Origin of the sequence: Canicola haemoglobinophilus, assembly GCF_002015075.1 — a bacterium.
Classification (GTDB): Bacteria; Pseudomonadota; Gammaproteobacteria; order Enterobacterales; family Pasteurellaceae; genus Canicola; species Canicola haemoglobinophilus.
The window spans coordinates 1-57,671 of record NZ_MUXZ01000005.1; the positions used below are offsets into that span (position 1 = coordinate 1).

Below are 57,671 nucleotides of genomic sequence, written 5' to 3' on the forward strand. Positions count from 1 at the left end.
CTCGCGCGTATATCAAAAGCGTTTTCAAGGTGAATAATATGCTCTTTTGTTGGTGGATTATTTATCAATAGGAAATAAAAAAGCCTTGTGGAATAACAAGGCTCTTTATTGATTGAATTGATAGTTATTCAGGAATAGAAAGCAATATGCCGCACTTTTCGCAATAGTCGCCCCATGCTTGATAGGCTTGCTTTCTTTCCTCTAAGTAATCATATCTATCATAGATCGCTTGAATCTTCCCCTTGCCTGTTGAATTATGGGCTATTGCTAATTCTCCAACGACAACAGAAAAGCCAATTTGACTAAGATAAGATCTAAATATTACCCTAAGCCCATGCGCATCTTGTTTATCTCTATAGCCGTTATCTCTTAGTGCATTGCTTACAGTATCTACCCCTATTGTTTTATTTCTGTTTCTCACTCTGGGGAATAGATAGCGACTTGTGCCGTTAAACTGTCTGATTGTGTCTATAAGTTTAATCATCTGTGAAGATAAAGGGATTATATGATCTTTGGGCTGCTCCTTTAGCTTTCTAGTTTGTTTCATATTCTCAGAAGGGATAATGAGCAACTTATTCACATCATCAATAAAAGCCCATTCAATGCTTGTTAGCTCTTTCTGCCTTAATCCTGTGAGTAAATGCAAAGAGTGTATTAAACTCTAGCTTACCTTCATTGAAAGCGGTGTTTATTGCCTTTAATAGCTCGGGTAGTTCTTCGGGTGTAATAGCGGGGTGATTTTTGGCAAGTGGTGCTATAAAGTCATCTTTTGCTAAATTGCAGTTATGCCCCTCTATGATGCCTAGCTTAATACCATAATCTAGCGTAGCTTTCACAAGTCTATGAAGTTTATCAAGGGTATTGCTTGCCCCTATATCTCGATAAACTTCTATTAATAATCTAGGCGTTATTTCTGAAAGTGGTAGTTCTGCAAGTCTAGGGAATATATGCTTTTCTAACCTTTTCCAATTCCTCGCCCTAGTCTCCTCATTATGTGCCTTTGTTGGATATATTTCGGCATACCATTTAGCACAAACATGTTTAAAAGTGTTCTGCCCTAATGCTTGTGCACCTTGTTCTTGCTCTCTGTGTGTTTTTGGGTCAATGTTTTGAGCAAGCAAGGCTAGATAGTCTTCTCTCGTCTTTCTTGCTTGTAGTAGTGATATTTCGGGATATTTGCCGATGCTAATTTCTGTGCGCTTTTTGGTGTAGGGTTTGTAATAGTTAAAGCGCCATATTTTCGAACCGCTAGGCTCTACAGATAAAAAAGTCCGCTGCCGTCTCTTAATGGATAAGCCGTCTTTTTAATCTTCGCTTTCTCTATCTCTGTGTTTGAAAGTGGTTTGATTAATCTTGCCATGAGTTTAGTAGTATAAAAAAAGTAAAAAATAAAGTGCTTTGCGCCCTTTAAAATCAAGGCTCTAGCAATTTTTAGTAGGATAATTTTTAAAATAAAAACGGAATTTGTGATTTTATACTACTAAAATTCATTGCTTTAAACATATAAACACGGATAAACACGAAAGAAGAAAAACAATAAAAGCACGATAAAGCCAGTATTTATAAGGGTTTATTTGATGAAGTTGAAAGAGTGAGAAAGAAGATAAAAGTTAACTTGGTGCCTAGGGTCGGACTCGAACCGACACGCTTTTAAAGGCGGCGGATTTTGAATCCGCTGCGTCTACCAATTTCGCCACCCAGGCAGATGAGAACGGATGCAATTATACGTTTATCTTATGATCTTGCAAGCTAAAATTGTTTTTTATTAAATGGTTGCTTTAATTTTCATCAATATGAATCAGTAAAAATTGGATTTTTTAAATTTTGCTTATAAATAAATCATAGAAGCGGTGTGGTCAACAATCATTTTGCGCAATGATACGAATTAGCATCGGTACAACAAATACGATTGCCACTTAGTCATAATGTTATATCTATGCGAAAACAAAAAAGTGCGGTTATTTTTATTTTATAACCGCACTTTCTCATTAATTTCTGCTATTTCACTTTGCCACAATTCAAACAATATAAATATTGCCCTTTCGGATCATTGAATTTATTTAAAGTCCCTAGTTGCTCAACCATTTTTTGCATTGGCACAGAAAGACCTAAGAAATGTGCAAGATGCTGGCGAAAGCTGTATTCTGAATGTTGCTTAGCATTTTTCATTAACTCCCCCCACAATGAATCTTCTTTTTCAGTTAACCAAATTACCGAAAAATCTTTGATGTCATCTTTGGAGTTTTGCATCACTAATTCTCCCGCTTTTTCTATGGCATCATCAAAACTGCCTAATTTATCCACTAGCTTATGTGAATATGCATCAGTTCCAGTCCATACTTGCCCTTGTGCCACTTTATCAACTTGTTCTTTTGATAATTTACGTCCACGACTTACTACATCTAAAAATTGCTCATATCCATGCTCTATTTCTAACTGGATAATTTCGCCACCTGTTTTAGATAATGGGCTAAAAGGCGATTTCATCACAATATCCGTTGTAGCAACACCATCAGCATTTACGCCAATTTTTTGCATGGACTTTTCAAAGGTTGGGAACATCGCAAAAATACCGATAGATCCCGTGATTGTATTGGGATCAGCAACGATATAATCTGCCGTTGAAGAAATCCAATAACCGCCTGAAGCTGCCATTGCCCCCATTGAAACTACCACTGGTTTACCCGCTTTTTGCAAATTATCTACTTCTTGACGAATAATTTCTGAAGCAAAAGCACTTCCGCCTGGACTATTCACACGCAATACCACCGCTTTAATATTTGGGTCTTGTTGCGCATCACGCAATAATTGTGACACGCTATCGCCGCCTACATCTTGTTCATCGCTTTCGCCATCAATAATTGCGCCCTCCACATTCACAACTGCAATCGTAGGTTGATGAGTTGGGGTAAAACGATCTTTTAACGTAGCAAGGTAATCTTCAAACTCAACAAAATCTAACTCACCGTCAGAATTTGTTACCCAATGCTTAATAATATTCTCTCGCTCTTTCGTTACTGCTAATTCTGTGACTAAACCACGCTTTTTAGTGTATTCAGTTTGATTACCTTTTAATTCTTTTAATTCAGCAAGATAAGTTTTGCTATCGGGTAAAACTTGCTCAAATGGAATATCTCGATTTTCTGCCACAATTTGCTGATAGCTTTTCCATAATTGATTTAACCAACGGCCTGTATTTTCACGGCTTTCTTTTGACATTTGATCAAGCATAAAAGGCTCAACGGCAGACTTATAAGTCCCAACACGGAAAATATGTGACGTCACTTCTAACTTCTCAAATAAAGATTTGAAATACAGATTTTCGGCTACCATACCTTCAATTGCTACTTGCCCTTGTGGATTTAATAAAATCGCATCAGCGTAACTTGCTAATAAATACTGGCTTTGTGTGTAGTTATCGGCATAGGCAATCACAGGTTTCTTGCTATGTTTAAAAGCCTGAATAGCTTTCCCAACATAGGTTAACGCAGGAATATCAGCCCCTTCAAAATAATTCAGATCAAGCACAAGTGCGGTAATTTTTTCATCATTTTTTGCAGATTGAATGACATTGACCACATCAAAGGTTGAAATTTGCTTTGGTACATACTGATTATCTAACTCCAGCAAAAGATTTTGCCAACTCATATCATTGCTGCGATTATCCGCTAAATATCCATCTAAATTTAATCGTAAAGCGCCTTTAAAATGGGTTAAATCCACTTTATTTTGTTGCGAACTTGAAGTGATAGAAAAAATGCTCACAGCAAGTAATACAAAAAGCAGAAAAACTAAATTCATTACGATACGGCGTACAAAATTCAACGCTCTCCAGCAAAGTTTGAAAAACGAAAAAATCGCTTTCATATTATCCTCTCTAAACGAAAAACGAAGGCGCTACCTTACCACAATTCCTTATTGCTGAATATCGATCTAAAGAAAAATATGCTAGAATTCACCGCACTTTTAAAATGAGAAAAATACAGGATAACCATGGACGCATTACAGTTACTTACAACTCGCCATTCAGAAAAAAAATTAACAACGCCAGCACCTAACCAACAACAACTTGAGCAAATTTTTCAAGCAGCATTTCATGCGCCAGATCATGGAAAGTTGCGCCCTTACCGCTTTGTTGTTATAGAAAAAGAAGGCATGAATAAATTTGCTGAATTGCTAAAAGATGCAGTTTTTGAATTAAATCTTGGCGAAGAGCGGTTAAAAAAAGCAGAGAATTTAGCCAAGAGAGCTCCTATGGTCATTGCTGTCATCGCTAAGCTAAATCATGAAATTGAAAAAGTACCAGCTTGGGAACAAATGGTTACCGCAGGCTGCGCAACCTATGCGATGCAATTGGCTGCCAATGCCCAAGGCTTTGATAATGTTTGGATTAGTGGACCTTGGATTAAAGGCTCGGCTTTACGCAATGCCTTTGCTTGCGAAGAAAATGATCAAGTGATTGCATTATTGATGATTGGTACAGCGGAACAAAAAATTGAGCGAGAAAATCGAGAATTTGATTTAGATAAATTTGTACGTTTCCTATAAAGCAAAAGTGCGGTCAATTAAAACCGCACTTTTTTCATCATTGAGTCAACATAGCCTCAAATCTAAATTGAGATGACAAAATTTTCTCCGCTAAGGCTTCAATATTTTGCTGAGTTGCGAACTGTTTCAACTGCTGATCTAAAAACATTAAAGATGGGCTATCTGTAAGAGAATAACTCTGTTCTAATTGAGAAAAAATAGCTAACAAAGATTCCTTCGCTTGTTTTAATTGAGATTGTTTTTCGCTCACTTTTTTCGCTAATAATTCAGGTTCTATCCCCTGTTTAAGCATTTGATCCAACACTCTGTGTGTCAGTTGAGTCAATTCTTTCGCTCTCTCAGGCTCACAACTGAACTCTATTTTCCCCTCAATTTGCGGTGAAAAATGCGGTTGTTCAAACCAAGCATTCACAGAATAGATGCCCGAAGCCTGTTCTCTTAAACTTAAACGTAATTTTTCTTGAATAATATCCGCTAAAATATCAAGCAAATATTCATTTTCGACTCGCCATTGATGATCAGCTGCAAAATAAATTTCTACTTCTGCTCTTGGCTCATGTAAGCCTTTAAAGACTAAGTTCTTACTCGGCACATGGGCTTTGATTGGCTGTAATGCCCTGTTTTGTTTTTTAACAGGAAGGTTAGCTAAATATTTTTCGGCTAAATTTTGCACCGCACTTTCATTAATATCGCCAACAATGAAATAAGTAAAATCCGTCTTATCGGCGATATATTGCTGATAAAGTGCAGAAAGCTGATCCGCACTTAAATTCAAATTATTTATACGATTTGCACCATATATAGTTTCTTGTTGTGGGAAACGCAATTGCTCAACTTTCTGCATAAAAGCTTGTTCAGGGCTTTTTTCACTGATTTCCTCGCGTAAGGACTTACGATAATCCGCTAACGCCTTCGCTGAAACTGGGCTAGCTTGTAGTTTAAGCCTGAATAAGCGCAAAATATCCGCTAAACTTTCCGTTTTTCCTGCAGCGGTAAATCCTTGATGAGCATCATCAATTACTGTAGTAAAGGCAATAGGGCTGTGGCTAAAATACTGATTAATATCTGCCTGAGGAACAATGCCAATCCCCGTATCATCAACCACGGAAATTGCAGCTCTTAATGGGTGATATTGTTGTTTTGGAATAGAGCGTAATCCACCAGCAGTCAAGGCTTTAAAATAAACCTGATTAGGATTTTTATCGCTATACATATAAACCAACTTACTGCCATTACTCAATTGATATTCAGTAATTTTTTGTCCTCGCCATACCTTTTGCTTAGTCAAACTACCTGCAACTAAATCTAATTGAGGCAACTGAACTTGCTTATTATCCTGCTGCCAAGAAGATTGATTTTGCTGTAAAGATTGCTGCCATTTTTGCTCTAACCATTTACTATCAAAAGATAATTTGTGTGGATTTGGCTGAGTAATCAGCATCAATTTAGCTTTTAACTGCAACATCTGCTGAAAAGTGCGGTTAATTTCTGATAAGTTTAGTTGGTTAAGCAAATTATTATTTAATTCATATTGATCTTGTGGGGAAAGCAACACTTGATCATTTGCTACTGTTACCACTAATTCATCTGCAATTTTGATACTGCTGACTTCTAAATGACGTTGTTTAGCATTAAGTTTGTGCAAACGCTGACGTTCTTCATCTAGCTCCGCTTGAGTAAAACCATTTTGAGCAATTTCTGCAATAAAATTAAATAGTTGCTCTGTGGCTTTTTGATAATCAGTATTCTCAAGCTGTAAGGAAAAAGTGGATTGTAAGGTTTGCTTACCTAAATGTTCATGATAAAAATTGGCGGATTTTATGACCGCACTTGAGGATTGTTGTAGATATTTTTCCCATTGCTGCAAACGTAAATTCAGTAAACGAATCACTATTTGTTGCCATAAATTCTCTCGATATTGAGCTACTGTATTAACAGTTTCAGCTGGCTTTAAGAAACTCAATTCCAAGCTTGGCTCACGCATTTCAGCCTCAAATACAGTGGCTAAACGCCATTGTTGTGGTAAAGGAATATCGAAATTAATCTTTGGTAAAGGCTGAGATTGTAAAGGATTTTTGCTAGCGAGCTGCTGCTGAATAAGAGATTCAATTTTAAGTGGGTTTACATCACCTACAATCACTAAACTCACATTATCTGGGCGATACCATTTTTGATAAAAATCTTTTACTCGCTGTGCTGAAACATTTTTAATGACATTGACATCACCAATAGGATCTCGTTCAACATAACGAGAACCCGCCATTTCTATTTGACTTTTTTTATCCCCCAAACGTAGCATAGGACTTAAACGAGAACGCCATTCTTCTAATACAATGCCTCGTTCCGCATCTAAATCTGCTGGCAAAATAGTTAAATGATTTAACCATTGATCTATTACATTTAAAGCTAAACTCAGAGATTCTTGATCATTTTTAGCAATATTTAATACATAAACTGTATTCTCAAAATCAGTAAAAGCATTAATATCACGAGCAAATTTCATACCTAATCGCTCAAGCGCATTAATAATTTGATTTTGCGGATATTGCTGTGAACCGTTAAACGCCATATGCTCCACAATATGAGCCACACCTTTTTGATCATCATCTTCGTGCATAGATCCCGCATTGATAACCAAACGCATATAAACACGATTTTGTGGGAAATGATTAGGTAAAATCACATAGCGTAAGCCATTTTGTAATTGCCCTTGATAAGCCTGTGAATGAAAAGGAAGTTTATCTTTCTCATGAAATGAGGATTGGCAAGCGCCAATCCCCAAAAGTGCGGTTAAAATTAGCAATGTTTTTTTCAACATTAGAATTCATACCCCAATTCAAGCCAAAATTCACGTCCTGCTGCATAGAAACCATAATCTTCACCAGAACTGCCAATGCCTTTACGAGTTTTATTTAGCACATTCAGCACATCCACTTTGGCAAAAACAGAATGTTTACCAAATAATTTAGGTTGCCAACGAATACTGGTGTCCCATTGTGTATGAGTACCATGATTATAGCTGCGATAAACTGGTATATCCCCATGATCATCCACATTAGTTACACCTTTAATTGGAGCCTTAACATAAATTCGGTTAGTCCACTCAATATTATAATTTGGAATTCTCATATCAATGCCAACTCTAGCCATCCACTCTTCACGATGGTTATTAATTTTGGATCTCATATCCAATTCACTCATTAATTTACCATCTAAAATCACTAAGGAATTAGGATCATAACCAACGCCGACATCAATCCCTTTAGTATCTAACCAATCAAATCCCAATGAAGTTGTCCATTCTGTACCAAATAATTTCCAACTGTCCATATTTTGAATTTGCAAAGTATAAACATCATTACTGTAATCCTTACCTTGCTCAAAACGACGATTTCGATCATCACCTCTTAGCACAATACGTTTTTTATTTTTACGATGAATATATCTTGCATCAATAATAAAATTACCTAGTTGTTGATTAACGCCCAAGCTCAGTTCATCAGTAAAAGGTGTCTTCATAGATTGAACTGACTGGTAACGTCTGCCATCTTGATTATCCAAATTATCTAATTTGAAAATTCCCTCAGATAATTTCATGGCGGCAAAAGATCGCCCATAATAGCGATTAGCTCCAAAACTTAATTTAGTTTCCTCAAATGGTTTCCAACGTGCCACAAAGCGTGGGGCAATATTGGTATTTTTTAGGAAATTATCTCGTTCCAAACGCACGCCAGGACGAAATTCAAAATTTTTCCAACTAATTAAATCTTCTGCATAAAGAGCTATATTTTGATAGCTAGTTTGAACTGTTCCCTTTGGAACCTTATTTTCAGAGGAATCTTCAAAAGGAGGAAGTCCCCCTCCAAGCTCAACTCTAGATAAAGTTTTGGCTGTAGCATTTTGATCTCTTTGGAAGCGATATTTAGTGAATTGATAAATACCACCTAAAGATATTGAATGTTGAACACTACCCCAAGCAAAAGGATCCATTGCATATTCACTTGAAAAATGCAAATTAGTCTGTTTCAAGGAACTATTCCCCATTCCTCCACGGGAATATTCTTCTGAATCCCCATCTTCATTAGTCAAGATTGTGGTATCCATATGAGTAGAAGCTGATTTACGCTTATCTTTAAATTCATCATAAGCAAAAGTGTTTGTTAACACACCGCTCTTTAAGGAATGAATCCAAGCTAAAGTAGCACCATAAGCCTGATGATAATCTTGTAGATTACTATCAAGATTAGTCGCAAAGAATTTACTTTCAAGGTAGTTAGAATAGCGCAAACTTAATTCAAAACGATTATCTTCATTGGCAAGATAGTTAAAGTTTAACAACGCATTATCTGCACGGCGTTTATGGTTCTGTTTATCTGAACTAAATTGTAAATTCTCCCCTAATACTAAACGGCGTTGCTGAATATCTGAAGTACGGCGACTAAAACCAGCCACCATACCCAATTTATCAGTTAAGGATTTTTGGGCTGAAATGCTAAAGAAATGTTTACTATATTTAGGTTGATATTCAGCTTGATTACTGACCGGTTCCGCTCTTTCAAATTTTTCTCTATCTTTTTCATCAATATGGAATTTAGCCCAACGAGAGTTGCTGGTTCGATAACGTAACTGTACGCCATCTGTACCATCATATTGCTTGGTTTTCGCCACTACAGCACCACCCGCAAAACCGCCTAAACTGGCAGAAACATCGCTATCATAAACAGTTACTGAAGATAATAAATTCGCATCAAAGAAATAGGCTTGTGCATTACTCGCCATTGGTAAATTCGCCATATGCCCTTCAAAAATATCCGAGCCAAAACCTAAATCATTATTCACATTGACATTATCCACAAAATAACTAGTTTGACTGGCCTCAGCACCATTAATAGAAATTTCTGCAGGCTTGATTTCACCTCGTTGATGGCTGCTTTCATCACTACGTTCAAAACGGATATTAGAATTTGTTTTTAAGAAATCGGAGATATTACCATTAGAATTTGGCGAAGATTTAATTTTTTCTGCTGTAACTTTTTGGCTAGAAGATAGCCCTGAATTTTGTTGGGCATATACGACAATCTCAGGAAGTTGGTTAGTGTTATCTGTTTTATCCTTATCTGCTTCAGCCTGAGCAGACCAAGCTAAACATAAACTAATAGCTAATAGAGTTTTTTTAGGTTTTTTCATGATTATCCTTTTTACTAGATATAAATGATAATGATTTTCATAATTATATAAATAAATTTTTTGATGTAAAGCTGATAATCATATTGCTAGGCAAAATGATAATTTAAGACCAAAGCTCTCTATTATTATAGTAATGCGATATAGGCTTTTTATTTTACCGCTCTTCTATTCTGGGCTATACTGTGCGCCTTCAAGATTGTTGTAAACAGAAGCATTGTAAAATGAAAAAAATTGAGCAGTTATTTGCCAATAACTTCAGTTGGGCAAATAGAATGAAAGAGGAAAACTCTGAATATTTTAAGGAATTAGCAGAACATCAAACGCCAAGTTATCTATGGATTGGTTGTTCTGATAGCCGTGTTCCTGCGGAAAAATTGACAAATTTAGGGCCCGGTGAGTTATTTGTGCATAGAAATGTGGGCAATCAAGTTATTCATACTGATTTAAATTGCCTGTCGGTAGTTCAATATGCCGTTGATGTGTTGAATATTGAGCATATCATTATTTGCGGTCATACCAATTGTGGCGGTATTAAAGCTGCAATGGCTGATCAAGATCTTGGTTTGATTAATAACTGGTTGCTGCATATTCGTGATATTTGGTTTAAACATAGTCATCTACTAGGAAAATTATCTCCTGAAAAAAGAGCGGATATGTTGACAAGAATTAATGTAGCTGAGCAAGTATATAACTTAGGCAGTTCTTCAATTGTGAAGTCAGCTTGGAAAAATGGTAAAAAACTGTCTTTGCACGGCTGGGTTTATGATGTTAACGATGGTTTTTTAATTGACCAAGGAGTAATGGCAACAAGCCGCGAAACCTTGGAAATATCTTATCGCGATACAATTGCAAGATTACTCAAATTAAATGAAGATGAATTGCTCCTAAAACCTCATCAAATAAAGATAGAATAAATAAAATCACACAACATCTTATTAAGTAGAAGGATCATGTCATGATAAACAGCACTTTATATCCTACAGTTTATGTTTTAGGTAATGGGCAGCTCGGCAGAATGTTGCGTTATGCTGGAGCACCTTTAGATATTCAAGTTGAACCACTTGCCTTTGATGCGCCAGTATTTGACTTACCTGCAGACAGTATCATTACCGCAGAAATTGAGCGTTGGGAAAAAACACCTCTAACAGAAATGCTAGCCAATCATCAGAATTTTATTAATCAGAAAGTGTTTGCTACGACAGCAGATCGCTTAACCCAAAAATCCTTACTCGATGAGTTAAATATCTCGACTTCTCCTTGGCAACTGGTAAAAAGTGCGGTGGATTTTTCCAAAATTTTTGCTGAAATTGGCGAGAAGGTTGTCGTAAAACGTCGAATGGGAGGCTATGACGGACGTGGACAATGGATTGTGAATAAAGATAATCAAGATGTGATTAGTGATGATCTTTTTGGCGAAGTTATCGCTGAGAAATTTATTCCTTTTGATTATGAAATTTCTTTAGTAGGTGCGAGATTTAAAAATGGAGAAACGCGTTTTTATCCTGTAACCCACAATCTGCAACAAAATGGTATTTTGCGTTACAGTGTCATGAATGTAAATTTTCCACAGCAATCCACTCAGCAAAAGCAAGCAGAAGCGATGCTCGCTAAAATTATGGATAAATTGAATTATGTTGGTGTGATGGCAATGGAATGTTTTGTTGTAGAAGATCTGTTACTGGTCAATGAATTAGCGCCAAGGGTTCATAATAGCGGACATTGGACGCAGTTAGGTTGCTCTATCAGTCAATTTGAATTGCATCTTCGTGCCTTATTAGATTTGCCAACGCCAGAATTACAAGTCGCTATGCCCTCAGTGATGATAAATTTAATAGGTACAGCGCATAATCCGCAATGGCTTAATTTGCCATTTGCACAATTACATTGGTATGGCAAAGAAGTGCGAGCAGGTCGCAAAGTTGGGCATATCAATTTGACCCATCCAGATACCGCACTTTTAAGAGAGAATTTGCAAAAATTACGCTCTACATTACCTCAAGATTATCAATCTGGTTTAGACTGGACATTAGAAAAATTGAAATAATCTAATAAAAAAAGAGATTTTTAATATTTTTTATAAAATAAAAATCAAATAGTTAAATTTAACTTAAGCAAGCACTTGCAAAAACTGTTTTTTATCAGTATAAAGAAACCCATTCAAACACAACTATTTATTGAGGAAATGATTATGTTCGAGAATATTAATGCAGCACCAGCGGATCCAATTTTAGGTTTAGGGGAAGCTTTTAAAGCTGAAACTCGTGCCAATAAAGTTAACTTAGGTATTGGCGTTTATAAAGATGCTCAGGGTAATACGCCTATTGTGAAAGCCGTTAAAGAAGCTGAAAAACGTTTATTTGATTTAGAAACCAGCAAAAACTATTTAACTATTGATGGTGTTGCTGAATTTAACGAATATACAAAAGAATTATTATTTGGTGCAGACTCTGAAATTGTTAAGCAAGGACGTGCTAAAACAGTACAAAGTTTAGGTGGAACAGGCGCATTGCGCATTGCGGCTGAATTCATTAAACGTCAAACCAAATCTCAAAATGTTTGGATTAGCACTCCAACATGGCCAAATCATAATGCAATTTTTAATGCAGTTGGCATGACAATTCGTGAATACCGTTATTATGATGCAGAAAAAAAAGCATTAGATTGGGATAATTTAATTGCTGATTTAAGCAATGCTGGCGAAGGTGATGTCGTGTTATTACATGGTTGCTGCCATAACCCAACAGGAATTGACCCAACACCAGAACAATGGAAAACATTAGCTGAAATGTCAGAAAAAAATGGTTGGTTACCGCTCTTTGACTTTGCTTATCAAGGTTTTGCTAATGGTTTAGAAGAAGATGCTATTGGTTTACGTACTTTCGCACAAAATCATAAAGAATTATTAGTGGCAAGTTCTTATTCTAAAAACTTTGGTTTATATAATGAGCGTGTGGGTGCCTTTACTTTAGTCGCGGAAACAGCAGAAATTGCAGCAACAGCATTAACCCAAGTTAAATCTATCATTCGTACCCTCTACTCTAACCCAGCCTCTCACGGTGCGGCAACAGTATCTATCATTCTTGGCGATCAAGAATTACGTCAACAATGGGAAGCAGAACTTACCGAAATGCGCAACCGTATTAAGCAAATGCGTCATCAATTTGTTGAGTTATTAAAAGAATATGGTGCGGAGCAAGACTTTAGTTTCATCATTGAACAAAATGGTATGTTCTCTTTCAGTGGTTTAAGTCCCGAACAAGTAGACCGCTTAAAAGAAGAATTTGCGATTTATGCCGTGCGTTCAGGACGAATTAATTTGGCTGGTGTAACAGAAGATAATATTCGTTATTTATGTGAAAGTATTGTTAAAGTCCTATAAAGTAATCTAACCGTATTTGTAAAGTTAAGTAAAGAAGGGGTCAATTATTTGATCCCTTCTTTTAAGAAGTATAAAATCCCCTCCCACATGACGCTTTCTATTAATCATCTAATTTACATTTATTTTAGAGTCACTATGAAATTAAAACTTACCATTTCTCTTCTTTCGATAGTAGGTATGTCCGCCTGCTCAACATAAACAATTGTGGAAAATAGAAGTTGTGATCGATATGAAGATTTCCCATGGTATAAAACATGGAGTCAAAATTGCTCTTCTGCTGATAACTCTAATAGTAATTCATCAGAATATTCAAGTTTGAGAGAAACAACTAGCTCAGCAAATGACATCTCTAGTTCAGAGAATAGAGATGGTGTAACCGCAGGTCTAGGTGCTGGCACTTCTGGTTCAGGTGCTGGTGATGAAAACGGTGGTTCAACAGTAGGTACCCCTAATGCCGAGAATAATAATGCGACAAGCACTGATACAACAGGTGGCCCAACAAACTCAGGAGATAATGGTACAGAAAGCAATCCAAATACAGAGACTGATGTTAATACTGGCGACGACAATAGTGAGGGAGATGGGGAAGATGGGGAAGATGGTCTTTGGCAGGATCTTTGATCCTATAATTGTTTTTAAAAACTGAGTTATAGCAAATATCTATCAATCAGATTTTACAACTATTTTCCATTACCCAGACTAAAAATGCCTTTAATGGATTTTCATTAAAGGCATTTTTATTTTAAGTTAAGCTCATAAACTAAGACTTATAACCATTCGGATTATTTTTTTGCCAATTCCAAGTATCTTTCATCATTTGAGTTAAATCTCGTTCTGTTTTCCAGCCTAGTTTTTCCAGGGCTTTTTGTGGATTGGAATAGCAAGTGGCAATATCACCCGGACGACGAGCCACAAGTTTATAAGGCACTTTAATATCATTTGCGGTTTCAAAAGCATTTACCATATCTAATACAGAATAGCCTGTACCTGTGCCTAGATTATAAACATGGTAACCTTGATCATTTTGATGTTTTTCCAAGGCTTTTAAATGCCCAATGGCTAAATCAACTACATGAATATAATCACGAACTCCCGTTCCATCATGAGTATCATAATCGCTACCAAAAACAGAAAGTTGTGGTAATTTACCTACTGCCACTTGGCTAATATATGGCAATAAATTATTTGGAATACCATTAGGATCTTCACCAATTAACCCACTTTCATGCGCACCAACTGGATTAAAATAACGCAAAATAACAACGCTCAATTGCGGATTTGCATTAACCGCATCTTGTAAAATACGTTCAACCATAAATTTAGACGTACCATAAGGATTGGTTGTACCACCAACTTTGCAATCTTCAGTGATTGGAATAATTTCAGGATCGCCATAAACCGTTGCGGATGAACTAAAAACTAAGTTATATACGCCAGCTTTTAGCATTTCTTCCAATAAAGTAATTGAGCCTGTTACATTGTTTTGATAATAATGTAGTGGCTTTTGTACGCTTTCCCCTACTGCTTTCAAACCAGCAAAATGAATTACTGCGTCGATTTTATGCTGTGAGAAGATACGTTGTAACATTGCACGATCTAAAATATCGCCTTGATAAAAAGTCACTTCCTTGCCTGTAATTTGCTGTACTCGCTGTAATGAAATTTCAGAAGAATTAGATAAATTATCTAAAACAACAATTTCAAAATTATGATTAAGTAATTCAACAACCGTATGTGAACCAATGTATCCAGCGCCACCAGTAACTAAAATCGCCATGTTTTACTCCTAGATGAAATATGAAAAATAATCGTGGCTTATTCTACACCTATTTTAAAACCTGCTCTAATAAAAACCGCACTTTATAGAGTCAGATCAATATAAAGTGCGGTTTAATTTAAAGGAATTTTGAAGGCGCTAAACTACAAACAATTCTTTTCGCCACGAGATAAGCTAATTAAACCTGAGCGAACAATTTCAATAAGCTGACTTTCCTCTTTTATGGCATTGATAAAAGCATCAAGTTTGTCTTTAGTACCCACTAATTTTTGTTGTGACATCGACGATTTGCCCACGGAAAATTTCTGCTAAGCGTTTCAATTCATCACGAGATGAGCCTTGTGCTCGGACTTTAATAAGCATAACTTCTCGCTCAACATGCTCACAATCGCTTAAATTAATCACTTTAAACACATCAACTAATTTATGTAATTGCTTTTCTATTTGTTCCAACACTTGTTCATCGCCATAGGCTTCGATAGTCATTCTAGATAATGTGGGATCATCTGTAGGTGCAACTGTTAGACTTTCAATATTAAAAGCTCGTTGTGAAAATAAACCAACAACACGAGATAAAGCGCCCGATTCATTTTCTAATAAAACTGATAAAATTCTACGCATTATGCATTCCCCACTTTAGTTAAAATCATTTCATTCATTGCACCACCACGCACTTGCATTGGATAAACATGTTCGGTTTCATCCACTTTAATATCCACAAAAACTAATTTGTCCTTAATTGCAAAAGCCTGTGCTAATTTTTCTTCAAGTTCATCTCTTGTATCAATCTTAATTCCTACATGTCCATAAGCCTCCACAAGTTTGACAAAATCAGGGAGCGAATTCATATAGGATTGGGAATGACGTCCTGAATAAATTAAATCCTGCCATTGTTTAACCATACCTAAGAAACGGTTATTTAGGCTAATAATCACAACAGGAATACCATATTGCTGCGCAGTAGAGAGTTCTTGAATATTCATTTGAATACTACCATCTCCAGTAACGCAAACCACTACTGCATCAGGATGAGCAAGTTTTACGCCCAATGCGGCTGGCAAACCAAAGCCCATAGTCCCCAAGCCACCAGAATTGATCCAACGACGTGGCAAATCAAAAGGATAATGTAAGGCTGCAAACATTTGATGCTGACCTACATCAGAGGCAACATAAGCCTTCCCTTCAGTTAAACGATAAACCGTTTCGATCACTTGCTGCTGTTTAATCACATTACTTTGGCGATCAAACTCAAGGCATTTTTTTGCTTTCCATTGATTAATTTGCGCCCACCAATCATCAAGATTAGATTGTGCATTTGCTAAATCCTCAACTTCTAATAAAGATAAAAACTCGTCTAAAACAAACTCCGCACTTCCTACGATTGGAATTGCAACAGGTACATTTTTAGCAATCGACGTTGGGTCAATATCAATATGAATAACTTTGGCATTTGGGCAATATTTCGCTAGATTATTTGTTGTACGATCATCAAAGCGAACACCTAATCCCACAATTAAATCACTTTCATGCATCGCATTATTTGCTTCATAGGTTCCATGCATACCAAGCATACCTAGACATTGCTTGTCAGTACTTGGAAAAGCACCTAGTCCCATTAATGACAAAGTGACTGGTAAATTAAGTTTGTGCGCAAGTGCGGTCAGTTTTTCACTACAATTTGCAGTAATCGCTCCTCCACCAACAAATAAAACTGGCTTTTTGGCAACCAAAATGCTTTTAAAGCTTTTTTGATTTGCCCTTTATGACCTTGGATAGTAGGGTTATAAGAACGCATACTAATATCTTGCGGATATTCATAAGAGAATTTATTGAGTGGATTCACTACATCTTTAGGAAGATCAATTACCACTGTACCAGGACGCCCCGTCGAAGCGATATAAAAAGCCTTTTTAATGATTTTAGGAATATCTTCTGTATTTTTTACTAAAAAACTGTGCTTAACCACTGGACGAGAAATGCCTACCATATCACATTCTTGAAAAGCATCACTGCCGATTAAATTGGACATCACTTGGCCAGATAAAACAACTAAAGGAATAGAGTCACTATAAGCTGTTGCAATCCCTGTAATTGCATTTGTTGCACTAGGCCCTGAGGTTACCAAAACACAACCAACTTCGCCTGTAGAACGAGCATAACCATCAGCCATATGCACTGCTGCTTGCTCATGACGAACTAGAATATGCTCAATACCACCTAGCGTATGAATAGCATCATAAATATCTAATACCGCTCCGCCAGGATAACCAAACACGAATTTAACCCCTTGATCTCTCAAGGATTGCACAACCATTTCTGCGCCTGATAATTTTTTCATTTTTACCTCTCAAATAACTACATTCTTAGATGTAACTAAATAATTGTTAAACATTTTTTATCTTACTGAAAATCAAGATATTATCCACTAAACAATATTAACAATTTTGTTACATTTTAAAATTCAAATAGATATAAATTTCAAAAAATTCAATATTTTTAGTTTTTTATAAAAAACAAATAGTTAATAAGAAAAAAATACGGCATTAAGCCGCATTTTATAAAATAAAAATATTATTTTTCTAATGTGATAAAGATCACATTTTATCGTTTTCTTAAAATCAAAATTAGTACAGCTAAAGTTATAGCGGTAGCAACAAAACCTAGTAATCCTGATAGAGTAAAGCCCACCACTAAATATCCTACAATAGTAGCTGCTGCTAAGGTTAATGAATAAGGTAACTGTGTTGTTACATGATCCATGTGATCACATTTCGCACCAGTAGAAGACAAAATGGTTGTATCAGAGACTGGTGAACAATGATCTCCACAAACAGCTCCAGCCATGACAGCAGATAGACAAGGTAGCATTAATTCAGGTGCAGAATTTGCTGCAATTGCAGCTGCAATTGGTAGCATAATGCCGAATGTTCCCCAGCTAGTTCCTGTTGAAAAAGCCATCACAGCTCCGAGAACAAAAAGTAGAGCTGGTAAAACTTCAACAGGAAGACTACCTGATACAAGGCTAGATAAATATGTCCCTGTATGCATATCTTTGACCACAGAATTGATAGTCCACGCAAAGCACAAGATTAGAATCGCACCTGACATCGACTTCGCTCCTAATCCCCAAGATTTGATATAGTCGTTCAAATTCACTTGACGATCAACTAAAATACAGAGAGTCGCCATAATGACAGATGTCGTACCACCGACAACAAGAGAAATGCCAACTGTAGTATTTTCAAATGCGCCTAGCACACTAAATTCTTGACCATCAGCCATTAATGCCTGTCCTCCTGTATACATCATCATTACAACAGTTGCCACAATCAATATAACTATAGGTAGAACAAGATTACGCACATGCCCTTTAACACTTGTTTCAGTTTCTGCATCTGTATCTGCTATTTCTAATGCTAATCTCTCATGTCTAGCCATTGAACCAATATCAAAGGAAAAATAAGCCACAAAGAAAACTAATAAAATAGAGAAAATAGCATAAAAATTCATTGAACTCATTGCCATAAATGCCCCAATAGGAGAATAATCTGTAATGGCATAAGTCGCTAATAAGCCTGAAATCAAAGTGATAATGTATGCACCCCAACTAGAAACAGGCATCATCACACACATAGGCGCTGCGGTAGAATCAAGAATATAAGCTAGCTTTGCACGAGATACGTTGAATTTGTCTGTAACAGGACGAGCTATAGCACCAACGGCTAAACTGTGGAAATAATCATCAATAAAAGTAACAAAAACCAATGCAGCAGCCATTAATTTAGCGCCGCGACGCCCCTTAATACGTTTCTGTGCCCATTCAGCAAAAGCTTGATTGCTCCCAGAAACAGTTAAAAGTGCGGTTAATACGCCAAGCAAAATTAAAAATAGAATGATATTGATAGTATCCCAAGCAAACGCTATCGAACCATTTTCTTCGACACTATAAATTAAGCCTGAAACATGACCCCACAAATAAGGAATACTATCTAAGACAGAGGTATTCTTGGTTAGCATTAATGCACCAGTAACAATACCAATACTTAAAGATAAAATAACTCTCCGAGTAACAATAGCTAACAATAAAGCTAAAATAGGCGGAATAACCGAATAAATAGATGTGGAATAATTTACAAGTTCCATTTTGTTCTTCCTAATATTAAGGGAGAACCACTGAGATTAATATTTTTAGAATTAAAATAAGGCAGGCAAAACGATACCAACCTAACCAGTAGCGCTCCATAGTGAATAAAATACTATGACAGTGACGTTTCTTTCAAAGACGCCCCCAACCAATAAAAATGACTTTTTATTGATTTCGGCAACTATTCCTTTCACTTTTTTTCATCGTTATCCACTCAAAAAAGCTACTTATAATAGTTGCACCTCTACATACGTAGGACTTGGTAAGATTACAATAAGAAAATCAAAATTCCAATAGTTAATTAAGACAAATAATCCATAAATATTAAATAAGTATTATTTTTAAAAATTAGGATTTACCTTAAAAATTTTTTTCGCTATTATTTGAGAGTATTTATATTTACTTAACATAAAAATTATTAAGGAATAAAAATGTCTGAGTTATCAAAAGTACTAACTAGTATTCGATCATTACGTGCTGCTGCAAAAGAATTAACGCTAGAAGAATTAGAGGGCGCATTAGAAAAATTGCAAGCTATTGTAAATGAACAACGTCAAATGATTGAAGAAAACCAAAAAAAAGAGCAAGAACGCTTAGAACGTATTGAAAAATATAAAGAATTATTAGCACAAGATGGTTTAACTTTAGCAGATTTAGCTGATAATCCAACCACAACAACTAAACGTCCTCGTAAGAAAATGAAGCCTCGTAAAGCGAAATATCAATATATTGATCAAAATGGACAAGTAAAAACTTGGACTGGTCAGGGTAGAACACCTTCAGCTATTCAAGCTGAATTAAATGCGGGAAAATCATTAGCTGATTTTGCCATCTAATTATTTTCATAAATAAAGCCCAATTTTGGGTTTTATTTATTTCTAACTACAGCAAATATCACAAGATAAATTAATATTGATTATGATTGAAAATAAAATTTTATTAACAGATTGCCCTGATGATAAAGGTTTAATTGCTAAAATTACTAATATTTGTTACAAACATCAGCTAAATATTATTCATAATAATGAGTTTGTTGATTTTGAAACTAAGCATTTTTTTATGCGTACTGAACTAGAAGGCATTTTTAACGAACAAACGTTACTTGCTGATTTAGAATATAGTTTGCCTAAAGGAACAAATTGCCGTTTAATTAATACAAAAAGAAAGCGTATAGTTATTTTAGTCACAAAAGAAGCGCATTGTGTAGGCGATATTTTAATGAAAACCTATTATGGCGGATTAAATGTAGAAATCGCTGCAGTTATTGGAAATCATGAAACTTTACGCTCATTAGTAGAACGTTTTGATATTCCTTTCCATTGTGTAAGCCATGAAGGATTAACTCGAGTAGAACATGATAAATTACTGGCTGAAAAAATTGATGAATATGCGCCAGATTATATTGTGCTAGCCAAATATATGCGCGTTTTAAATCCTGAATTTGTCAGCCGCTATCTAAATAGAGTGATTAATATTCATCATTCATTTTTACCTGCCTTTATTGGTGCCAAACCTTATCATCAGGCTTATGAAAGAGGGGTAAAAATTATTGGTGCAACGGCACATTTTATTAATAATGAGCTCGATCAAGGACCAATTATTATGCAAAATGTCATTAATGTTGATCATACTTACAACGCTGATGCAATGATGAAAGCAGGGCGAGATGTAGAAAAAACAGTATTAAGTCGAGCTTTAGATTTAGCATTACATGATCGCATTTTCGTCTATCAAAATAAAACTATCGTTTTATAAAATCTATATACGTTCGCAAAAAAATCTGCCTCTATAATAGAGGCAGATAATTAAAGTAAAACTCGATAAATATTATTCAATGGTTCTTAATAATTCATTAATACCCACTTTCCCTAGAGTTTTCGCATCCACTTTTTTCACAATAACTGCACAATAAAGATTATATTTACCGCACTTAGAAGGCAAGCTGCCTGATACAACTACAGATCCTGCTGGAACACGTCCATAGAAGACTTCGCCTGTTTCACGATCATAAATTTTTGTTGATTGACCGATAAATACGCCCATTGAAATAACACAGCCATCTTCAACAATCACGCCTTCTACAATTTCAGAACGTGCGCCAATAAAACAGTTATCTCCAATAATGGTTGGATTTGCTTGTAATGGCTCCAATACACCACCAATGCCTACACCACCAGATAAATGTACGTTTTTACCAATTTGTGCACAAGATCCCACTGTTGCCCAAGTATCAACCATGGTTCCCTCACCAACATAAGCACCAATATTGACAAAAGATGGCATTAACACAACGCCTTTAGAAATATGAGATCCTTTACGCACTACTGCTCCTGGTACAGCTCTAAATCCTTCCGCTTTGAAACGTTCTGCATCATAGTCAGCAAATTTTACTAGTACTTTGTCATAATATTTTGTTTCAGCACCATCAACTAATGCATTGTCATTTAAACGGAAAGAAAGAAGCACAGCTTTTTTCAACCATTGATTAACAACCCACTCGCCTTGCTCATTTTTTTCAGCAACACGATATGTCCCATTGTCTAACCCTTCAATAACTTGCTCTACCGCGGATCTGAGTTCTGCATCCGCATTTGCTGGGGTAATTTCTGCTGCACGTTCAAATGCGCTTTCAATAATGTTTTGTAAGTTTGACATATTTTTTCCTATAAAAAGTAAATAAAAAGTGCGGTGTCTTTTGTACCATATTTCCAACTAAAACTCATCTTTTATTATTAAATCAGTAACATTATCAGTCTTGAAAGAATAAAAGGTTAAAGTCCATGCTTAAATAGAAAGGACTGAGTTTAATTTCTAACTCAGCCCTTTAAAATAAATATCTAATTTCGGTATTAAGCTTATTTACTTAGATCAATTTGATAAATCGCAAAACCTGTTTCATTGTTATTAAGATAGGTCATTGGATATTGTCCTTTCTCTTTAATGAAGGCTTTTGCTTTATCACTTGGTGAAGTTTCAAAGCGAATATCTAATTTAGCTTTGCTTGCGATTGGAGCAAAACTCCAGTTTTTGTCTGCTGCAGGGCTAACATGACCATGAGTTTTACTTTCTGTAGTGATGTAATTCGCTAGAATTTGGCGGTTTTCATCAGGCGCTGCAAAGACAATATGGCTGTCGCCAGTGCCAGGGAATTTATTGCTGTACGCACGATAGTTATTGGTTGCAATTAAAAATTCCGCTTTTGGATCAACTGGTTTGCCGTTGTAGGTTAAATTTACAACACGATGCGCTTTATCATTGATAAGTTTGCAATCGCCATCGTAACGAGCTGGCTGGGTAATATCGTATTGATATTGTAATGGTCTAACCAATTGCAACAAACCAAAGACTGTTTTTGATAAACTTTCTCAAAATGGAGAACAGCAAAATGGTTAAACTTTTTACCCCTGAATATAAAAAGCAATGTGTTGACATGGTGTTAGAGGGCAAACACAGCGTCACCCAAGTGTGTAAAATGATGCGCGTCAGTCAATCTGCCTTAAATCGTTGGCGGCGGCAATTTCTCGCTGAGCAGCAAGGCATTACCCCAACAGCACCAGCGATTTCTGCCGAGCAGCGGGAAATTCAACGTTTACGGGCGGAAAATGAGCAGCTGCGTAGCGATAATGCCTTATTAAAAAAGGTGTCCGCCTTCTTGCTCGAGAAGTCTTAAAATCCTGTGTGGTGGATTTACGGCGAGAAGGCATTTCCCATGCGCAACTTTCCCGTTGCTTTTCGTTAAACCGTACCACGAGCCATCGTTGGGAAAAATCCCCACCCAATCAAACGCTGGCGAGCTTACAGGAAACGCTGTTGTCAGCCTTTGAACGTAGTGAGGAAACCTATGGTTCAAGGCGTTTATCACAGGCTGTCACGGACTTGGGGATAAAAGTAGGGCGATTTAAAGTTCGCCGTTTAATGCGAGAGTTGGCGATAAAAGCCAAGTGTCCAAAAGCCAAAGTGTGGCGAAAACAAGCGGTCGATTTTGCGGAAAATATTGCAAACGAACAGTGTGCAATGACGCCCAACGCTCTTTGGGTGGGCGATATCACCTACATCCCCACCGATGAGGGCTGGTTATATTTGGCTGTTGTGATTGATTGGTTTTCACGCTTGATTGTTGGCTGGTCGGTATCGGATACCCCCGATAGTCACTTGTACATTCAAGCCTTACAGCTGGCTATTCATCGTCGAAAGCCGCCTTCGGAGGTGATTTTTCATTCCGACCGAGGTTCACAATACAGCAGCCAAGCCTTTCGACAGATATTGACGGAAGCAAAAATGGTGCATAGCCAAAGCCGAGCGGGGAAATGTACTGACAATGCGGTAACAGAGCGATTTTTCCGCAGTTTGAAGGTAGAAAAATTAAACGGCTACCGATTTAAGACACGAGAACAAGCGTTGCTTTGTGTGGCGGAATACATTGAGGATTTTTACAATCCGAGACGACTTCATTCTGCATTGGGAAATCGCTCTCCAATGCAGTTTGAGATGGATTGTTTAAGGACTTGAATATGATTATGTCTTTAGAATGTTGCAAGGGAGTGAACCATTACAGTTACGAAAAAAAGACCGCACTTAAACAATTAAAAGGCATCAAAAGGTTTTTAGTTCAGGCTTATTGTTGGGGTTTAGTCACCTTCGCCTTTTTTATCCCCGTCATCCAACTTGGCTATTGGGCAATCCATTATTTTGAACAAGCACAACTCAATAAGTTTGCACAATATGCCTATAACAGTTTATCTGTTTCCATTATTGCTTCCATTATTTGTATAATTTTTGCTTTATTACTACATTTTTACCAACGCCTAAATCAACATTCAAATCACATACAAGGGAACACCCAATTTACTTTACGCCTTGCCAGTTTAAGTTATGCAATCCCAGGAACTGTCTTAGCTATTGGTATTTTGATCCCATACACATTTGCAGATCACCAAATTAATGCCCTACTTGCTAAATTTAATCTATCCCCTGTTGGTCTAATTTTCTCAGGCTCCATGTTTGCCTTAATTTCTGCTTATGTTATTCGCTTTTCTGCTATGGCACTGGGTAGCATTGAAACATCATTACAGAAAATTCCCCCAACATTAGATATGGCTAGCCAAACTTTAGGTTCTCATGGCATTAAAATGCTAAGAAAAATTCACATCCCTTTACTTTCCAAAGGAATTTTAACCGCACTTTTAATGGTATTTATTGAGAGTATGAAAGAACTGAATGCTTCATTATTATTGCGACCTTTTAATTTTGATACGTTAGCGACTTATGTTTTTTCTTTTACCTCCGATGAGCAACTCGAAAATGCCGCTTTGCATGCATTAACTTTAATTCTGGTTGGACTTATTCCAGTTATCTGGCTCACTCGTTCACTCATTTTAAATTCAGAAAAGGATCGATAATGGATAATCTTAAAATTCAATCACTTAGTTGCCAATACAATCAACAAATTGTCTTACATCAACTTAATCTAGAATTAAATAAAAATGAGATTTTATGTTTATTGGGTGCAAGTGGTTGTGGAAAAACCACATTATTAAAAGCCATTGCTGGATTACAACCTATTACGCAAGGACAAATCAGCTTAAATGGGCAAGATTTAACGCCTATTCCTGTGGAGCAACGTAATATAGGCTTTATCTTTCAAGATTATGCCCTCTTCCCTCATTTAACAGTCGCTGAAAATATTCAATTTGGCTTAGATAAAAAAAGTGCGGTAGAAAAACAGCAAATTTTACAAAATATGCTTAATTTAGTTCATTTAAATGGACTAGAAAATCGTTATCCCCATCAACTTTCTGGTGGTCAACAGCAACGTGTTGCAATTGCTCGAGCCTTAGCTTGCAAACCCAAATTATTATTGCTCGATGAGCCCTTTTCAAATATTGATAGCCAAGTTCGCTATCAAATGATTGATGAGATTAAACAAATTGTTAAGCAACAAGGAATTTCTGCTATTTTTGTCACCCATAGCAAAGAAGAAGCCTTTGCTTTCGCAGATAAAATAGCCTTGATGAAAGATGGAAAAATCATTCAAACTAGAGCAACAGATCAACTCTATTATCAACCTAATAGCAAATTTGTCGCTGAGTTCCTAGGAAAACATAACTATATTGATTGTCATCTTGATCAACAAAATCAATTACATTCTCTTTTTGGCATACAACCTATAAGCACCTCTCTTAAACTTGCAGATCAATCGCCATTATTACCAAATACAGAATTACATTGGCTCGTTCGCCCTCATCAAATTCAAGTCATACCTCATTTACAAGGACATGGAACTGTGACTCAACGCCAATTTTTAGGACAATATTATCAATATCAAATTTCTGTATCTGATATACAACGAACAAAAATCCATGTTCAGACAGCTCAAGCCTTAGAAATTGGGCAAAAAGTACAATTGTTCTACCAAGATCAACAACCTATTCTCTTCCTTAAAAATAAGATGTAAATAAATCAGTACATTTGTAAAAATAAAATTACACATTCTGTAAAATATAAGCTACAATAACCGCACTTTTATTTTCATCATAGGGGAAAATTATGAATAAAACACTTGGAAGTACGCTTATTGTAGCGGGAACAACTATTGGTGGTGGTATGCTTGCCATGCCATTAACATCAGCGGGTATCGGATTTGGCTTTACCGTTGCCCTATTAATTGGACTTTGGTTATTACTTTCTTTTGCCGCATTACTTTTTGTTGAACTATATCAAACCGTAGAAAGCGATGCTGGAATTGGGACTCTAGCTGAAAAATATTACGGATCCTTCGGCCGTATTCTTTCTACAGCTGTACTGTTAATTTTTCTTTACGCTTTAGTTTCTGCTTATGTTTCAGGTGGAAGCTCTTTGCTAGCTGGTCTGTTACCAACCATTGGTGATGAACAAACCACATCTCGTATAGCTGGCGTATTATTTACTGTGATTTTTGGTTTCTTTATTATTTTAGGCACAAATAGTGTTGATAAAGTTAATCGCATTATTTTCCTCAGTAAAATCGGTTTCTTTGTCGTGGTGCTTTTCTTATTACTCCCTAAAGTATCCTTAGAAAATTTACTCGAAATTCCAATTGATAATGCCTTAATTATCTCAGCTAGCCCGATTTTCTTTACTTCTTTCGGTTTCCATGGCTCTATTCCAAGTTTGAATAAATACCTTGATGGCGATGTGAAAGCATTAAGAATTTCTGTCCTAGTTGGTACTTTTATCCCACTTGTTGCCTATATCTTATGGCAATTAGCCACTCACGGTGTATTAAGCCAAACAGAATTTTTAGCTATTCTAAAACAAGATCCAACCTTAAATGGCTTAGTAACAGCAACAATCAAAATTACTGGAAGTGAAATGATTGGTGGTGCAGTGCGTTTATTCTCTGCCTTAGCCTTAATCACTTCATTCTTAGGGGTTGCTTTAGGATTATTTGAGGCATTAGAAGATCTATTAAAACGTGTGAATATCCCTACAAATAGAGTATCATTAGGCTTACTTACGTTTTTACCTCCACTTGTTTTTGCACTATTCTACCCTCAAGGTTTTATCCTTGCTTTAGGATATGCAGGTCAAATGTTTGCCTTCTACGCAATCGTCTTACCTATTGCAATGGTGTGGAAATTACGTAAAATTTACCCGAACCTGCCTTACCGAGTAAAAGGTGGCTCAGCCTCTCTTATTATCACATTAGTTATTGGTGTATTTATTGTAATCATTCCATTCCTAATTCAAGCAGGTTTGTTACCAACCGTTGTGGGTTAATTATTAATAAATAAGGAAATAATCATGAGTGAAAAAACATTGCAGCAAAAAGCAGCAGAAGCACATAATATGTGCCGTATAAAAGGTGATTCAATGCTAGACAATTCCGATAGAGAAGTTATTTTTGATGCGGAATATGATACAGAACAACAAGCCTTAACCGCTCGTGATTATTTCATTCAAAAAGCGCGTGATGTTGAAAATGAACCAGCTAATATTGACAGCGAAATTACCGCACTTTCAGATGGTTTTCGTTTAAAAATGCATATTATTTTTAGCTGCCAAGCTGAAGTCGTATTATTCCAAATGGCAATTCGTTAAATATTGAAAGGAAATTGGTTATGACAACAATTACAAAAGAACAAGTCTTAGAGATTTTTCATCATCGTGCTTCTACACGTTATTATGATCCAACCAAAAAAATCAGTGATGAGGATTTTGCTTATATTTTGGAGCTTGCTCGCCTTTCCCCTAGTTCAGTTGGGGCTGAGCCTTGGAAATTTTTAGTAATCCAAAACCCAGAGCTACGAGCAAAATTAAAACCCGTTAGTTGGGGAATGGCAACACAAATAGACGATGCTAGCCACTTGGTTGTACTTCTTGCTAAGAAAAATGCACGCTATGATTCCGAATTTTTAGAACAATCCATGAAAAGACGCGGATTAACCGAAGAACAAATCCCTGTTGCCAGAGAAAAATATCGTGAATTTCAAGCAGAACACATGAAAACCCTTGAAAGTGACCGCTCTTTATTTGATTGGACAAGCAAACAAACCTATATTGCTTTAGCAAATATGTTGACAGGTGCCGCATTAATTGGGATCGACAGTTGCCCAATTGAAGGCTTTAATTACGGAGAAGTAAATCAAATTTTGGCGGAAGCCGGCGTATTGGATAGCGAAGAATGGGGCGTATCCGTTATGGCAACTTTTGGCTATCGCGCAAAAGAAATTAAACCTAAATCACGTAAAACAATAGATGAAATTGTTCAGTGGGTAAAATAGCTTATTTATATAAACCAAAGGCACAAACTAAAATTTGTGCCTTTTCTTCTTTTATTTTACTAACAATTTGTTGATCTCGTTATTTAGCGATTTTGATTTACATATCATTTAATAACCAGATAAAGAAAAATTTGAGTTAGTCGATAAGCCGGGTTCTGTCGTGGACAATCATTCCTCTAGGCGCATATTTACACATACGCTCAAGCAACCTACCCGAACTCTGAGCGGGCCACCCATTGAGTTCCTATTTGGTCTTGCTACGAGTGGAGTTTACCCTGCCATGAAATGTTACCATTCATGCGGTGCGCTCTTACCGCACCCTTTCACCCTTACCTGATCTCTTACGAGCCATTGGCGGTCTGCTCTCTGTTGCACTGGTCGTAGGCTCACACCTCCCGGACGTTATCCGGCACTCTGCCCTATGTAGCCCGGACTTTCCTCTCGTCTACTTGTCCCACTAGGTCGTTTAAAAACGGTTAAGGGCTTCAATAAACCAGCGATTGCCTGACTAACTCGGTGCGGAGTATAGCCTAAAAACAAGATAAAAGATAGAGTTAACCCAAAACTTGCGGTAAAATGACCGCACTTTTTCAATGGGGAAATTAATATGGACTACTTACAAATCGCTCGCAACTCTTTAGCTGCAGAGCAAGATGCCTTAGCGAGATTGAGCCAAAATTTAAATCAACATTTTATTGATGTCGTTGAGCTTATTCTAAATTGTGAAGGCCGATTAGTTATTGGCGGAATTGGAAAATCTGGGCTAATTGGAAAAAAAATGGTAGCAACCTTTGCATCAACTGGAACACCTAGTTTTTTCTTGCATCCAACGGAGGCTTTTCATGGCGATTTAGGCATGTTAAAACCTATTGATATAGTCATGCTAATTTCTTACAGCGGTGAAAGTGATGATGTCAATAAACTTATTCCAAGTTTAAAAAATTTTGGCAATAAAATTATTGCATTAACAGGCAATCCAAATTCAACTTTAGCAAAACACGCGGATTATATTCTGGATATTAGTGTTGAACGTGAAGCCTGTCCAAATAATCTCGCCCCAACAACCTCTGCTTTGGTTACCTTGGCTTTAGGCGATGCACTTGCCGTTTCTCTTATTACCGCAAGAAATTTCCAACCAGCTGATTTTGCTAAATTTCATCCGGGTGGTAGCCTTGGTCGCCGTCTATTATGTCGAGTTAAAGATCAAATGCAAACTCGCTTACCAAAAGTAACCGAAAGCACAAACTTTACTGATTGTTTAAGTATTATGAATGAAGGACGTATGGGCGTTGCTTTAGTCATGGAAAACGATCAATTAAAAGGCATTATTACCGATGGAGATATTCGCCGTGCATTAAGTGCAAATGGTGCCAATACATTGAATAAAACAGCCAAAGATCTGATGACCTCTAATCCTAAAACAATAAATCACAATACTTATTTATCTGAAGCAGAAAACTTTATGAAAGAGAAGAAAATTCATTCATTAGTAGTTGTTGATGATCAAAATAAAGTTATTGGTTTAGTTGAATTTTCGAGTTAGTCCTATGCTTTTAAATGAAAAATTACAAAAAATTAAGTTTGTTATTACTGATGTTGATGGCGTATTAACAGACGGTTTATTACATTATGATGCCAATGGCGAAGCGATAAAAAGTTTCCATGTGCGTGATGGTTTAGGTATCAGAATGTTGATAGAAAATGGTATTCAAGTTGCTGTTCTATCAGGACGTGATTCACCAATTTTGCGCAAACGTATCACAGATCTTGGCATCAAGTTATTTTTCCTCGGTAAATTAGAAAAAGAAAGTGCCTGCTTTGAATTAATCAAACAAGCTGGCGTTACCCCAGAAGAAACTGCTTATATTGGCGATGATAGCGTTGATCTCCCTGCTTTTTCTGTTTGTGGATTAGCTTTTGCGGTAAATGATGCCATGGATTATGTAAAAGATTGTGCTGATCATGTGTTAAGTTTAGCGGGTGGAAAAGGTGCCTTCCGAGAAATGTCCGATATGATTTTAAAAGCGCAAGGAAAAACCGATGTATATGCCACCGCACAAGGCTTTCTAAAAACAGTTGAGAATATGGTGCAATAAAGCACTTCCCCACTGGTTATATACAAGTGGGGATCTTCTCTTTTTTCTACGCAATTTTCAAAAATTTCTACGTTATAACTCAAAAACTTCTTTTCATTAATTTTCTTCTCCTTCTATCAAAATTACGATCTTTTGTACTTCTAATTATTTTTTTCTTCAGGGCTTGTATTTTTTTTAGACTAGGAAAGTTTTTGTTTTTTATACAAAAACGCCTAAATAACAACTTACCTTATTTATATTCAGAAGGGATCGACTATGAATAAACATTTTAAAATGACAGCATTAGCAATCGTGGTAAGCTTTGGTTTAACCGGTTGTTTGACTAGCAATGACAGTCCTGCGGATGTAAAACCTGCAACGCCTATTGCTAAAGAAGAACAAGGAAAACCGCAGACCACACCAGCCACTAAACTGGAAGAGTCTAAACCAACTACTAAGCCAGAAGAAACTAAGCCTCAGCCTGAACCAGAAAAAATTGTCAATGTGGATTCCATCGACAGTAAATGGCGAATTATTAAAACGAATGGCTGGGAACCACACGATTACAGCCAAGTTAGCGGTGCTGGGTGGCCGGTTAGGGGTATAAAAACAGAAACCGCTGATGCTTGCAACAGCCCTGGCATCTGTGATCAGGGTAATGTGCTACAACATGAGTATAATGTTTACGATAAGAGTAAATTCCTTAATTTAGCTGAATTATCCCAGCAAGATGGTAAACCATTCTTAGGACTTCATTCTGGTAGTAAAACTTACGACAATCTTGTTGGTGAGGTAGTTGATGTTCGTATTAATGAAGCAGGTGAGATGGTTACATCAAAAGAAAAAGCGAAAGCAATTAACTATCTTTTTATAAATCAACCATATTCATCTTACGGGATGCTATACACTAATCAAAATGATATTTCATCCTTTGCGCTAGGTTTAAGTGCAAGTGAAGCGGGACCATATGAGGATATAAACGCATTAGATGCATTTACTGTGTACAAAGTGGATGATAAAACAGGTAAAATTACTTGGAATGACAATGTAAAAGGCAATGCAACCTATAAAGGTGCGGTTATTGCTTCTGTTAATAGAGCTGCTATAATCCCAGGCGATCATGTAGGTAGTTACAAGAGCTTGAGAGAAATTCCAAAAGTAGATGGCACTATTACACTAAATGCACATTTTGGTGAATCTTGGCAAGACACTTATGTTTCAGGCGAATTAGATAGTAAGTTAATTGGTAAAGTGGATCTACCAAAAATGAATTTGCACGGAGGCTTAACTAAACGTGATACTATATCTAAAAAACTAAATGACCAAACTACTCTCAACGGGGACTTCTATATTCACTTTTATGGTAAAGACCTTAATGATGTCGCTGGTCAAATGTCGTTAGGCAGAATTAGTTCATATGGCGTTGCACCTAACAAAGGTGATATAACCTCGTACGATGCTGCATTCGGTGGAACCAAACAACCTAAATCGGAATAATATCCTCTAACTTTAACCGATTTCTTGCTTTAGCAGGAAATCGTTTTTTTATGTAGGTTAATATAATTACCCATATCCTCAATTAATTCTATTTTTCTCTGATACTCAATATGAAAAAATATCTCACATTTTTATTACTTATTCCTACCGCACTTTTAGCCGCACCAGAGGACACAGAACAGCAATTACGCCATGTTGCAAAACCCACCGGTGCCACAAGCCCAAATGCCGAACTTGCCTATGATGAAAACAGAAAAGAAAGTGATCGATATTACCGATCAGCAACTTAAACAAAATCCACAATTAACCCATCAATTATTAACCGATGCCCTATACAGCCGCAATATTGATGCGATTGAATTATTGTTGCCGATTTATCAATCTTTCCCTCATCATGACCCGATTTTAGTGGAGTTTGCACAAGGTAAAATGGCGATGTATCAAGATAGCAATAGCCAAGCCATTAAGCATTTTCGTTCCATTTTAGCCAAACAACCCGATTTGAACGTGGTGCGAATTGATTTAGCCATTGCCCTGTTTAACGCCAAACAAAATAATGCGGCGGAAGACCAATTTAACAAAGCCAAAGCAGTAGAAAATCTGCCTACTCCTGTTCGCCATTTGATTGAAGCTTATCTGGCAAGTCTAAAAAAACGTAATAGCTGGCAATTTGGCGCAAGTGCTTATTATTTACGAGATGATAATGTGAATAACACTTCATCTTCCCCTGAAATTAAAAATACGGGTTATGTGAAAGGCGAGGATATGTTGCCACAAAAAGCCCATGGCGTTGCTTATAGTGCTGATTTATCCCGTGATTTTAACTTCATTAATGCGCATTACCTTGCCTTTGAAAACAATCTCTACGGCAAACTTTATTGGGATAGCCGTGAAAATGATGAAATAACTAACCGCACTTTACTGGGCTATGCCTATAAAAACCCAGATTTTACTTTCCGCTTGTTACCTTTCTTTGAAAAAAATTGGGTCGGCAATCATCGTCATCGCAATATACGAGGTGTGAGTACCGAGTTTAGCTACTGGCTTTCACCTCATTGGCAGATTTCAACTGCGGCAGAATATGGCAAGCAAAGCTATTATCAAAATACCGTGCGAAATGGCGATAATAAGCTTCTTTCTACTACTTTATTATGGCTTCGCACGCCACAACAATTTTTCTATTTAGGTGCGGATTTCAACCGAGAGAGAACACAGCTTCGCCAATTTAATTCAGATACTAAAAGTCTGCGTTTAGGTTGGGGACAAGAATGGAAACTATGGGGAATTTCAAGCCGTTTAGGTGGATCAATTACTCAGCGAAATTATAAAGATGTGGCAAAGTTAGGTGGTTTCTTAAATCTTGGCAAAGTGAGAAAAGACAAGGCTTACAGCCTGAATTTAACCCTGTGGAAACGAGATTGGCATTTATGGGGAATAACTCCGAAACTACAAATGTCGTGGCGTAAAAATGACAGTAATTTGCCAACCTTGTATAGCTATACTGACAAAAATATTAATTTGGTTTTTGAAACGAAATTTTAGAGAATGAAAAAGCCTCTAATTGTAAAATTAGAGGTTATTTTTTTAGCGCATACAAACAACTCAAGATCACAACTCCACCACTCAAAATCTGCCACATATTCAATGTTTCCCCTAAAGCAATATAAGCAAAAAGTGCGGTGGAAAAAGGCACGATAAGTTGTAGCAAGTTATAAGTCACAATCCCTTGAGTTTGTACAACATGAAAAGACATAAACATGCCAGTCACAATACCATAAACACCAGCGCCAGCTAGACCAATTAATAAGGCATGAGATACTTGAGTTAATTCAATGAGTTTATCTGCAGAAAAGCTAATAGCAAAATTTAAAATTCCAGCCAGCAATGCGACAAAAGCACTGATTACAACTGCATTTATTTGATTATTCATAGATTTGATGACTAAACTTTGTACGCCTTGAATAAAAATTGCGACAAACAAAAATAATGCACCGAGTGAGAATTGGTAGGCAAATTCTGCATTTATTGAGGATCTTTGCATAACAAACAGCAATGATCCAAGAATGGCGATAAAACTTCCCCAATAAAATTTTGCTTGTTTGATACGAGTTCTTTCGTCAGGATAAAATAATGCCGCTAGCCCAATGGCCAACGGCATCGCTAAAATCGAAAATAAACTTCCAGTGACCGCACTTGTATAAGTTAGACCTCGCATAAATAAATACATATTAGTCGTCATTAATACGCCAAGGATTAATACCTTGATAAGTAAAAGAGGACTTTGTTTTAATTGATGAAATTGCGCTGGATAACGCCATAATCCATAGCTAAAAAGCACCGCACTTCCCGCTAAAAAACGCACCATATTATTGTTGTTTGTATCAAAATGCAGGCTCATATAACGCAAAATGGGCAATCCAGCACCTAACAGCAAAATATAGCTCAAATTATACATAGCATATTTCTTATTCATCTCTACTTTCCTTTTTTTGAAATTAGAAAATTCTACAAGAAACAGCAATGTAATTCTGTGACCCTAATCAATTTAGTTAAATTTAAAATGCGGTTGTATCTTGGAATAAGCCCACTTTTAAATCTGTTGCACTATAAATTATGCGACCATCTACTTCTACTTCACCATCAGCCATTCCCATCACGAGCTTGCGATTAATCACTCTTTTCATATTAATACGATAAATGACTTTTTTTGCCGTTGGTAAAATTTGCCCCGTAAATTTTACTTCGCCAACGCCCAAGGCTCTTCCTTTGCCTTTTCCACCAACCCAACCAAGATAAAATCCAACAAGTTGCCACATAGCATCTAAGCCCAAACAGCCCGGCATTACAGGATCGCCAATAAAATGACAATTAAAAAAAGCTAAGTCAGGATTAATATCTAACTCAGCTTCTATATATCCTTTGCTAAATAATCCACCATTTTCATTCATCTCAACGATACGATCTAACATTAACATTGAAGGCGCAGGTAACTGAGGACCTTGTTCTCCAAATAATTCCCCACGTCCTGATGCTAATAAATCTTCATAGCTATAACTACTTTTCCTATTTTGTGTACATTTGTTCATTTTGTTTATCCTAAAAAACACGTTACATTATCAGTAAATACATTTAATTACATAAATATGAATGAATTATATCAAGATCAAAACCAAACAAAATAGCTAACACTTGTTAGCTTAACTCATCAAACCAGTGCTACTCCGATGAGTGAAATACAATGAGAGTATTTTCTCAAGTCTTGTTGTTAACTATTCGCATCTCTCATTAGTAAATAACAATAGTTATTATTAAAAATATCCTTTAAAATTAATAACTTACAAAAATAAAAAGTTGATTTCCAGAAAAAACTGGTTAAAATAGAAACGGTTTTATTTATGAACAATAGGAAGGTAACAGTTATGCTAAATCAAGCTATCGCAACTAAGTTAAATGAACAAATTAACTTAGAATTTTATTCATCTAATGTGTATTTACAAATGAGTGCATGGTGTGCACATCATGGTTATGAAGGCGCTGCAGCATTTTTACTCCGTCATGCCGATGAAGAAATGGAACACATGCAAAAATTATTTACTTATGTAAGCGAAACAAGTGGTATGCCACTGCTAGGTAAAATTGAAGCACCAAAAAATGATTACAAATCACTTAAAGAAATTTTTGAAATTACCCTAGAGCATGAAAAACTAGTCACTAGTAAAATCAATGAGTTAGTTGAAATTACTTTTGCTAACAAAGATTACTCAACATTTAACTTCTTACAATGGTATGTTGCAGAACAACATGAAGAAGAAAAATTATTCGCGAGCATTATTGATAAATTTAATTTAATGGGCGAAGACGGACGTTCACTTTACTTTATTGATCGTGATTTACTTACTTTAGAATAATTTGTTAGGAGAAAAATTATGTTATCAGCAAATGTTATTAAATTATTAAATGATCAAATGAATTTAGAATTTTATTCTTCTAACCTTTATTTACAAATGAGTGCTTGGTGTGAGCAAAATGGATTTGAAGGAACAGCTAAATTCTTAGCCGCTCATGCAACAGAAGAAATGCAACACATGCGCAAATTATTTACTTATTTAAACGAAACTGGCGCATTAGCAATTATTACTGCGATTGATGAGCCACCTCATGAGTTCACATCATTAAAACAAGTTATTGAATTAACTTATGAACATGAAAAACTCATTACTAGCAAAATCAATGAATTAGTAGGAAAAACTTTTGAAGAAAAAGATTATTCTGCTTTCAATTTCTTACAATGGTATGTTGCAGAACAGCATGAAGAAGAAAAATTATTTAGTGGTATCTTAGATAAACTTAATCTTCTTGGTGACGATGGTAAAGGTTTATATCTCGTTGATAAAGATCTTGGTAATTTATTTGTTCAAGTATAAGCAACTTTCTCTTAAAACAAAAAAATCCCGATAGCACTCATCGGGATTTTTATCTTTCACTGAGGGATTAATTCGCCATTAATTTTTCTAATACCTCACCTAACCCACTTTGTCGTTCTGTCGCTTTATTTACCGCTATATTCCATACTTTTTGGTCAGAAAAAACGGTCACTTGGTTAATTGCCCTTGTCACCCCCGTATAAACCAATTCTTTACATAACACTGGATTAGGTTCACTCGGTAAAATAACAAAAGTATGAGCAAATTCAGATCCCTGAGATTTATGAATTGTCATCGTAAATGCGGGGCTATGATTTGGAATACGGCTCGCTAATTCAGCCTTGCCATTTTCAAACCAAAAATATCCTTTTTCACTCCCGTCATGTTGCTTTTCCGTTAAGTACAAAGCAATATCACCATTCGCTAAACCAAGGCGACTATTATTTTCAGTAATGATGATCGGTTTTCCTAAATAGAAATCACGACTATGGTTAAATTGCACAAGCCCTTTTTGTCTTAATCGTTCAGCAATAAGTTGATTTAAATTTTCACTACCCAATTCGCCAACTCTAAGTGCGGTTAAAAATCTCACTTTATTGAAGGCAGCAAAAATATCAGCTATATGGGATTTAATCGGTAAATTATGCTCTGTGATTTTCTGAATTAGCTGCAAATATTCTGCATAATTTTGCACCGCACTTTGCACCACTAACTCAGCACAATATTGCGCATAATGGTGTTTTGATGATTGTTCATCAGTACTTCCCTTTGCATACTCTGCCGCAAAATCAATTAAATTGATTTCAGCGTTCTCCTTACCGGTATTTTCTTGTTGATATTGTTCAAATAATTGCCAACTCGCTGCACTTTGTTGTTGATTAATTAGTTTAGCTAATTTGCCAATATAAATATGTTTACCAAAACGGCGACTCCCTTCTAAATTACACAAACAATCACGAATAAGATTTTTATTAGCCTGACTCTCTAATTTTTCCCCGGTGGTTTGTTGTAAATAATCAGCTAGTTTTGAACTAATTGGATATTGTCTAAAAGTACCTAACTCAGCCAAAATTGCCCCAGCCTCAACGGAAGAAAGCTGATCTTTATCACCAAGTAAAATCAATCTACAAGTAGGTTTTAAAGCTTGTAATAATTTCGCCATCAAAGATAAATCCACCATTGAAGCTTCATCAACCACTAGAAGATCTATGGGGAGCGGATTACGTTTGTTATATTTTGTTTTTTCCTCAAAAAAACGCACGCCAATTAAACTATGAATAGTTTCAGCATTAAAGGGAATAGCATTTTTTATTTGTTCAGAGACATGAATATGCTCTTTTTCTGTCAGTAAATTAAAAGAGTTTTGCATACTTATTTTTAAACGATCTGAGGCTTTTCCTGTTGGAGCAACAAGGCGAATTATTAATTTCCCTTCCGCTAGTTCTTGTAGGGCTAATAATAATCTCGTCACCGTTGTGGTTTTACCCGTTCCCGGACCGCCAGTAACCACACAAAAAGGCTGATGAATTGCAGTTGCAACGGCAATTTTTTGCCAGTTATGTGTTTGTTGTAAGCTGTTATCTTCATATTCAGCAGGAAAATATTTTTGTAAAATCATTTGCGTTTTTTCTAGCGAAACCGATTGATTTTCTTTCTGTTGCATCGTCTGAATTAAGAACTCTGCAATACGATATTCATCTTGCCAGATCCGATAAAAATAAAGGCGATTATTTTGTAGCACTAAAGGTTTCGCTTCATGCACTGGATCTTGAGTAAATGCAATATGATCAATCAGCAATTCTTGCCATTTTGATATAGCCAAATTCTCAATTTTATCTTTAATTTCATCAAGGTAGCCTCGTTCCACATAAGGTAGATTAAAGATATTTTTAAATGCGAAATTAGCGAGTTTTAAACAAGTATGCCCTTGCTGATAGTGAAAACTACAAAGTGCGGCAAGTAAAATGGCTAAATTTTTAACTTGTGGCGAGTAATCCAAATTTTGCTGTTTATCGGCGATCAACTTTGCAAAATAATAGTCGCTAGCTTGAATTAATTGTTTTTCTTTAAGTTGAGACAAAATAGTTAACATTAGAATAAACTCTCCAATTCAGAAATTAAACGCCAATCTGGTTTATCAAAAAATACACCTGAACTATCCTTACCATTCATACCACGCAAGAAAGTATAAATTACACCGCCAAAATCACGTTCATAATCATAATTTTTATCTCGCTCTTTTAAATAACGATGTAAGGCAATGGTATAAATTAAATATTGCCAATCATAATGGCTATTGCACATGGCTTTGCTTAAATTGTCTTGCTCATAATCTCGTGGGGAATTTCCTAATAAATTAGACTTATAATCTAATAAATAATATTTCCCTTCAAAACGGACAACCAAATCAATAAAACCTCTTACCATGCCTTGAATACTCTCCATTAATAATGGAGGCGAAGGTAAATGATGATATTTATGTAAAAGCTGATTAAAGGCATTTTGATTAAATCGTTGATTTAATTTCAAATAAAATTGCATTTCTTTTAAACAATCTTGCTGTTTAATATTTCCTAACGTAAATGCCGTATATCCTTCGATTAAAGGTGTATTAAAGATTGCCTCAATCCACTGATGTAAAGATATTTGCCATTCATCAGATAATTGCAAAGCCTGACAAAGTTTAGATAAATGTTCCTCATTTAAGGCTTGCTCCATATTATATTTTTCAAAATAACGATGGATTTCAGTTCCAATATGCGTACCATGAGGAAAGTCAAAAGGTGAGAAACCTGCTGGATAATCAGAAACCACATTCAACTCAACATCACTGCTAATAGGCTGAATTAACCTCTTATTATCTTTGAAGTCATAATCTCTTGCCTGATCAAAAACGCCCTCAATTTCTACCGCACTTTGAATTTTTTGCTGAGCATGTAAGGCTTTGTTACGTTGATGACGATAGGTAATTTCGGTAAAACTGGTTACTGTCCAATCCCTTTCAATCCAACCATGAAACTCTTCAGCGGTAACTGGTTGAAGTTCCTCCTCCATTGCAACATGCTCTCTTTGTTCTGCCAACAGTTGCTCAGCGTTTTCAACGAAAATACACTTATCTCCCAATTGTTCAATCATTGGCGTTAACAACTCATTTGTATCATATTCAGTAATGTTTTTATTGATACCAATTTCCCCTTTACTTAATACATACAACAACGCATTCCATTTTTTATCAAAAACAGTCGGGAGATTAACTACAATCTGATATTTCGCACGAGTAAGGGCAACATAAAGCAAACGAATATCTTCCGCCATACGTTCTTTTTCAATATATTCCGAATGTTGTTTATCCATATCCCATAACACTTGTTCCTTATCTTCATCATAGTAAGTGTTAATAGAATTATCGTGGAAACGAGAAGGCTTACAAATAAAAGGAAGCCAAACTAAATCATAAGCTAGACCTTTAGATTTATGCAATGTCACAATTTTGACTAATTCTCTATCACTTTCTAAACGGATTTGCTCTTCTAAACGATCTTCCCCTTGAATTTGTTTTTCAAACCAACGAAGTAAAGCTGCTTCCGTATCGTTCAGTCTTGCTGCGTGTTGCAATAATTCACTTAAATGCCACAAGTCCGTCATTTTTCTTTCACCTTGTGTCATTATTTGTAAATTTTCATTAATTTTTTCAGCATTGAACAAATGATGCAACATCGGCAAAACACCTTGTTTTTGCCATTGTTTCTGATAAGCAATAAAACGCTCTACGTAACTTTCCCATAAGCTTTCATCTTGTTTAATTTGGAAAATTTCTGCACTGCTTTTAGCAAAAAGGCTCGAACTAATTGCATTGAGAATATTATTTTCATTTAAAGGATTTAAACATGCTCGCAAAATAGACAATAATTCTTGTGCTGTAATGCTATCAAAAACATTACTTGTATCCGATAAATAAACTGATGAAATACCTTTCGCACTTAGCGCTTTTTGTATTTTCTCCGCTTGGAAAAAACTACTTACTAAAACTGCAATATTTTTAGCTCTTAATGGCTTATTGTCTAAAACAGCTTGATTCCGAACCGCACTTTGCAACCAATGCTCAATAGACAATGCACAATTTTCTGCTAATTGATCATCATTGCCATCTGTCATATAGCATCTTAACGCTGGTTCAGCTTTCCCATTTAATAAGAATTGATGAGGAATGAGATTACCTTGCTCATCGTAGTTCAAACCTTTGGCAATTTGCTGAAATTTAATTTTTTTATATAAAAATGGTGGGGGCTCCTGAAAGTCAAAGAGATGGTTAACTACTTGAATAAGTGGCTGTGTAGATCGCCAGTTTTCACCCAAATTGAACTGATGCTGTGCGTTTTCTGTTGCTTTTAAATAAGTAAAAATATCTGCCCCACGGAATTTATAAATAGATTGTTTAGGATCACCGATCATAATAAATCCCGAATTTCCCTCCGCACTTTCCATATAAATTCGTTTGAAAATATCATATTGCTGTTGATCTGTGTCCTGAAATTCATCAATCATCGCAAAAGGATATTGATGACGAATAAGCTGTGCTAGTTCTTGTCCTTGTGGCTGATATAAAGCTTCACGCACTAAACGCAAAAGATCATCAAAGCCTTTCTGTTGATGGGTTAATTTATAATCTAACACCTTACGACTTAACTCTTGCATGCAATGATATAAAAGCACGGAAACATTATTCGTCATTTGTGCAATTTCATTAGCTGCTAAACTTTCTAATTCTGCAAATAATGCATGCGATACTTCAGGTTCTTTTTTTGCTAATTCTGATTGATAAAAATATTTTGCTTGATCAGGCGGAGAAATGACATATAAGTTATTTGCCCAATCGCGCATTTTATTAAAACGACTTTCAAACCAATCTTTACGCCATTTTTTTTCTACGACAAGATCTTTGAGTGTCTGTTCATTATCCAACCAACACTGTTTAAATTCATTAATTTTTTCAAGCTGTGGACCTACTTGTTCCTTTAGAAATAGTTGTAGATTACCTTCTAATAAGTGCGGTTTGTTTGTGTTTACTTTTGGTGGATTGGTAAGATATTTCTTCTCGATTTCCGATAATAACCCATTGGGAGAGCCTAATTTATTAAAAATAAAGTTCGCCACGAATAAAGGTTGTTGATAAAAATTTTCTCGCCATAATTCATTTGCTAAACGTTTAATAAGATCCGTTTCATCCGTCACTAATTCCATATTGAAGTGAACCCCAGAATTAAAAGCATATTGCATCAACACTTGGCGACAAAAACTATGGATAGTGGAAATAGCGGAAATATCCAAATTTTGTTCCGCTAAAGTTAAACGATAAATAGCAAGTTTAATGTCTTGAATATATGGCAATAATTCTCGTGTAAATTGATCTTCGATAAGAGTCTTATCTCGATGTTGTTCATATTGAATGAGTTGCTGTTTTGTTTGCGAAATTCGTTCGCCAATTCTCTGTTTTAACTCCTGCGTAGCCATTTCAGTAAAGGTTACGACCAAAATTTGATTTACTTCCAATGCTTGAGGAAAGTTATTTTCCCCAGCTTGCAAGAGCAAACGAATATAAAGGGAAACAATTGAGTGGGTTTTTCCAGTCCCTGCAGAAGCTTCAATTAAACTGACCGCACTTAACGGAGTAGAAATAGGATTAAAAGGTTGGGAAGGAGAAGTTTGTTCGGAAGACTGTTGATCTTGTAAATTAGCCATGAAATTACACATCGAAAATAGGACATAGAATGTTGGCTAATGTACCGAACCTCAGCAATTTTTGCAAACCTTGAGAAGGTATTTTCTTTTGATTGTATCAATTTGATTTTAAAGTAAAAATGGATTTTAGCGATTGAGAATATTAAAAACATAAAAAAGCAAGGTTTTACCCTTGCTTTACATCTAATTCTATATTGTTAAATAGCCGCTATTTGCTTAAATAACTGCGGTTCTTTTTCTACTAGTTTTAACAATAAAATAGCTTGGGCATTGGGTTTTGTTTTACCTTGTTCCCATGCTTGATAGGTTCTAACACTAGTGCGCAACTTATGTGCAAAAACGCCCTGTGAAAGATTAAGAGAATGTCTAATTTCTTTTATCTCTTCAGCCTTGATTGTTAAAGGCTCAAAGCGTTCTAGTGTTTCTGTTTTTAGTGTTCGCTTACCATCTAAATGCTCTTCTAATGCGGCCAAGCCTTCCATTAAATCATCAAAAAATTTTGACATAATATCCCCCCTTATAATTTGCTCTTAATTCGTTCAACAATCGCTAAAAATGCTTTTCTTTGCTCATTCGTTAAGTCTGTTTGCTGATTTTTGCTATAAGCAGATATAAAAAATATCTGACTTTCATTCAAAAAATAGTAATAAATTACTCTATATCCACTCCGTTTTCCCTTATTGCTTTTTTCGCTTGACACTCTGATTTTTCGCAACCCAGCCATGCCTTGCATTAAATCACCTTTTTCGGGATTTTGTAGCAACTCATTTTGCAATGCTCTATATTCTTCATCGGTTAAATATTCAGCTCTAAAGCGCTCAAAAGGCGGTAGCTCTAAAAATGTTAACTTCATATATTTTCTTCTCTATACCTTAATCAAGTATATATAATTTTCAATCATGCGCAACTCTTTATTATCTTTTCCAACAACGCAAGCGGTTACAATATCCTCTAGTGAAAGAATGTGAAATTAAGAACAGAATAAAAAAAGAAAACGGAGCAAATTTTTGCTCCGTTCTCCTTTTATTTACCACCTAGCGTATTCAAGTTGCGTAGCGCTTCAATGCGCTTTTCTAATGGTGGATGGCTCAAGAATAAAGCAGCGAGTCCACCTCGTTTTCCATTAATTGCAAAAGCCGCTAATTGACCTTCCATTTCTTGTGGTTCATGTAAAGTTTGCAAGCGTTGTAAGGCTGCAATCATTTTATGTTTGCCGACTAATTCTGCTGAACCTGCATCCGCTTTAAATTCACGATGACGAGAAAACCACATTGCGATCATGCTTGCTAACACGCCAAATACTAACTCAAGCACCATAGAAACCATAAAGTACATACCTTGGCTAGTATTACCATCACGATCCGTCGCCGCAACCTTGGCAACCATTCGAGAAATAAAAATCACGAAGGTATTTAATACGCCTTGTAACAACGTCATGGTGACCATATCGCCACTCTTAATATGGCTTACCTCATGGGCTAAAACAGCTTCAGCTTCATCTCTAGTCATAGAGTTGAGTAATCCGGTACTCACCGCAACAAGAGAATTCTTTTTCGTTGCACCTGTTGCAAAAGCATTAACATCCGCAGAATGATAAATAGCTACGGTTGGCATTGGTAAACCCGCTCTTTCCGCTTGAGAATGTACTGTTTGAACTAACCAACGTTCCGTTTCATTACGAGGTTGTTCAATAACTTGACCATTCACCGAACGTAACGCCATGGATTTTGACATTAATAAAGAAATAATAGATCCAGTAAAACCAAATAAAGCAGCTAAAATCAACAAACCAGCTGCATCTTGACTTTGAATACCAGTCAAGGTCAAAATAATGTTAAAAACAAATAAAACCGCAAAGTTAGTAGCTAAAAAAAGCAAAATTCGCATCATAATAAAGTTCCTTTATAGTAAAAAAATTCCTCGCCTATAATAAGGACAAAATATTGAAACTCAAGGGAAAAGAAAAAATATTTATCACCATAAACTCATTTGTTTTTGTTCTGTCATTGTGGGGATATTGACATGCAATCCAACTAGGCGCACAGAACGATTTTGGCAGCGCTGCCAAATTTGCATTAATAACTGGATAAAGTTTTCTAACGAACATTCCACCGCACTTTTTTCCAATGTCGTAGTATGAAAGTCATCAAATTTTAATTTCACGCCAATTTTACAAAATTGTTCAAGTGGAATAGTTGGACAAGCTCGCTTAATACGTTGTAACAACAACGGATAAAGGCGCTGAATAACCTCGATACCTTGCTCAGCTTGCCAAATATTTTTCATTAAAGTGCGCTCAATTCCGATAGATTTTGGTTCTCTATGCGGTTGCACAAGACGATCATCTATACCTTGGCTAAACTGCCAAATTCGCTGTCCTATTTTACCGAATTGATTGATTAGAACATGATAATCAAATTGCTGAATATCCAAACAAGTTTCCAAGCCCATTTGCTGTAATCGTTGTGTGGTAACTTTACCTACACCTGGAATTTTTCTCAGTGGCAATTGTTTAATAAAAATCTCAACTTCCTCTGGCTTAATTACAAACTGCCCATTGGGTTTATTCTGATCAGATGCAATTTTTGCTAAGAATTTTAGCGGGGCAATTCCAGCAGAAGCTGTCAATCCCGTTTCCTGAAAAATTGCTTGTCTAATTTCTTGTGCAATCCAAGTTGCTGAACCTGAGCATTTTTCACAATCTGTTACATCTAAATAAGCCTCGTCCAAAGATAAAGGCTCAATTAAATCTGTATAGCGCAAAAAAATCTGCTGGATTTGCTGTGAAACCTGTTTATACAAAGGCATATTGACTGGTAACAATACCAAATTAGGGCAAAGTTTTAGCGCTTGTGCTGTTGACATTGCACTGTGTAAACCAAACTGACGTGCAACATAATTACAAGTGCTTAAGACGCCTCGCTGACTAGCCAAACCACCTACGGCAACAGGCTTATGACGTAATTCCAGCTTATCTCTAATTTCAATAGAGGCATAAAAGCAATCCATATCAATATGAATAATTTTACGAGATGTCATAGTCAAAAAAAGTGCGGTCAAAATCATCAATTTGTACCGCACTTTAGCACAAGTTACTGTATAAAAAAACAGATACCCAGTAATTTCTTTTTATTGTTATCTTATTTTGTTGCTAAATCCTCAATCATATCCAAACGCTGTTGATGTCTGCCTCCATCATAAGGAGTATTCAACCATAATGTTGCTAAAGCCAATGCTTTTTGTGGAGAAATAATATTTGCACCAAAAGCAATAATATTAGCATCATTATGCTCACGGCACATAAGTGCGGTTATTTCTTCACTGCATAATGCACAGCGGATACCTGAGATTTTATTGGCAGCGATGGAAATACCAACACCAGTTCCACAAATTAAAATCCCCATATCTACTTTATTTTGTTTAATAGCTTGTGCGACAGATTCTGCATAAATAGGGTAATGGGTTCTTTCTGCTGAATAAGTTCCCATATCCGTAACTAAATGCCCCTGTTTCGTTAATTTATCAATCAAAAAGGCTTTATGTTCAAGCCCAATATGATCTGAACCAATTGCAATACGTTTCATTTATGATTCTCCTATATGCTGGCTTGCATATAAAGCTGCACCAATAGCACCATTAAATAATGATGGTTCTGCTTTAAAGATAGTTAAATTTCTATAAGGTAAAGGTTTTCGAATATGATTTGCTAATAATCTTTTTAACGACTCTAGAGGGAAGTCTGGCATATCCATAACTCCTCCACCTAAAATTAGCCCATGTGGATCGAATAAATTAACTACTGTACTTATGGCTTTAGCTAAATTGGTTAGATAATCCTTAATAAAAGGATGGTTGCATTGATGAGTAAAAATTTCCTCTATTGCAAACTCAAATTGTTGTTCCTCATACCAATGTTTTAATGCTCTTCCTGAACAAAGAGTTTCTAAACAAGCTTGATTACCACAACTACAGAGTAAATTCTTATCTCCATAAGGAATATGTCCTAGTTCGCCTGCTACGCCATTAGTCCCAAGAAACAGCCTACCATTAAGCCAAATGGAAAATCCAAGACCTGTACCAAGATAAACGCCTAAAGCAATTTTATTTTGCAGTTTATAGAAGTTAACGTCATAGATCATTTGTAAATTTACATCACGTTCTAAATAAACTTCACAATTAAATTTTTTGGATAAGTATGGTACTAAATCGGAGAAATTTTGTGGTTCCATATTGAGATTAGGAACAGACAAAACGTTCTTACGATCTGCAGAAATCGCAGCAGGTAAACCAATTACAATAGATTTCACATTGTGTTCATTTATGTATTTTTGGCAAAAATCTGTCAGTCCATTGAGCAGATTTTCTCCTAATACATCTTTTGTTTTTTGCCTATCCGTCAGAATAACTTGAGATTTCTGATCTAATAGACAAATACGAATATGGGTTGCTCCCATATCTATTCCAACAAAAATATCAGCCATAGCTTATTCCTTAGCAATATTTAGCAAGATCATTTTCTAATATTTCCCAAGCTTTCACTATATCCTCTGAATTATTGAACAGCCCTGATGTTCCTACAATAAGTACGTCAGCACCAGCCTGAAGTAGCTGTTGATAAGTTTTAGGATTACAAGATCCGTCTATTTCAATTTGATAATCTAATTTATTCTGCTCTCTAAACTGTTTTAGTTCAGTTATTTTCTCTAGCATTTCAGGAATAAAGGTTTGTCCTGCAAACCCAGGATCTACCGTTAATACTGTAACTTTAGAAGCTTTATGCAAATAATATTTAGCAAATTCAACTGGAGTTTCCGGATTAAAAATTAATCCTACTTGCATACCCAATCGTTTAATTTTTTCAATTAAACGAAAAGCTTGCCCAGAAATGGTTTCTATATGCAAGGTAACCATATCGCAGCCTGATTTAGCTAATTCATCAATATAATTTTCAGGATGAGTTACCATCAGATGACAATCTAAGGGTTTGGTTGCTAATTTTTTTACTTGACTAACAAAAAATGGGGAAAGGGTTAAATTAGGTACGTAATGACCATCCATAATATCAATATGGAAATAACCGACTTTCTTATCTAAAAATTCAATTTGTTCTTTGAATTTAGTCAAATCCATACACATCAATGAAGGGGAAATTAAAACTTTCATATTACAAACTCCAAAACTAACGACTAATTAAACGATCTAAAGCAACAGCGGTAATAATTAATCCGCCCATAACTACTAATTGATAATAGGTTTGTACTTGTAAAATATTTAAACCATTATTAATGGTTCCAATAATTAAGCCGCCTATTACCACAGAAAAAATACGTCCTTTTCCACCAAAGAAACTGGTTCCACCAATAATGGCACTCGCTATTGCGTAAGTTTCAAAGCCTACGCCAGCCAAAGGCTCTGCTGCTCCCAAACGAGCTGTTGATACCACACCAGCAAGACCAGCACAGATACCTGAGATAATAAAAACAGCCATAGTATGAAATTTCACATCTATGCCTGAATAATAAGCAGATTCTCTATTTCCTCCTAAGGCATAAATATTGCGGCCTAAACGAGTTTTATTAGTGATGAACCAAAGTATTAACGCCACAATAATGGCGAAAATCACAGGAACAGGAATCCATAAAAAATTCTGAGAAAAGAAATCGACAAATTCAAAAGAAAAGCCATAAATTGAATTAGCATCAGAGATAACTAAAGTTACGCCACGGAAAATAGCATTAGTACCTAAAGTGATAATAAATGGATGAAGTCCTGTATAATTGACTAAAGCCCCATTGATTGCACCTAACCCACCACCAACAAATACGCCACCAATAATGGCTGATAAGGTTGGATCTAATCCTAAAATCATCAACTTAGCAGTAACCATGCCTGCAAGTGCTAAAATAGCCCCTACAGATAAATCAATGCCTGCAATTAATATTGCAAAAAACTCTCCCATACCAATTAATACAGTAACGGAACTTTGCACAAAAATTTGCTGAATATTATTGGCTGTTAAAAAATATTGGCTAGATATAGAGCCGAATATGGCAACAATAATTGCTAATATAAAAAATGTGCCGTATTGATCCCAAAATCTTGGGAAATTAAATTTTGTATTAGTTTGCATAATTAACCTCTTTCATATCAGGCAATGCCCAACTCATTATTTGTTCTTCAGTTAAATCCGTTGTGTTATCAAGGATCTGTGAAATTTTTCCTTCACGAAAAACAGCAATTCGATCACAAACAGACATAATTTCAGGTAATTCTGATGAAACCATCAAAATAGCTTTTCCTTGTTCCGCAAGCTGACGCATAATTTTGTAAATTTCCGTTTTAGCTCCTATATCAATACCCCTTGTAGGTTCATCAAAAATTAATACTTCAGGTTGACAAGAAATCCATTTAGCAATAATGACCTTTTGCTGATTTCCGCCTGATAACTGCGTAATGTTTTGTTCTATAGAAGCACACTTAATTGCTAACAGCTCTTTTTGCTGTTGAGCTAACTCCCTTTCTTTACTTGTATTAAACAAACCAATAGCACCTTTATATCCACCTTCTTTTAAGCTTTTGGATAAGGCAATATTTTGTTGAATGGAAAAATTGTGAAAAAAGCCATTTTCACGACGACTTTCAGTGATATAAGCCATGCCTTTTTTAATAGCATCAAGGGGCGAGTGCGGTGTTATTTTGTTACCATTTAAGTAGATCTCACCTGAAATTCTTTTGTCCACCGCAAAAATACAGTTCATTAATTCTGTTCTACCAGAGCCAACTAATCCTGCAAACCCAAGAATTTCTCCTTTATGTAATGAAAATGAAACATCATCCACCTGCTTAGTTTTCTTCCCAATCAGGTTTTTGACTTCAAAAACGATTTGTTCAGATTTAGTAGATTGTTGACTAATAAAACGAGACTCTACTTCTCGTCCTACCATTAAGCGAATAATATCGGCATTACTAACTTGCTCGATCATTCCAGATGCAACCGAGCTGCCATCTTTCAACACTGTATAGCGATCACAGATTTGACGAATTTCATTCATCTTATGAGAAATATAAATAATCGCTTTTCCATCTTCTCTAAGCTGACTCATAATAAAAAATAAATATTCAATTTCAGCATTGGTTAAAGAAGATGTTGGTTCATCCATAATAATTATTTTGACATCAGAAAGAAGAACCTTAGCAATTTCAATCATTTGTTTGTGAGAAATGGAAAGATTTCCAACTTTTTCATCTAAATTAATTTTTAATCCCAATCTGAGTAAAATGATCGAAGCTTGTGAACGCATTTTCTGCCAATCAACTACAGTGATTCCTAAAACTTTCTTAACAGGAATCCTACCTATAAAGAGATTTTCTAATACTGTCAGTTCATCAATTAAACTTAATTCTTGATAAATAATGCCAATTCCTAAATCAGCGGCTACCTTGTGATCTAAGAAATCATATTCCTGATTTTTAACTGAAATTTTTCCGGAGCTTGGTTGATGTAAGCCAGATAAAACTTTCATCAGAGTGGATTTTCCTGCTCCATTTTCACCTAATAGAGCATGAATTTCATGGCTGTAAATATCTAAATTAACATCCTTCAATGCCTGCACAACACCGAAATTTTTACAGATATTTTTCATTTGAATCAAAGGCTCAGCCATATATCTCTCCTTATTCTAAATTTTAAAAACTGCCAGTTCTTGGAGATATAAAGAGGAAGAAAAACTTGGTGAATTTATACCGCTCTTTCTTCCTCTCTAATCATTTATTTCGTAACCAAAATAGAATCTACAGTCTCAAATTTAGCTTGAGTATCTACTGGAATTTGTTTGCCTGATTTTTTTGCTTCCACTAAGAGACGTAACCCTTTAGCTCCAATTTCAGCTGGGTCTTGGGCAACGGTTGCTGTAAGCTTACCTTCTGTTACCATTTTTCTTGCTTCAGGTACGCCATCAGTTCCAACAACTAAAACTTTACCTTGTTTACCTACATTCATCACAGCTTGAGCCGCGCCCATAGCCATAGTGTCGTTAGCTGCATAGAAGGCTTTAATATGAGGGTTTCTAGATAATACATTGGTTGCAACATCTAGAGCTTTTATACGATCCCAATCTGCCGGTTGACTTGCTACAAGCTTAATATTGCTATTTTTTTCAAATACTTCTTTTGCTCCTCTACGGCGAGCCTCACCAGAAGCATTACCTGCTTTACCTTCAATAATGGCAACTTCACCACCTTTTTCACCTAATTGATCAACAATAAATTGTGCAGCTTTTGCCCCTACAGCTACATTGTCCGTAGTAATAAATGCTTCAACATTCCCTTTCGCTTTTTGTAGATTATCTAAATCAATCTTCTCATCTAAATTCACTAAGAAAATTCCCTTACGATAAGCTTTAGCTGCCGGCATTACTAAGTTTGCTGGTGAAAGAGGTGCAAAAGCTATTCCTTGATAATTTTTATTAATCAAGTCTTCAAACAACTGTAATTGAGCTTGATAATCACCTTCCGATGGAGAAGCAAAAATATCCACAGTTACACCTAATTTTTCCGCTTCTTTTTCCACCCCTGATTTCATTTCTACCCAAAATGGATTGGAAAGTGTTTTTAAAATAACTGCATAATCTGCTGCAGAAACAGATATTGAGCAGGCTAATCCTAATACGGCTAAACAGGATTTAATTGTTTTTAACGATTTCATATGCATCTCCTCTTATTGTTAAGCACATTTCTAAAAAGAAACAAAACATTACGAATTAAAACTTGTTCTAAAGTTTATGCTATTTATAACACTTTCCACGCTATAAAAAAGTGATCAACTTCACAAAAATAAATGTTTTGTGAAGTTTTGTTGTTTTTATTAGTCTTTGTAATAACAAATTGAAAGAAAACCAACAAAGTGCACTGCATTTGTTGGTTATCGGGAGGAACAGAAATAATGAATAGATAAGAATAGAAATTATCTTTGGCGGAAATATTCCGTAGCTTTAAAGGTTTTTTCTAAATTAATTTTTGATAACTCAATATTCTGTTGAGCTACGGAAACAAAAAAAGCATCAACTAATATAAGCTGTAAAATTCTAGCAGATGCATTTTTTCCTAATAAGGGGGTGTCAGGAGCAGGTGTACAAATCACAAAATCGGATAAATTTGCAATAGGAGATATATCACTATGGGTAATACAGATGATTTTAGCACCATTTTTTCTTGCTTCATTCACCACCTTAAGTAAATCTGTTGTTTTACCTGAATGAGATACAACCAGTATTACATCATCTTCGGTAAGTAAAGATGCCGACATCATCATTAAGTGAATATCACGATATACATTACAGCGAATTCCTATACGTAAAAATTTATGTGCGATATCATCACAAATTGTATTAGAACCACCAGCGGCATATAAATCTCGATTTTTTGCATTGCAAAAACATTTTGCAGCTTGTTGAATAACATCAGAATCAAGAATTGATCGTCCCTCAGTAATAGTTTGAATCGATACATTAAAGACTTTATCAACCAAATCTTGGGGCGTATCTTGAGTGGATAATTCTACATTATTTAGTAAATTTCCCTCAAAAGAAGTGATAATCTGTTGGCGTAAATCTCTAAAACCAGTAAAACCAAGTAACTTAGCGACTTTTACAATTAGAGCTTCAGAAACATTTAGAGATTCGGCTACATACTTCAAAGAGGTGGTCCGTTGAAATTTTACAGGATCCAATAACCAATCAACTACTCGTTTTTCTGTATTGGTCATTCCTTCTCTTTTCATGCGAATACTTGGAATAAGGGAAAGATCTTGTTGCATAAATATTCCTATTAATAAAAGGATTAGCTTGCCAAATGTACTACGAGAAATCTTATACTATTTGTGATAACTTAGAACATAGTAAATAATAAAACTTAACTGCTATTTTATACACTAAATAACCAAATTAATCAGCATTTATCTAAAAACAAATCTTTCCTAGGTAACTTGCTATAGTTGTTGTAACAAATATTGGTACAGATAACAGAGCATTTTCTTTCCTCTAAATAAAATTTTAAGCTTTTATTATTTCATCATTTCTATAATCATTCGCCTGCTGCAACAATTGACGGCTTTCCTTTAAAAATTGCTCAGAATATTCGCCAAACCATTCTCGAACTTGATTAAAGCTATCAATAAATCCTTGCTTATCGCCTTGCTCAAAAAATTTGAGACTTTCTTCATAACTTTGCTTTAAGCTTTCAATGATCGCCAGATTTTCTGGTTTATCCATAATAATGTCGGCATAAAGTTCCGCATCTTGCGCAAATAAACGACCAATCATAGCCAATTCCAAACGATAAATTGGCGAAGATAAAGCGAGTAATTGTGCTAATTCAACGGGCTGTTTTGATAAATGCAGACCATTGGCAAATGTTGAAAAATGGCGCAAGGCTTGTATATAAGTCATGCTTTTATCATGTTCTGAAGCATCTACCTGATAAATCTTCGCACCCCAAATTTGAATTTGATCTAAAAGCCATTGATATTTTTCCGGATAACGACCATCACAACGCACTACAACTTGTTTTGCCATACTTGCAATATCAGGACCAAACATTGGATGCAACCCAAGCACTGCACCTTGATGCACCTGTAACATTTTTTCTAACGGCTGGCGTTTTACAGAGGTTAAATCCGCTAATAACATTTGCTCAGTTAAATAAGGTTGCAGACGTTCAATTACGGCTAAAGTTTGTGCAATTGGTACACAAACGATAACAACATCAGCATTTTGTAAAATTTGATCCGCATTTTGCCAATCTTGCTGATCTAAAATAGCCACTTGGTAGCCTGAAGCCGTTAAATAGCGCGCAAACAATGCCCCTAACTTCCCTTTACCGCCAACAATCACAATTTTTTTTATTTCTGCATTTGTCGTTTTAAAACCATATTGATTTTCTCGTGCATAAGATTCCCGCATCAAACGGCGTAATACATCTTCGATTAAATCAGGCGAAACCCCCAACTTTTCGGCTTCATTACGGCGAGCCTGTAACATTTCATTTTCACGTTCAGGCGCATAAATAGGCAAGCCATGTTGATGCTTTACCGCCCCTACTCGTTTAACTAACTCTAGGCGTTGAGCAAAAAGTTGGAGCAATTCACGATCCAAATCATCAATTTCAGCCCTTAGTGCTTTTAATTTATCCATAAAATCCCCATCAATAGCCAGCTGCGTAAAAATTTAATTACAAATTATGTAAAAAATAAATTACAAAATAAATATTAAATGTGCAACAACATTTTTTGAAAATACTACCGCACTTTATTTCTCATTCACGCAATCGTTTGCTCATTTAATTTAAATTATGCTATCCTTAGCGCCATTTCTTACTAAGGATATTTCTATGCAAAATAATAAACCTCAAATAGCCATTGTAATGGGATCTAAAAGTGACTGGGCAACAATGCAAGAAGCAACAAATATTTTAGATGAGTTGAATGTACCTTATCATGTAGAAGTTGTATCAGCACATCGTACGCCAAATAAACTCTTTGAATTTGCAGAAAGTGCGGAAGCGAAAGGGTATAAAGTGATTATTGCTGGCGCAGGTGGTGCTGCTCACTTACCTGGTATGATTGCTGCCAAAACTATTGTGCCAGTGTTGGGCGTGCCAGTTAAAAGCTCCATGCTAAGTGGTGTAGATAGTTTATATTCTATCGTGCAAATGCCAAAAGGTATTCCCGTGGGCACCTTAGCTATTGGGCCTGCAGGTGCAGCAAATGCTGGACTATTAGCCGCCCAAATTCTCGCAGCTTTTGAACCGCACTTAGCACAAAAACTACATCAATTCCGTCAAGCTCAAACTGAACTTGTATTAAATAATCCTGATCCAAGAGATTAGTAACACAAAGGCAACTCAACGAGTTGCCTTTCTTCTTTAGATTATACAAATAATATTTACCATTTTTCTAATGCTTGCTGATCGGATTCTCTATGTTCAATCCAGCGCTCGCCTTGATCTGTTTGTTCCTTTTTCCAAAAAGGTGCTTTGCTTTTTAGGTAATCCATAATAAATTCATTTGCTTGATAAGCATCGCCTCGATGCGCGGTACTTACCCCCACTAAAACTATTTGATCACCCGTATTTAATAGTCCAACACGATGTATAACCGCGACACGATAAATATCCCAACGTTTTTTTGCTTCAGCAACAATTTCTTGTAGCGCTTTTTCTGTCATCGCTGGATAATGTTCTAAATACAGACTGGAAACGGAATCGCCTAAATTCATTTCTCTGACTTTACCCACAAAAACAACTGCGGCCCCTACTTGATGATCTTCGGTTAACCATTGATAAATCGCATTTTGATCAAAATCTTGCGCTTGGACGGCAATCTTAACATCAGTCATTTAGCCTCCTGTTACTGGTGGGAAAAAAGCAATTTCATCACCAGAATTGACCGCACTTTCTAGTGGCTGGAGTGTTTGATTAATAGCGACAAGTAGTTTTCCCTTTTCTAAAGCTAACGCCCATTTATCGCCTTTTTGACTTAAATGTTCACGCAGTTGCTCTGCTGTTGCAAACTCAGCTTTGACTTCTAATTCATCAATCCCAATCAATTCTCTAGTTTGAGCAAAAAATAATACTTTTAACATCTTTATATTTCCATTTACTCAGCAATAAAATGCCCTGATTTTCCACCGCTCTTTTCTAATAATCGCAGTTGTTCAATAACAATATCTTTTTGTACAGCTTTACACATGTCGTAAATTGTCAATGCGGCAACACTCGCAGCAGTCAAGGCCTCCATCTCTACACCAGTTTTTCCACTGAGTTTACATAGGCTTTCAATGCGAACACTGTTGATTTCAGGAAGTGCGGTCAAATTTACTTCCACTTTTGATAATAGCAATGGATGACATAAAGGAATAAGCTCCCAAGTGCGCTTAGCAGCTTGAATTCCAGCAATGCGAGCTGTAGCAAAAACATCGCCTTTATGATGTTGTCCTGAAAGGATCATGTCTAAAGTGGCTGGTGCCATGCGCACAAATACTTCTGCTCTTGCCTCACGAACAGTATCTTGCTTAGCAGACACATCCACCATGTTCGCTTCCCCTTGGCTATTAATATGTGTAAATGTTGTCATATTTTCCTTTTATCCTCCAATACTGGCGAGATGATTGCGTATCCCACTATCGCCACTATGTAAAAAATGATGCTCTCTTTTGCCTTGTAAGGCTGTGGAAATTCGATTTTTTAGCTGTTCTTGCTGTTCATCTGATTGTAATAAATCTCTCAGTTCAATTCCTTCTTCACCAAATAAACATAAATGCAATTTCCCTTTGGCAGATACTCTCAAACGATTACAGCTTGTACAAAAATTCTTTTCATAAGGCATAATAAGACCAATTTCACCTTTATAATCAGGATGGGCAAACACTTTGGCTGGCCCATCAGCACGATCTTTTTTCTGTAAGCTCCAGCCTTCTCTAATCAACTTCTCCGCTAAAACTTGACCAGATAAATGATATTGATGAAAAAATTGATCCATTTCGCCTGTTTGCATCAATTCAATAAAACGCATTTGAATTGGGCGGTCTTTTACCCAAATTAGGAATTGATCAAATTCTTTATCATTAAGGGATTTCATTAATACTGAATTCACTTTAACTTTGCTATAACCGACCTCAAAAGCTCGGTCAATTCCTCGCATAATATCGTGAAATTTATCGACGCCCGTAATAGCATAAAACATTTTAGGATCTAAGCTATCTACGCTTACATTGATTGAATTTATTCCCGCACTTTTCCAATCATCAACTTGCTTTGCCATTTTGTAGCCATTAGTTGTTAAAGCAATGGTTCTAATCTGATCAATAGCATGAATTTGCTCAACAATAGCGAGAAAATCTTTGCGTAAAGTGGGTTCGCCACCTGTGATACGAATTTTTTCTGTACCTAATTGAGCAAAAGTATGTGCCAAACGGCGAATTTCAGCGAGATTTAAAAAATGAGGCTTTTCACTTTCTGTCTGGTAACCATTGGGTAAACAATAGTTACAACGAAAATTACACATATCTGTAATAGATAGGCGTAAATAATAGTATTTACGTTGAAAAGCATCAATGAGATGATTTTCGGTAAGATGTTGAATAGGAATAGATTGTTGCACCAGACACCTTTTTAAATAAGAAAGGATAAGTTGTTTCCTATCTTATCCCTGAGCAATGATATTTGCTGGCATTGCTTCCATATTTTTCAACTTAGGAAAGCAAGCTCGGAGTTATGCGATAATTTTCCGTATTTTAAAGAAATCTAAGCCATTAGCATAGTAAAAATTGATGATGCTAGAACAATAATTACACCCAGCGCCAATACAACAACGCTCATAGCATAGCCAAATACACCCATTCCACTCTCCTATAATAAATAATAAATAATAAATAATAAATAATAAAAATTAGCTTGATGAGTTTAAACAAATGAATCAACAAAGAAATACCTACAAATGATTAAAAGTTGTGATGTAGTGCATAAATTTAAACTTTAAACATTCACCTTATGCCCCTTAATCTTTATAATAAATGAAATTTTATGGAGAGATATTATGGCTACAATTAAAGATGTGGCAAAAATGGCTGGCGTATCAACAACGACAGTTTCCCACGTTATCAATAAAACTCGTTTTGTCGCTCAAGAAACAGAGCAACAAGTTTTACAAGCAATTAAAGAACTCAATTATTCGCCAAGTGCGGTTGCTCGTAGCTTAAAAGTTAATACAACAAAATCCGTTGGAATGATTGTTACAACTTGTGAAGCCCCTTATTTTGCTGAAATTATTCATTCTGTAGAAGAACATTGCTATCGCCAAGGTTATTCTTTGTTTTTATGCAATACCCAAAATGATCCAGAAAAAATCAAAAACCATCTGGATATGCTTGCCAAAAAACGTGTTGATGGCTTGCTTGTTATGTGTGCTGAATACACTCAGGACTCTCTAGATCTATTAGCAGCATTTGAAGATCTACCAATGGTCGTTATGGATTGGGGTCCATACAATGAACATACAGATCTCATTCAAGACAATAGTTTATGTGGCGGATACCTTGCTACAAAATATCTTATCGATAATGGGCATAAAGATATTGGCATCATCTCTGGTGAATTGAAAAAAACTACGGCGATAACACGTTATCAGGGATTTGAAAAGGCAATGCAAGAGGCTAATTTAACCATAAATCCTGACTGGATCATGGAAGGTTTCTTTGAACCTGAAGATGGTTACGAATGTATGAATAAAATTCTTGTACAAGATAAACTACCTACCGCAGTTTTTTGCTGTAATGATGTAATGGCATTAGGAGCAATTTCTGCTATTGGTGAAAAAGGCTTAAAAGTACCAGATGATATTTCAATAATTGGCTATGACAATATTCATGCTTCACGTTTCTTTTCTCCACCATTAACAACTGTACACCAATCAAAATCTCGTTTAGGCGTGCAAGCAATCAATTTGTTATTTAAGCGGATTGGTGAAAAATCAGGAGAGCATGAGGTTATTGAGCTTCATCCAGAACTGGTTATCCGTAAATCTGTTAAAGCTATATAAAAAGAATGCCCATAATTTAGTTTATGGGCATTCTTTTTATCGATTATCCAATTGAATATGTTCAAACAATTTTTTCACAGCATTATTATCTCTTAATCTTTCCGCTTGCTCGACTAATGATTTGGTTAATTGCGGTGAAAAATACTGAATAAAATCGTACATATAATTTCTTAAAAAGACACTATGCTTAAAAGCTATCTGTGTCATACTCGATCTAAATAAATGACTTGCATCTATTGCAACCAAATCTGTATCAGCTTCGGTGTGGGCCATTGATGCCATAATCCCCACACCTAACCCTAAGCGCACGTAAGTTTTAATCACATCAGCATCCGTTGCAGTAAACACAATATTAGGCAATAAACCAGCACTATTAAAGGCATAATCTAAATCCGAAACCCCAGTAAAACCAAAGGTGTAGGTAACTAAAGGATATTTACCTAACTCCTCAATAGTTAAATTTTTGCATTGTGCTAAAGGATGATCGGGTTTAACAATCACAGATCTGTTCCACATATAGCAAGGCAATAAAACCACGTCATCAAAA

At 35.9% G+C, this 57,671-nt stretch carries 52 protein-coding genes, 1 tRNA gene, 1 other RNA gene, 4 pseudogenes and 2 riboswitches (1 of these 60 running past the window's edge); of the genes and pseudogenes, 23 read left to right on the forward strand and 35 right to left on the reverse strand.

Annotated features, from left to right (window positions below; all coding sequences use genetic code 11):
• Window positions 1-124: 124 nt before the first annotated feature.
• From B0186_RS11935 to sppA, 5 genes and pseudogenes are all read right to left on the reverse strand, one after another.
• Window positions 125-646, reverse strand: coding sequence for a site-specific integrase (locus tag B0186_RS11935; protein WP_235817152.1), 522 nt, complete (start codon window positions 644-646; stop codon window positions 125-127).
• Window positions 600-1,121: a tyrosine-type recombinase/integrase gene (locus B0186_RS11940; RefSeq protein ID WP_235817153.1), complete on the reverse strand. Its 522-nt coding sequence runs from the start codon at window positions 1,119-1,121 to the stop codon at window positions 600-602. Before B0186_RS11940 ends, B0186_RS11935 begins: the two co-directional genes overlap by 47 nt.
• Window positions 1,122-1,136: 15 nt before the next feature.
• A pseudogene (locus B0186_RS12185) lies at window positions 1,137-1,289 on the reverse strand (integrase arm-type DNA-binding domain-containing protein); the annotation flags it as partial.
• A gap of 327 nt (window positions 1,290-1,616) precedes the next feature.
• Window positions 1,617-1,703 (reverse strand) — tRNA-Leu (locus B0186_RS01610).
• A gap of 295 nt (window positions 1,704-1,998) precedes the next feature.
• Window positions 1,999-3,867 carry a signal peptide peptidase SppA gene (sppA, locus tag B0186_RS01615; protein WP_078217638.1) on the reverse strand — a complete coding sequence of 623 codons (1,869 nt, stop codon included), beginning with the start codon at window positions 3,865-3,867 and terminating at the stop codon, window positions 1,999-2,001.
• 126 nt (window positions 3,868-3,993) lie between these two features.
• Between sppA and B0186_RS01620 the strand changes: the two genes are divergently transcribed.
• Window positions 3,994-4,548, forward strand: a complete 555-nt coding sequence (locus B0186_RS01620) for an NAD(P)H nitroreductase (protein WP_078217639.1) — start codon at window positions 3,994-3,996, stop codon at window positions 4,546-4,548.
• Window positions 4,549-4,585: 37 nt separating this feature from the next.
• Here B0186_RS01620 and B0186_RS01625 read toward each other — a convergent pair whose 3' ends face one another.
• Together B0186_RS01625 and B0186_RS01630 are read right to left on the reverse strand one after the other, a co-directional pair.
• Entirely contained in the window at window positions 4,586-7,366 is a 2,781-nt protein-coding gene (locus tag B0186_RS01625) for a M16 family metallopeptidase (RefSeq protein WP_078217640.1), read from the reverse strand.
• Entirely contained in the window at window positions 7,366-9,735 is a 2,370-nt protein-coding gene (locus tag B0186_RS01630; RefSeq protein WP_078217641.1) for a TonB-dependent receptor plug domain-containing protein, read from the reverse strand. The genes B0186_RS01625 and B0186_RS01630 overlap by 1 nt, the downstream gene beginning before the upstream one ends.
• 221 nt (window positions 9,736-9,956) lie before the next feature.
• On the opposite strand from B0186_RS01630, the gene can reads away from it, so the two are divergent.
• The 4 genes from can (at window position 9,957) to B0186_RS01650 (ending at window position 13,735) form a co-directional block, all read left to right on the forward strand.
• Window positions 9,957-10,649 (forward strand): carbonate dehydratase, encoded by a 693-nt coding sequence (can, locus tag B0186_RS01635; RefSeq protein ID WP_078217642.1) that lies wholly within the window; start codon window positions 9,957-9,959, stop codon window positions 10,647-10,649.
• Between the two features lie 41 nt (window positions 10,650-10,690).
• Window positions 10,691-11,779, forward strand: a complete 1,089-nt coding sequence (gene purK, locus B0186_RS01640) for a 5-(carboxyamino)imidazole ribonucleotide synthase (RefSeq protein ID WP_078217643.1) — start codon at window positions 10,691-10,693, stop codon at window positions 11,777-11,779.
• A gap of 144 nt (window positions 11,780-11,923) precedes the next feature.
• Window positions 11,924-13,114: an amino acid aminotransferase gene (locus tag B0186_RS01645; RefSeq protein ID WP_078217644.1), complete on the forward strand. Its 1,191-nt coding sequence runs from the start codon at window positions 11,924-11,926 to the stop codon at window positions 13,112-13,114.
• 204 nt (window positions 13,115-13,318) lie between these two features.
• Window positions 13,319-13,735: a hypothetical protein gene (locus B0186_RS01650; protein ID WP_078217645.1), complete on the forward strand. Its 417-nt coding sequence runs from the start codon at window positions 13,319-13,321 to the stop codon at window positions 13,733-13,735.
• 139 nt (window positions 13,736-13,874) lie between these two features.
• Here B0186_RS01650 and galE read toward each other — a convergent pair whose 3' ends face one another.
• The 4 genes and pseudogenes from galE to B0186_RS01670 all read right to left on the reverse strand — a co-directional run bounded on the left by galE (window position 13,875) and on the right by B0186_RS01670 (window position 19,034).
• Complete coding sequence (gene galE, locus B0186_RS01655) at window positions 13,875-14,891, reverse strand: UDP-glucose 4-epimerase GalE (RefSeq protein WP_078217646.1); 1,017 nt, start codon at window positions 14,889-14,891, stop codon at window positions 13,875-13,877.
• Between the two features lie 143 nt (window positions 14,892-15,034).
• Window positions 15,035-15,512 (reverse strand): annotated as a pseudogene (gene ilvN, locus B0186_RS01660) (acetolactate synthase small subunit).
• Window positions 15,512-17,229 (reverse strand): annotated as a pseudogene (locus B0186_RS01665) (acetolactate synthase 3 large subunit). Before B0186_RS01665 ends, ilvN begins: the two co-directional pseudogenes overlap by 1 nt.
• A 263-nt stretch (window positions 17,230-17,492) precedes the next feature.
• Window positions 17,493-19,034, reverse strand: a complete 1,542-nt coding sequence (locus tag B0186_RS01670; protein WP_078217647.1) for a Na+/H+ antiporter NhaC family protein — start codon at window positions 19,032-19,034, stop codon at window positions 17,493-17,495.
• Window positions 19,035-19,115: 81 nt separating this feature from the next.
• Window positions 19,116-19,290: riboswitch (Lysine riboswitch) on the reverse strand.
• Window positions 19,291-19,466: 176 nt separating this feature from the next.
• Here B0186_RS01670 and B0186_RS01680 point away from each other — a divergent pair.
• Together B0186_RS01680 and purU are read left to right on the forward strand one after the other, a co-directional pair.
• Window positions 19,467-19,871 carry an H-NS family histone-like protein gene (locus B0186_RS01680; protein WP_078217649.1) on the forward strand — a complete coding sequence of 135 codons (405 nt, stop codon included), beginning with the start codon at window positions 19,467-19,469 and terminating at the stop codon, window positions 19,869-19,871.
• An 82-nt stretch (window positions 19,872-19,953) separates the two neighbouring features.
• On the forward strand, window positions 19,954-20,790 hold the full coding sequence (purU, locus tag B0186_RS01685; RefSeq protein ID WP_078217650.1) for a formyltetrahydrofolate deformylase: 837 nt from the start codon (window positions 19,954-19,956) through the stop codon (window positions 20,788-20,790).
• Window positions 20,791-20,862: 72 nt separating this feature from the next.
• Here purU and dapD read toward each other — a convergent pair whose 3' ends face one another.
• Window positions 20,863-21,690, reverse strand: coding sequence for a 2,3,4,5-tetrahydropyridine-2,6-dicarboxylate N-succinyltransferase (gene dapD / locus B0186_RS01690; RefSeq protein WP_078217651.1), 828 nt, complete (start codon window positions 21,688-21,690; stop codon window positions 20,863-20,865).
• Between the two features lie 200 nt (window positions 21,691-21,890).
• Entirely contained in the window at window positions 21,891-22,373 is a 483-nt protein-coding gene (locus B0186_RS01695; protein WP_328587426.1) for a 5'-nucleotidase C-terminal domain-containing protein, read from the reverse strand.
• A 47-nt stretch (window positions 22,374-22,420) separates the two neighbouring features.
• On the opposite strand from B0186_RS01695, the gene B0186_RS01700 reads away from it, so the two are divergent.
• The 7 genes and pseudogenes from B0186_RS01700 (at window position 22,421) to B0186_RS01730 (ending at window position 27,797) form a co-directional block, all read left to right on the forward strand.
• Window positions 22,421-22,705 carry a transposase gene (locus tag B0186_RS01700; protein ID WP_078217652.1) on the forward strand — a complete coding sequence of 95 codons (285 nt, stop codon included), beginning with the start codon at window positions 22,421-22,423 and terminating at the stop codon, window positions 22,703-22,705.
• A gap of 8 nt (window positions 22,706-22,713) precedes the next feature.
• A complete protein-coding gene (locus B0186_RS01705) occupies window positions 22,714-23,544 on the forward strand; it encodes an IS3 family transposase (protein ID WP_078217653.1) in 831 nt (276 codons plus the stop codon).
• A 47-nt stretch (window positions 23,545-23,591) separates the two neighbouring features.
• A pseudogene (locus tag B0186_RS01710) lies at window positions 23,592-24,434 on the forward strand (ABC transporter permease); the annotation flags it as partial.
• On the forward strand, window positions 24,434-25,489 hold the full coding sequence (locus tag B0186_RS01715) for an ABC transporter ATP-binding protein (protein WP_078217654.1): 1,056 nt from the start codon (window positions 24,434-24,436) through the stop codon (window positions 25,487-25,489). The pseudogene B0186_RS01710 and the gene B0186_RS01715, both read left to right, overlap by 1 nt.
• 92 nt (window positions 25,490-25,581) lie before the next feature.
• The gene (locus B0186_RS01720) at window positions 25,582-26,793 is read left to right on the forward strand and encodes an aromatic amino acid transporter (protein WP_078217655.1); all 1,212 of its coding nucleotides are present in this window, start codon (window positions 25,582-25,584) and stop codon (window positions 26,791-26,793) included.
• Between the two features lie 24 nt (window positions 26,794-26,817).
• Window positions 26,818-27,114: a YfcZ/YiiS family protein gene (locus tag B0186_RS01725; protein ID WP_078217656.1), complete on the forward strand. Its 297-nt coding sequence runs from the start codon at window positions 26,818-26,820 to the stop codon at window positions 27,112-27,114.
• A 20-nt stretch (window positions 27,115-27,134) separates the two neighbouring features.
• On the forward strand, window positions 27,135-27,797 hold the full coding sequence (locus B0186_RS01730; RefSeq protein ID WP_078217657.1) for an NAD(P)H-dependent oxidoreductase: 663 nt from the start codon (window positions 27,135-27,137) through the stop codon (window positions 27,795-27,797).
• Window positions 27,798-27,925: 128 nt separating this feature from the next.
• Here B0186_RS01730 and rnpB read toward each other — a convergent pair.
• Window positions 27,926-28,313: RNase P RNA component class A (gene rnpB / locus B0186_RS01735), an RNA gene on the reverse strand.
• 91 nt (window positions 28,314-28,404) lie between these two features.
• On the opposite strand from rnpB, the gene B0186_RS01740 reads away from it, so the two are divergent.
• The 5 genes from B0186_RS01740 (at window position 28,405) to B0186_RS01755 (ending at window position 32,911) form a co-directional block, all read left to right on the forward strand.
• Window positions 28,405-29,340 carry a KpsF/GutQ family sugar isomerase gene (locus tag B0186_RS01740; RefSeq protein ID WP_078217658.1) on the forward strand — a complete coding sequence of 312 codons (936 nt, stop codon included), beginning with the start codon at window positions 28,405-28,407 and terminating at the stop codon, window positions 29,338-29,340.
• Between the two features lie 4 nt (window positions 29,341-29,344).
• On the forward strand, window positions 29,345-29,893 hold the full coding sequence (locus B0186_RS01745) for a KdsC family phosphatase (protein ID WP_078217659.1): 549 nt from the start codon (window positions 29,345-29,347) through the stop codon (window positions 29,891-29,893).
• Window positions 29,894-30,148: 255 nt separating this feature from the next.
• The gene (locus B0186_RS01750) at window positions 30,149-31,369 is read left to right on the forward strand and encodes a hypothetical protein (protein ID WP_078217660.1); all 1,221 of its coding nucleotides are present in this window, start codon (window positions 30,149-30,151) and stop codon (window positions 31,367-31,369) included.
• Between the two features lie 110 nt (window positions 31,370-31,479).
• On the forward strand, window positions 31,480-31,659 hold the full coding sequence (locus B0186_RS11950; RefSeq protein WP_235817154.1) for a hypothetical protein: 180 nt from the start codon (window positions 31,480-31,482) through the stop codon (window positions 31,657-31,659).
• Window positions 31,610-32,911: a surface lipoprotein assembly modifier gene (locus B0186_RS01755; RefSeq protein ID WP_235817155.1), complete on the forward strand. Its 1,302-nt coding sequence runs from the start codon at window positions 31,610-31,612 to the stop codon at window positions 32,909-32,911. Before B0186_RS11950 ends, B0186_RS01755 begins: the two co-directional genes overlap by 50 nt.
• A gap of 34 nt (window positions 32,912-32,945) precedes the next feature.
• Here the strand turns inward: B0186_RS01755 and B0186_RS01760 are convergent, their stop codons facing one another.
• Both B0186_RS01760 and fabA read right to left on the reverse strand, forming a co-directional pair.
• Window positions 32,946-33,842, reverse strand: coding sequence for a DMT family transporter (locus tag B0186_RS01760; protein WP_078217661.1), 897 nt, complete (start codon window positions 33,840-33,842; stop codon window positions 32,946-32,948).
• 82 nt (window positions 33,843-33,924) lie between these two features.
• Window positions 33,925-34,455, reverse strand: a complete 531-nt coding sequence (fabA, locus tag B0186_RS01765; protein ID WP_078217662.1) for a bifunctional 3-hydroxydecanoyl-ACP dehydratase/trans-2-decenoyl-ACP isomerase — start codon at window positions 34,453-34,455, stop codon at window positions 33,925-33,927.
• 333 nt (window positions 34,456-34,788) lie between these two features.
• Between fabA and ftnA (B0186_RS01770) the strand changes: the two genes are divergently transcribed.
• Window positions 34,789-35,277 carry a non-heme ferritin gene (gene ftnA / locus B0186_RS01770; RefSeq protein WP_078217663.1) on the forward strand — a complete coding sequence of 163 codons (489 nt, stop codon included), beginning with the start codon at window positions 34,789-34,791 and terminating at the stop codon, window positions 35,275-35,277.
• Between the two features lie 18 nt (window positions 35,278-35,295).
• Window positions 35,296-35,793 carry a non-heme ferritin gene (gene ftnA / locus B0186_RS01775; RefSeq protein WP_078217664.1) on the forward strand — a complete coding sequence of 166 codons (498 nt, stop codon included), beginning with the start codon at window positions 35,296-35,298 and terminating at the stop codon, window positions 35,791-35,793.
• Between the two features lie 67 nt (window positions 35,794-35,860).
• On the opposite strand, the gene recD is transcribed toward ftnA (B0186_RS01775), so the two are convergent.
• From recD to tyrA, 14 genes are all read right to left on the reverse strand, one after another.
• Complete coding sequence (gene recD / locus B0186_RS01780; protein ID WP_078217665.1) at window positions 35,861-37,885, reverse strand: exodeoxyribonuclease V subunit alpha; 2,025 nt, start codon at window positions 37,883-37,885, stop codon at window positions 35,861-35,863.
• Entirely contained in the window at window positions 37,885-41,544 is a 3,660-nt protein-coding gene (recB, locus tag B0186_RS01785; RefSeq protein ID WP_078217666.1) for an exodeoxyribonuclease V subunit beta, read from the reverse strand. Before recB ends, recD begins: the two co-directional genes overlap by 1 nt.
• A 185-nt stretch (window positions 41,545-41,729) precedes the next feature.
• On the reverse strand, window positions 41,730-42,038 hold the full coding sequence (locus B0186_RS01790) for a helix-turn-helix domain-containing protein (protein WP_078217668.1): 309 nt from the start codon (window positions 42,036-42,038) through the stop codon (window positions 41,730-41,732).
• A gap of 11 nt (window positions 42,039-42,049) precedes the next feature.
• The gene (locus B0186_RS01795; protein WP_078217669.1) at window positions 42,050-42,385 is read right to left on the reverse strand and encodes a type II toxin-antitoxin system RelE/ParE family toxin; all 336 of its coding nucleotides are present in this window, start codon (window positions 42,383-42,385) and stop codon (window positions 42,050-42,052) included.
• 170 nt (window positions 42,386-42,555) lie between these two features.
• Complete coding sequence (gene htpX / locus B0186_RS01800) at window positions 42,556-43,422, reverse strand: protease HtpX (RefSeq protein WP_078217670.1); 867 nt, start codon at window positions 43,420-43,422, stop codon at window positions 42,556-42,558.
• An 84-nt stretch (window positions 43,423-43,506) separates the two neighbouring features.
• The gene (gene dinB, locus B0186_RS01805; protein WP_078217735.1) at window positions 43,507-44,571 is read right to left on the reverse strand and encodes a DNA polymerase IV; all 1,065 of its coding nucleotides are present in this window, start codon (window positions 44,569-44,571) and stop codon (window positions 43,507-43,509) included.
• A 101-nt stretch (window positions 44,572-44,672) separates the two neighbouring features.
• Window positions 44,673-45,116, reverse strand: coding sequence for a ribose 5-phosphate isomerase B (rpiB, locus tag B0186_RS01810; RefSeq protein WP_078217672.1), 444 nt, complete (start codon window positions 45,114-45,116; stop codon window positions 44,673-44,675).
• Window positions 45,117-46,013, reverse strand: a complete 897-nt coding sequence (alsK, locus tag B0186_RS01815) for an allose kinase (RefSeq protein WP_078217674.1) — start codon at window positions 46,011-46,013, stop codon at window positions 45,117-45,119.
• Window positions 46,014-46,023: 10 nt separating this feature from the next.
• Window positions 46,024-46,695 carry a D-allulose 6-phosphate 3-epimerase gene (gene alsE / locus B0186_RS01820; RefSeq protein WP_078217675.1) on the reverse strand — a complete coding sequence of 224 codons (672 nt, stop codon included), beginning with the start codon at window positions 46,693-46,695 and terminating at the stop codon, window positions 46,024-46,026.
• 16 nt (window positions 46,696-46,711) lie between these two features.
• Window positions 46,712-47,662, reverse strand: coding sequence for a D-allose ABC transporter permease (gene alsC / locus B0186_RS01825; protein WP_078217677.1), 951 nt, complete (start codon window positions 47,660-47,662; stop codon window positions 46,712-46,714).
• The gene (alsA, locus tag B0186_RS01830) at window positions 47,652-49,196 is read right to left on the reverse strand and encodes a D-allose ABC transporter ATP-binding protein AlsA (RefSeq protein WP_078217679.1); all 1,545 of its coding nucleotides are present in this window, start codon (window positions 49,194-49,196) and stop codon (window positions 47,652-47,654) included. The genes alsC and alsA overlap by 11 nt, the downstream gene beginning before the upstream one ends.
• 104 nt (window positions 49,197-49,300) lie before the next feature.
• The gene (gene alsB / locus B0186_RS01835; RefSeq protein ID WP_078217680.1) at window positions 49,301-50,236 is read right to left on the reverse strand and encodes a D-allose transporter substrate-binding protein; all 936 of its coding nucleotides are present in this window, start codon (window positions 50,234-50,236) and stop codon (window positions 49,301-49,303) included.
• A gap of 258 nt (window positions 50,237-50,494) precedes the next feature.
• Window positions 50,495-51,346 (reverse strand): transcriptional repressor AlsR, encoded by an 852-nt coding sequence (alsR, locus tag B0186_RS01840; RefSeq protein ID WP_078217682.1) that lies wholly within the window; start codon window positions 51,344-51,346, stop codon window positions 50,495-50,497.
• Window positions 51,347-51,581: 235 nt separating this feature from the next.
• A complete protein-coding gene (tyrA, locus tag B0186_RS01845) occupies window positions 51,582-52,721 on the reverse strand; it encodes a bifunctional chorismate mutase/prephenate dehydrogenase (protein WP_078217684.1) in 1,140 nt (379 codons plus the stop codon).
• Between the two features lie 196 nt (window positions 52,722-52,917).
• Here tyrA and purE point away from each other — a divergent pair, with 196 nt between their 5' ends.
• Entirely contained in the window at window positions 52,918-53,415 is a 498-nt protein-coding gene (gene purE, locus B0186_RS01850; RefSeq protein WP_078217685.1) for a 5-(carboxyamino)imidazole ribonucleotide mutase, read from the forward strand.
• A gap of 56 nt (window positions 53,416-53,471) precedes the next feature.
• Here purE and moaE read toward each other — a convergent pair whose 3' ends face one another.
• The 4 genes from moaE to moaA all read right to left on the reverse strand — a co-directional run bounded on the left by moaE (window position 53,472) and on the right by moaA (window position 55,687).
• Complete coding sequence (gene moaE, locus B0186_RS01855) at window positions 53,472-53,924, reverse strand: molybdopterin synthase catalytic subunit MoaE (RefSeq protein WP_078217686.1); 453 nt, start codon at window positions 53,922-53,924, stop codon at window positions 53,472-53,474.
• A complete protein-coding gene (gene moaD, locus B0186_RS01860) occupies window positions 53,925-54,170 on the reverse strand; it encodes a molybdopterin synthase sulfur carrier subunit (RefSeq protein ID WP_078217688.1) in 246 nt (81 codons plus the stop codon). It abuts the gene before it with no gap.
• A 14-nt stretch (window positions 54,171-54,184) separates the two neighbouring features.
• Window positions 54,185-54,661, reverse strand: coding sequence for a cyclic pyranopterin monophosphate synthase MoaC (moaC, locus tag B0186_RS01865; protein WP_078217690.1), 477 nt, complete (start codon window positions 54,659-54,661; stop codon window positions 54,185-54,187).
• A 9-nt stretch (window positions 54,662-54,670) separates the two neighbouring features.
• The gene (moaA, locus tag B0186_RS01870) at window positions 54,671-55,687 is read right to left on the reverse strand and encodes a GTP 3',8-cyclase MoaA (protein ID WP_078217737.1); all 1,017 of its coding nucleotides are present in this window, start codon (window positions 55,685-55,687) and stop codon (window positions 54,671-54,673) included.
• A riboswitch (molybdenum cofactor riboswitch) is annotated at window positions 55,676-55,810 on the reverse strand. Its footprint overlaps the gene before it by 12 nt.
• A 312-nt stretch (window positions 55,811-56,122) precedes the next feature.
• Between moaA and purR the strand changes: the two genes are divergently transcribed.
• Window positions 56,123-57,124, forward strand: a complete 1,002-nt coding sequence (gene purR / locus B0186_RS01875) for an HTH-type transcriptional repressor PurR (protein ID WP_078217691.1) — start codon at window positions 56,123-56,125, stop codon at window positions 57,122-57,124.
• A gap of 36 nt (window positions 57,125-57,160) precedes the next feature.
• Here the strand turns inward: purR and cysB are convergent, their stop codons facing one another.
• Window positions 57,161-57,671: the 3' portion of an HTH-type transcriptional regulator CysB gene (gene cysB / locus B0186_RS01880; protein WP_078217693.1), read on the reverse strand. Its footprint extends 461 nt past the window's final position; 511 of the gene's 972 nt are visible here — the last part of the coding sequence; its start codon lies beyond the right edge, outside the window; the stop codon is at window positions 57,161-57,163.

What these genes read in the sequence shown, in the direction of transcription:
- sppA (WP_078217638.1), bottom strand. Translation starts at nt 3,867, where the DNA reads ATGAAAGCGATTTTTTCGTTTTTCAAACTTTGCTGGAGAGCGTTGAAT.
- B0186_RS01620 (WP_078217639.1), top strand. Translation starts at nt 3,994, where the DNA reads ATGGACGCATTACAGTTACTTACAACTCGCCATTCAGAAAAAAAATTA.
- B0186_RS01625 (WP_078217640.1), bottom strand. Translation starts at nt 7,366, where the DNA reads ATGTTGAAAAAAACATTGCTAATTTTAACCGCACTTTTGGGGATTGGC.
- B0186_RS01630 (WP_078217641.1), bottom strand. Translation starts at nt 9,735, where the DNA reads ATGAAAAAACCTAAAAAAACTCTATTAGCTATTAGTTTATGTTTAGCT.
- can (WP_078217642.1), top strand. Translation starts at nt 9,957, where the DNA reads ATGAAAAAAATTGAGCAGTTATTTGCCAATAACTTCAGTTGGGCAAAT.
- purK (WP_078217643.1), top strand. Translation starts at nt 10,691, where the DNA reads ATGATAAACAGCACTTTATATCCTACAGTTTATGTTTTAGGTAATGGG.
- B0186_RS01645 (WP_078217644.1), top strand. Translation starts at nt 11,924, where the DNA reads ATGTTCGAGAATATTAATGCAGCACCAGCGGATCCAATTTTAGGTTTA.
- galE (WP_078217646.1), bottom strand. Translation starts at nt 14,891, where the DNA reads ATGGCGATTTTAGTTACTGGTGGCGCTGGATACATTGGTTCACATACG.
- B0186_RS01670 (WP_078217647.1), bottom strand. Translation starts at nt 19,034, where the DNA reads ATGGAACTTGTAAATTATTCCACATCTATTTATTCGGTTATTCCGCCT.
- B0186_RS01680 (WP_078217649.1), top strand. Translation starts at nt 19,467, where the DNA reads ATGTCTGAGTTATCAAAAGTACTAACTAGTATTCGATCATTACGTGCT.
- purU (WP_078217650.1), top strand. Translation starts at nt 19,954, where the DNA reads ATGATTGAAAATAAAATTTTATTAACAGATTGCCCTGATGATAAAGGT.
- dapD (WP_078217651.1), bottom strand. Translation starts at nt 21,690, where the DNA reads ATGTCAAACTTACAAAACATTATTGAAAGCGCATTTGAACGTGCAGCA.
- B0186_RS01700 (WP_078217652.1), top strand. Translation starts at nt 22,421, where the DNA reads ATGGTTAAACTTTTTACCCCTGAATATAAAAAGCAATGTGTTGACATG.
- B0186_RS01715 (WP_078217654.1), top strand. Translation starts at nt 24,434, where the DNA reads ATGGATAATCTTAAAATTCAATCACTTAGTTGCCAATACAATCAACAA.
- B0186_RS01720 (WP_078217655.1), top strand. Translation starts at nt 25,582, where the DNA reads ATGAATAAAACACTTGGAAGTACGCTTATTGTAGCGGGAACAACTATT.
- B0186_RS01725 (WP_078217656.1), top strand. Translation starts at nt 26,818, where the DNA reads ATGAGTGAAAAAACATTGCAGCAAAAAGCAGCAGAAGCACATAATATG.
- B0186_RS01730 (WP_078217657.1), top strand. Translation starts at nt 27,135, where the DNA reads ATGACAACAATTACAAAAGAACAAGTCTTAGAGATTTTTCATCATCGT.
- B0186_RS01740 (WP_078217658.1), top strand. Translation starts at nt 28,405, where the DNA reads ATGGACTACTTACAAATCGCTCGCAACTCTTTAGCTGCAGAGCAAGAT.
- B0186_RS01745 (WP_078217659.1), top strand. Translation starts at nt 29,345, where the DNA reads ATGCTTTTAAATGAAAAATTACAAAAAATTAAGTTTGTTATTACTGAT.
- B0186_RS01750 (WP_078217660.1), top strand. Translation starts at nt 30,149, where the DNA reads ATGAATAAACATTTTAAAATGACAGCATTAGCAATCGTGGTAAGCTTT.
- B0186_RS11950 (WP_235817154.1), top strand. Translation starts at nt 31,480, where the DNA reads ATGAAAAAATATCTCACATTTTTATTACTTATTCCTACCGCACTTTTA.
- B0186_RS01755 (WP_235817155.1), top strand. Translation starts at nt 31,610, where the DNA reads ATGATGAAAACAGAAAAGAAAGTGATCGATATTACCGATCAGCAACTT.
- B0186_RS01760 (WP_078217661.1), bottom strand. Translation starts at nt 33,842, where the DNA reads ATGAATAAGAAATATGCTATGTATAATTTGAGCTATATTTTGCTGTTA.
- fabA (WP_078217662.1), bottom strand. Translation starts at nt 34,455, where the DNA reads ATGAACAAATGTACACAAAATAGGAAAAGTAGTTATAGCTATGAAGAT.
- ftnA (WP_078217663.1), top strand. Translation starts at nt 34,789, where the DNA reads ATGCTAAATCAAGCTATCGCAACTAAGTTAAATGAACAAATTAACTTA.
- ftnA (WP_078217664.1), top strand. Translation starts at nt 35,296, where the DNA reads ATGTTATCAGCAAATGTTATTAAATTATTAAATGATCAAATGAATTTA.
- recD (WP_078217665.1), bottom strand. Translation starts at nt 37,885, where the DNA reads ATGTTAACTATTTTGTCTCAACTTAAAGAAAAACAATTAATTCAAGCT.
- recB (WP_078217666.1), bottom strand. Translation starts at nt 41,544, where the DNA reads ATGTGTAATTTCATGGCTAATTTACAAGATCAACAGTCTTCCGAACAA.
- B0186_RS01790 (WP_078217668.1), bottom strand. Translation starts at nt 42,038, where the DNA reads ATGTCAAAATTTTTTGATGATTTAATGGAAGGCTTGGCCGCATTAGAA.
- B0186_RS01795 (WP_078217669.1), bottom strand. Translation starts at nt 42,385, where the DNA reads ATGAAGTTAACATTTTTAGAGCTACCGCCTTTTGAGCGCTTTAGAGCT.
- htpX (WP_078217670.1), bottom strand. Translation starts at nt 43,422, where the DNA reads ATGATGCGAATTTTGCTTTTTTTAGCTACTAACTTTGCGGTTTTATTT.
- dinB (WP_078217735.1), bottom strand. Translation starts at nt 44,571, where the DNA reads ATGACATCTCGTAAAATTATTCATATTGATATGGATTGCTTTTATGCC.
- rpiB (WP_078217672.1), bottom strand. Translation starts at nt 45,116, where the DNA reads ATGAAACGTATTGCAATTGGTTCAGATCATATTGGGCTTGAACATAAA.
- alsK (WP_078217674.1), bottom strand. Translation starts at nt 46,013, where the DNA reads ATGGCTGATATTTTTGTTGGAATAGATATGGGAGCAACCCATATTCGT.
- alsE (WP_078217675.1), bottom strand. Translation starts at nt 46,695, where the DNA reads ATGAAAGTTTTAATTTCCCCTTCATTGATGTGTATGGATTTGACTAAA.
- alsC (WP_078217677.1), bottom strand. Translation starts at nt 47,662, where the DNA reads ATGCAAACTAATACAAAATTTAATTTCCCAAGATTTTGGGATCAATAC.
- alsA (WP_078217679.1), bottom strand. Translation starts at nt 49,196, where the DNA reads ATGGCTGAGCCTTTGATTCAAATGAAAAATATCTGTAAAAATTTCGGT.
- alsB (WP_078217680.1), bottom strand. Translation starts at nt 50,236, where the DNA reads ATGAAATCGTTAAAAACAATTAAATCCTGTTTAGCCGTATTAGGATTA.
- alsR (WP_078217682.1), bottom strand. Translation starts at nt 51,346, where the DNA reads ATGCAACAAGATCTTTCCCTTATTCCAAGTATTCGCATGAAAAGAGAA.
- tyrA (WP_078217684.1), bottom strand. Translation starts at nt 52,721, where the DNA reads ATGGATAAATTAAAAGCACTAAGGGCTGAAATTGATGATTTGGATCGT.
- purE (WP_078217685.1), top strand. Translation starts at nt 52,918, where the DNA reads ATGCAAAATAATAAACCTCAAATAGCCATTGTAATGGGATCTAAAAGT.
- moaE (WP_078217686.1), bottom strand. Translation starts at nt 53,924, where the DNA reads ATGACTGATGTTAAGATTGCCGTCCAAGCGCAAGATTTTGATCAAAAT.
- moaD (WP_078217688.1), bottom strand. Translation starts at nt 54,170, where the DNA reads ATGTTAAAAGTATTATTTTTTGCTCAAACTAGAGAATTGATTGGGATT.
- moaC (WP_078217690.1), bottom strand. Translation starts at nt 54,661, where the DNA reads ATGACAACATTTACACATATTAATAGCCAAGGGGAAGCGAACATGGTG.
- purR (WP_078217691.1), top strand. Translation starts at nt 56,123, where the DNA reads ATGGCTACAATTAAAGATGTGGCAAAAATGGCTGGCGTATCAACAACG.